Annotated in this window: 54 protein-coding genes; 12 read left to right on the top strand and 42 right to left on the bottom strand. The window is 48.1% G+C overall.

Annotated elements, in window-relative coordinates:
• Positions 1-212: 212 nt before the first annotated feature.
• The 4 genes from ACFVRY_RS27410 to ACFVRY_RS27395 form a co-directional block, all read right to left on the bottom strand.
• Positions 213-1,295, bottom strand: coding sequence for an RICIN domain-containing protein (locus ACFVRY_RS27410; RefSeq protein ID WP_387503469.1), 1,083 nt, complete (start codon positions 1,293-1,295; stop codon positions 213-215).
• Between the two features lie 366 nt (positions 1,296-1,661).
• Positions 1,662-2,045: a hypothetical protein gene (locus ACFVRY_RS27405; RefSeq protein ID WP_387503468.1), complete on the bottom strand. Its 384-nt coding sequence runs from the start codon at positions 2,043-2,045 to the stop codon at positions 1,662-1,664.
• A 592-nt stretch (positions 2,046-2,637) separates the two neighbouring features.
• Positions 2,638-4,944, bottom strand: a complete 2,307-nt coding sequence (locus tag ACFVRY_RS27400) for a thiamine pyrophosphate-dependent enzyme (protein ID WP_387503467.1) — start codon at positions 4,942-4,944, stop codon at positions 2,638-2,640.
• A 25-nt stretch (positions 4,945-4,969) separates the two neighbouring features.
• Complete coding sequence (locus ACFVRY_RS27395; RefSeq protein WP_387503482.1) at positions 4,970-5,980, bottom strand: 2-oxoacid:acceptor oxidoreductase family protein; 1,011 nt, start codon at positions 5,978-5,980, stop codon at positions 4,970-4,972.
• 361 nt (positions 5,981-6,341) lie between these two features.
• On the opposite strand from ACFVRY_RS27395, the gene ACFVRY_RS27390 reads away from it, so the two are divergent.
• A complete protein-coding gene (locus tag ACFVRY_RS27390; protein ID WP_387503466.1) occupies positions 6,342-7,685 on the top strand; it encodes an amino acid permease in 1,344 nt (447 codons plus the stop codon).
• 218 nt (positions 7,686-7,903) lie between these two features.
• Here the strand turns inward: ACFVRY_RS27390 and ACFVRY_RS27385 are convergent, their stop codons facing one another.
• From ACFVRY_RS27385 to miaB, 5 genes are all read right to left on the bottom strand, one after another.
• The gene (locus tag ACFVRY_RS27385; protein WP_387503465.1) at positions 7,904-9,355 is read right to left on the bottom strand and encodes a nicotinate phosphoribosyltransferase; all 1,452 of its coding nucleotides are present in this window, start codon (positions 9,353-9,355) and stop codon (positions 7,904-7,906) included.
• Between the two features lie 28 nt (positions 9,356-9,383).
• The gene (locus ACFVRY_RS27380; protein ID WP_387503464.1) at positions 9,384-9,926 is read right to left on the bottom strand and encodes a cysteine hydrolase family protein; all 543 of its coding nucleotides are present in this window, start codon (positions 9,924-9,926) and stop codon (positions 9,384-9,386) included.
• A 45-nt stretch (positions 9,927-9,971) separates the two neighbouring features.
• On the bottom strand, positions 9,972-10,742 hold the full coding sequence (locus tag ACFVRY_RS27375) for an NUDIX domain-containing protein (RefSeq protein WP_387503463.1): 771 nt from the start codon (positions 10,740-10,742) through the stop codon (positions 9,972-9,974).
• A gap of 129 nt (positions 10,743-10,871) precedes the next feature.
• A complete protein-coding gene (locus ACFVRY_RS27370; RefSeq protein WP_387503481.1) occupies positions 10,872-11,288 on the bottom strand; it encodes a YlbF/YmcA family competence regulator in 417 nt (138 codons plus the stop codon).
• Between the two features lie 61 nt (positions 11,289-11,349).
• Complete coding sequence (miaB, locus tag ACFVRY_RS27365; RefSeq protein ID WP_387503462.1) at positions 11,350-12,936, bottom strand: tRNA (N6-isopentenyl adenosine(37)-C2)-methylthiotransferase MiaB; 1,587 nt, start codon at positions 12,934-12,936, stop codon at positions 11,350-11,352.
• Between the two features lie 248 nt (positions 12,937-13,184).
• Here miaB and ACFVRY_RS27360 point away from each other — a divergent pair, with 248 nt between their 5' ends.
• Positions 13,185-14,819: an alpha-helical endospore appendage domain-containing protein gene (locus tag ACFVRY_RS27360; RefSeq protein ID WP_387503461.1), complete on the top strand. Its 1,635-nt coding sequence runs from the start codon at positions 13,185-13,187 to the stop codon at positions 14,817-14,819.
• Positions 14,820-14,977: 158 nt separating this feature from the next.
• Here the strand turns inward: ACFVRY_RS27360 and ACFVRY_RS27355 are convergent, their stop codons facing one another.
• From ACFVRY_RS27355 to rhaD, 6 genes are all read right to left on the bottom strand, one after another.
• Positions 14,978-15,448, bottom strand: a complete 471-nt coding sequence (locus ACFVRY_RS27355; protein WP_387503460.1) for a hypothetical protein — start codon at positions 15,446-15,448, stop codon at positions 14,978-14,980.
• A 55-nt stretch (positions 15,449-15,503) separates the two neighbouring features.
• Positions 15,504-15,800, bottom strand: coding sequence for an alpha-helical endospore appendage domain-containing protein (locus ACFVRY_RS27350; RefSeq protein ID WP_387503459.1), 297 nt, complete (start codon positions 15,798-15,800; stop codon positions 15,504-15,506).
• A gap of 32 nt (positions 15,801-15,832) precedes the next feature.
• The gene (locus ACFVRY_RS27345; RefSeq protein ID WP_387503458.1) at positions 15,833-16,168 is read right to left on the bottom strand and encodes an alpha-helical endospore appendage domain-containing protein; all 336 of its coding nucleotides are present in this window, start codon (positions 16,166-16,168) and stop codon (positions 15,833-15,835) included.
• 276 nt (positions 16,169-16,444) lie between these two features.
• Positions 16,445-17,407 (bottom strand): GNAT family N-acetyltransferase, encoded by a 963-nt coding sequence (locus ACFVRY_RS27340; protein ID WP_387503457.1) that lies wholly within the window; start codon positions 17,405-17,407, stop codon positions 16,445-16,447.
• Between the two features lie 104 nt (positions 17,408-17,511).
• Positions 17,512-18,606: an NADH:flavin oxidoreductase gene (locus ACFVRY_RS27335; protein ID WP_387503456.1), complete on the bottom strand. Its 1,095-nt coding sequence runs from the start codon at positions 18,604-18,606 to the stop codon at positions 17,512-17,514.
• Between the two features lie 238 nt (positions 18,607-18,844).
• A complete protein-coding gene (rhaD, locus tag ACFVRY_RS27330; protein WP_387503455.1) occupies positions 18,845-19,690 on the bottom strand; it encodes a rhamnulose-1-phosphate aldolase in 846 nt (281 codons plus the stop codon).
• A 217-nt stretch (positions 19,691-19,907) separates the two neighbouring features.
• Between rhaD and ACFVRY_RS27325 the strand changes: the two genes are divergently transcribed.
• Positions 19,908-20,663 carry a DeoR/GlpR family DNA-binding transcription regulator gene (locus ACFVRY_RS27325; RefSeq protein WP_387503454.1) on the top strand — a complete coding sequence of 252 codons (756 nt, stop codon included), beginning with the start codon at positions 19,908-19,910 and terminating at the stop codon, positions 20,661-20,663.
• A gap of 84 nt (positions 20,664-20,747) precedes the next feature.
• On the opposite strand, the gene ACFVRY_RS27320 is transcribed toward ACFVRY_RS27325, so the two are convergent.
• The 6 genes from ACFVRY_RS27320 to zwf form a co-directional block, all read right to left on the bottom strand.
• Positions 20,748-21,389 (bottom strand): class I SAM-dependent methyltransferase, encoded by a 642-nt coding sequence (locus ACFVRY_RS27320; protein ID WP_387503453.1) that lies wholly within the window; start codon positions 21,387-21,389, stop codon positions 20,748-20,750.
• Between the two features lie 67 nt (positions 21,390-21,456).
• Positions 21,457-24,576, bottom strand: a complete 3,120-nt coding sequence (locus tag ACFVRY_RS27315; RefSeq protein WP_387503452.1) for an efflux RND transporter permease subunit — start codon at positions 24,574-24,576, stop codon at positions 21,457-21,459.
• A gap of 66 nt (positions 24,577-24,642) precedes the next feature.
• Entirely contained in the window at positions 24,643-26,022 is a 1,380-nt protein-coding gene (locus tag ACFVRY_RS27310; RefSeq protein WP_387503451.1) for a HAMP domain-containing sensor histidine kinase, read from the bottom strand.
• On the bottom strand, positions 26,015-26,698 hold the full coding sequence (locus ACFVRY_RS27305; RefSeq protein WP_387503450.1) for a response regulator transcription factor: 684 nt from the start codon (positions 26,696-26,698) through the stop codon (positions 26,015-26,017). Before ACFVRY_RS27305 ends, ACFVRY_RS27310 begins: the two co-directional genes overlap by 8 nt.
• Before the next feature lie 208 nt (positions 26,699-26,906).
• Complete coding sequence (gnd, locus tag ACFVRY_RS27300; RefSeq protein ID WP_387503449.1) at positions 26,907-27,806, bottom strand: phosphogluconate dehydrogenase (NAD(+)-dependent, decarboxylating); 900 nt, start codon at positions 27,804-27,806, stop codon at positions 26,907-26,909.
• A 105-nt stretch (positions 27,807-27,911) separates the two neighbouring features.
• Positions 27,912-29,423 (bottom strand): glucose-6-phosphate dehydrogenase, encoded by a 1,512-nt coding sequence (zwf, locus tag ACFVRY_RS27295; RefSeq protein WP_387503448.1) that lies wholly within the window; start codon positions 29,421-29,423, stop codon positions 27,912-27,914.
• A gap of 196 nt (positions 29,424-29,619) precedes the next feature.
• Here zwf and ACFVRY_RS27290 point away from each other — a divergent pair, with 196 nt between their 5' ends.
• Positions 29,620-29,934, top strand: a complete 315-nt coding sequence (locus ACFVRY_RS27290; RefSeq protein ID WP_387503447.1) for a winged helix-turn-helix transcriptional regulator — start codon at positions 29,620-29,622, stop codon at positions 29,932-29,934.
• A gap of 4 nt (positions 29,935-29,938) precedes the next feature.
• On the opposite strand, the gene ybaK is transcribed toward ACFVRY_RS27290, so the two are convergent.
• From ybaK to ACFVRY_RS27235, 11 genes are all read right to left on the bottom strand, one after another.
• On the bottom strand, positions 29,939-30,412 hold the full coding sequence (ybaK, locus tag ACFVRY_RS27285; RefSeq protein ID WP_387503480.1) for a Cys-tRNA(Pro) deacylase: 474 nt from the start codon (positions 30,410-30,412) through the stop codon (positions 29,939-29,941).
• Positions 30,413-30,468: 56 nt separating this feature from the next.
• Positions 30,469-31,287 carry an SPL family radical SAM protein gene (locus tag ACFVRY_RS27280; RefSeq protein ID WP_387503446.1) on the bottom strand — a complete coding sequence of 273 codons (819 nt, stop codon included), beginning with the start codon at positions 31,285-31,287 and terminating at the stop codon, positions 30,469-30,471.
• Positions 31,288-31,394: 107 nt separating this feature from the next.
• Positions 31,395-31,646, bottom strand: coding sequence for a YolD-like family protein (locus ACFVRY_RS27275; RefSeq protein ID WP_066361912.1), 252 nt, complete (start codon positions 31,644-31,646; stop codon positions 31,395-31,397).
• Positions 31,647-32,145: 499 nt separating this feature from the next.
• On the bottom strand, positions 32,146-32,820 hold the full coding sequence (locus tag ACFVRY_RS27270; protein ID WP_387503445.1) for a hypothetical protein: 675 nt from the start codon (positions 32,818-32,820) through the stop codon (positions 32,146-32,148).
• 79 nt (positions 32,821-32,899) lie between these two features.
• Complete coding sequence (locus tag ACFVRY_RS27265) at positions 32,900-33,433, bottom strand: methylated-DNA--[protein]-cysteine S-methyltransferase (protein WP_387503443.1); 534 nt, start codon at positions 33,431-33,433, stop codon at positions 32,900-32,902.
• The gene (locus ACFVRY_RS27260; protein ID WP_387503479.1) at positions 33,426-34,079 is read right to left on the bottom strand and encodes a bifunctional transcriptional activator/DNA repair enzyme AdaA; all 654 of its coding nucleotides are present in this window, start codon (positions 34,077-34,079) and stop codon (positions 33,426-33,428) included. Before ACFVRY_RS27260 ends, ACFVRY_RS27265 begins: the two co-directional genes overlap by 8 nt.
• Positions 34,080-34,351: 272 nt before the next feature.
• Complete coding sequence (locus ACFVRY_RS27255; RefSeq protein ID WP_387503442.1) at positions 34,352-34,522, bottom strand: hypothetical protein; 171 nt, start codon at positions 34,520-34,522, stop codon at positions 34,352-34,354.
• 52 nt (positions 34,523-34,574) lie between these two features.
• Positions 34,575-34,865, bottom strand: coding sequence for a DUF2087 domain-containing protein (locus ACFVRY_RS27250; RefSeq protein ID WP_387503441.1), 291 nt, complete (start codon positions 34,863-34,865; stop codon positions 34,575-34,577).
• 377 nt (positions 34,866-35,242) lie between these two features.
• Positions 35,243-35,707, bottom strand: a complete 465-nt coding sequence (locus tag ACFVRY_RS27245) for a hypothetical protein (RefSeq protein WP_387503440.1) — start codon at positions 35,705-35,707, stop codon at positions 35,243-35,245.
• Between the two features lie 69 nt (positions 35,708-35,776).
• On the bottom strand, positions 35,777-36,298 hold the full coding sequence (locus ACFVRY_RS27240) for a hypothetical protein (protein WP_387503439.1): 522 nt from the start codon (positions 36,296-36,298) through the stop codon (positions 35,777-35,779).
• A gap of 30 nt (positions 36,299-36,328) precedes the next feature.
• Positions 36,329-36,505, bottom strand: a complete 177-nt coding sequence (locus ACFVRY_RS27235) for a hypothetical protein (RefSeq protein ID WP_387503438.1) — start codon at positions 36,503-36,505, stop codon at positions 36,329-36,331.
• A 123-nt stretch (positions 36,506-36,628) separates the two neighbouring features.
• On the opposite strand from ACFVRY_RS27235, the gene ACFVRY_RS27230 reads away from it, so the two are divergent.
• A complete protein-coding gene (locus tag ACFVRY_RS27230) occupies positions 36,629-37,450 on the top strand; it encodes a DUF2785 domain-containing protein (protein ID WP_387503437.1) in 822 nt (273 codons plus the stop codon).
• 86 nt (positions 37,451-37,536) lie between these two features.
• Here ACFVRY_RS27230 and fumC read toward each other — a convergent pair whose 3' ends face one another.
• The gene (fumC, locus tag ACFVRY_RS27225) at positions 37,537-38,913 is read right to left on the bottom strand and encodes a class II fumarate hydratase (protein ID WP_387503436.1); all 1,377 of its coding nucleotides are present in this window, start codon (positions 38,911-38,913) and stop codon (positions 37,537-37,539) included.
• A 35-nt stretch (positions 38,914-38,948) separates the two neighbouring features.
• Entirely contained in the window at positions 38,949-39,275 is a 327-nt protein-coding gene (locus tag ACFVRY_RS27220) for a winged helix-turn-helix transcriptional regulator (RefSeq protein WP_387503435.1), read from the bottom strand.
• Positions 39,276-39,398: 123 nt separating this feature from the next.
• Here ACFVRY_RS27220 and ACFVRY_RS27215 point away from each other — a divergent pair, with 123 nt between their 5' ends.
• Positions 39,399-40,187 carry an amidohydrolase family protein gene (locus ACFVRY_RS27215; RefSeq protein ID WP_387503434.1) on the top strand — a complete coding sequence of 263 codons (789 nt, stop codon included), beginning with the start codon at positions 39,399-39,401 and terminating at the stop codon, positions 40,185-40,187.
• A 91-nt stretch (positions 40,188-40,278) separates the two neighbouring features.
• On the opposite strand, the gene aspA is transcribed toward ACFVRY_RS27215, so the two are convergent.
• The 3 genes from aspA to ACFVRY_RS27200 all read right to left on the bottom strand — a co-directional run bounded on the left by aspA (position 40,279) and on the right by ACFVRY_RS27200 (position 42,850).
• Complete coding sequence (gene aspA, locus ACFVRY_RS27210; protein WP_066361931.1) at positions 40,279-41,703, bottom strand: aspartate ammonia-lyase; 1,425 nt, start codon at positions 41,701-41,703, stop codon at positions 40,279-40,281.
• A 204-nt stretch (positions 41,704-41,907) separates the two neighbouring features.
• A complete protein-coding gene (locus tag ACFVRY_RS27205; protein ID WP_387503433.1) occupies positions 41,908-42,102 on the bottom strand; it encodes a hypothetical protein in 195 nt (64 codons plus the stop codon).
• A 79-nt stretch (positions 42,103-42,181) separates the two neighbouring features.
• Positions 42,182-42,850: a hypothetical protein gene (locus tag ACFVRY_RS27200; protein WP_387503432.1), complete on the bottom strand. Its 669-nt coding sequence runs from the start codon at positions 42,848-42,850 to the stop codon at positions 42,182-42,184.
• Positions 42,851-43,168: 318 nt separating this feature from the next.
• Here ACFVRY_RS27200 and kduI point away from each other — a divergent pair, with 318 nt between their 5' ends.
• The 3 genes from kduI to kduD are packed head-to-tail and all read left to right on the top strand — an operon-like array spanning position 43,169 to position 45,605.
• Positions 43,169-44,002 carry a 5-dehydro-4-deoxy-D-glucuronate isomerase gene (gene kduI / locus ACFVRY_RS27195; RefSeq protein ID WP_387503431.1) on the top strand — a complete coding sequence of 278 codons (834 nt, stop codon included), beginning with the start codon at positions 43,169-43,171 and terminating at the stop codon, positions 44,000-44,002.
• A gap of 34 nt (positions 44,003-44,036) precedes the next feature.
• A complete protein-coding gene (locus ACFVRY_RS27190; RefSeq protein WP_387503430.1) occupies positions 44,037-44,801 on the top strand; it encodes a DeoR/GlpR family DNA-binding transcription regulator in 765 nt (254 codons plus the stop codon).
• Positions 44,802-44,849: 48 nt separating this feature from the next.
• The gene (kduD, locus tag ACFVRY_RS27185) at positions 44,850-45,605 is read left to right on the top strand and encodes a 2-dehydro-3-deoxy-D-gluconate 5-dehydrogenase KduD (RefSeq protein ID WP_387503429.1); all 756 of its coding nucleotides are present in this window, start codon (positions 44,850-44,852) and stop codon (positions 45,603-45,605) included.
• Between the two features lie 141 nt (positions 45,606-45,746).
• On the opposite strand, the gene ACFVRY_RS27180 is transcribed toward kduD, so the two are convergent.
• The 3 genes from ACFVRY_RS27180 to ACFVRY_RS27170 are packed head-to-tail and all read right to left on the bottom strand — an operon-like array spanning position 45,747 to position 49,245.
• The gene (locus ACFVRY_RS27180; protein WP_387503428.1) at positions 45,747-47,348 is read right to left on the bottom strand and encodes an extracellular solute-binding protein; all 1,602 of its coding nucleotides are present in this window, start codon (positions 47,346-47,348) and stop codon (positions 45,747-45,749) included.
• Between the two features lie 39 nt (positions 47,349-47,387).
• Positions 47,388-48,305, bottom strand: a complete 918-nt coding sequence (locus tag ACFVRY_RS27175; protein WP_387503426.1) for a carbohydrate ABC transporter permease — start codon at positions 48,303-48,305, stop codon at positions 47,388-47,390.
• Between the two features lie 16 nt (positions 48,306-48,321).
• On the bottom strand, positions 48,322-49,245 hold the full coding sequence (locus ACFVRY_RS27170; RefSeq protein WP_387503478.1) for an ABC transporter permease: 924 nt from the start codon (positions 49,243-49,245) through the stop codon (positions 48,322-48,324).
• A gap of 346 nt (positions 49,246-49,591) precedes the next feature.
• Between ACFVRY_RS27170 and ACFVRY_RS27165 the strand changes: the two genes are divergently transcribed.
• Both ACFVRY_RS27165 and ACFVRY_RS27160 read left to right on the top strand, forming a co-directional pair.
• Positions 49,592-51,325, top strand: a complete 1,734-nt coding sequence (locus ACFVRY_RS27165) for a cache domain-containing sensor histidine kinase (RefSeq protein ID WP_387503425.1) — start codon at positions 49,592-49,594, stop codon at positions 51,323-51,325.
• A gap of 18 nt (positions 51,326-51,343) precedes the next feature.
• Positions 51,344-52,969, top strand: coding sequence for a response regulator (locus ACFVRY_RS27160; protein ID WP_387503424.1), 1,626 nt, complete (start codon positions 51,344-51,346; stop codon positions 52,967-52,969).
• A gap of 84 nt (positions 52,970-53,053) precedes the next feature.
• On the opposite strand, the gene ACFVRY_RS27155 is transcribed toward ACFVRY_RS27160, so the two are convergent.
• Positions 53,054-54,793, bottom strand: coding sequence for an ABC transporter ATP-binding protein (locus ACFVRY_RS27155; RefSeq protein WP_387503423.1), 1,740 nt, complete (start codon positions 54,791-54,793; stop codon positions 53,054-53,056).
• Positions 54,790-56,523 carry an ABC transporter ATP-binding protein gene (locus ACFVRY_RS27150; RefSeq protein WP_387503422.1) on the bottom strand — a complete coding sequence of 578 codons (1,734 nt, stop codon included), beginning with the start codon at positions 56,521-56,523 and terminating at the stop codon, positions 54,790-54,792. The genes ACFVRY_RS27155 and ACFVRY_RS27150 overlap by 4 nt, the downstream gene beginning before the upstream one ends.
• Positions 56,524-56,670: 147 nt before the next feature.
• Between ACFVRY_RS27150 and ACFVRY_RS27145 the strand changes: the two genes are divergently transcribed.
• Positions 56,671-57,534 carry a LysR family transcriptional regulator gene (locus tag ACFVRY_RS27145; protein ID WP_387503421.1) on the top strand — a complete coding sequence of 288 codons (864 nt, stop codon included), beginning with the start codon at positions 56,671-56,673 and terminating at the stop codon, positions 57,532-57,534.
• Positions 57,535-57,671: the final 137 nt, after the last annotated feature.

Genomic DNA, 57,671 nt, shown 5'->3' with positions numbered 1-57,671 from the left:
AATATTCTATAATATCTCATTTAATATAGCTCCCACATAAGAATAAACATACAAAATAGGTAAATAAATCAATAATTAGGATCGTCAGCAACTACATTCAAATTTACATCGTAGCTTTTCCACCCCCTCCATTACTGAAGGACGAACTGTAATAGAAACTGGAATTGTTGGAATGCGTTCAATCATTTCTTATAATCAGCATTAAAATTAAGCTATTCTAAAATCATAAGCCATCTTTGCGAAGTTGTACCATTGTATTCCCATAACTGTAGTGATTGCCCTTCAATTCCATTTCCACCAGGTACGTCCAGCGCTTTATTGCTGTTGGTATTCATCAAAGTGAATGAACCATCCTCATTTTTTTGCAATAACCAATGTTGAGAAGCTGTCCCATTATCTGACCATATCTGAATCGACGTACCATTTAAAGTTTTACCTCCTTCAGTTTCAAGTGCTTTACCACTGTTAGTATTGATTAATTTATACTTATTGTTGCCAAGATCGTATACATTCCATTTTTGAGAATTAGTATTGTTAATTTTCCATAATTGAACTTTGGTACCATCTGCAATGTTACCACCAGTCACATCCAAAGCCATCCCACTCCCTACGTGTATCAATTGAACTTGATATCCATTCGGGAGAACTGGTGTAATCCTCCATTTTTGAGCCTCAGTCCCATTATCCGTCCATATTTGTACCGGCGTTCCATCCTCAGTTCTTCCACCAAACACATCTAAAGCTTTATTGCTGTGTTTGTTAACCAATGTGTACACTCCCAAGCCATTATCCACACGTTTCCATTGTTGAGCTTCTGTTCCGTTGTCATCCCATAATTGTGTAGGTACGCCGTCTACTGTTCCACCGCCAGTTACATCAAGAACTTTCCCACTATTTATATTGATTAATTTGTAGGTTTCATTCGCTACTTTGCAGAATAACCATCTCTGTGCATCAGAGCCATTATCCGTGTTGATTTGCACCCTTGTTCCACTGGAGGTATGGCCTTTGAACGCTTCTAGAACCTTATTACTGTTCAAATTTATTAATTTATACTCCGATCCTTCACATATCAATTTTTTCTTAATAAGTAGATTCCCATTTTTGTCATACTGGTAGTTTATGTAATTCCCTTCAGAAACCTTTACTAAGGCTAGTTGTCCTGAATCTGTATAAGTATATTTCATAGACAACGCTAGAGAAGGATAAATCATCGTCAGTAACGTTAAAGCAATTATTGGGATTATGTACTTTTTTTTAAGATTTTGAATTCTCATTAGTATTCCTTTTCTCAAAATAATCTCTCCTTTAGTTATTCTGATTACTAAATTCATTAAATATGTTTACATATCTCCCAATAGATTAGAATTAATTGGCTCATTATCGTACAATTATATAAATTGAGCTTAAATATATTTGTAAATCCATAAAAACCATTTTTGTTGTATATAAGCATAGTAATACGGCCATCTGTATGAAGGATATATTTTAATCGCCCAGCCAAATCATATAAATAAAGGATTTGATTAGGCTTGTCTTGTATCCAATTCTCTGAGTTAGATAACGGTTTTACCCAAACATGGTCTACATCAAGATATGCTTGTTCTTTCCCCCTACTGCCAAGCGGATTCTAATATAACTGGTATTCCATTTTGGAATCACTAAATTAGAATGACAATGCCACTCCCATCCCCGCTATTGATGTTTCTTCCACTTTGTGAAATTAATTTCCCATCAAGGTCAAACTCAATGATATTGAACTCTGCTGAACCTATAGGTAAGGTATATCTCATAAAGGCACTAATGTCGTATTTCTGTCCTGAAGTAACAGGAATCGGATCTGATAACGTATATGCATACGCTTTTTCATCTCTTACTCCATTGTATAACCGTAAATGATATGCTCCATCGATTGGTTCATAGCCACGGATAGATACTCCCCCTTCTTTACTATCGCCATTTATCCAACTACTTCCCCAAAATTCAGCGGGTTCATTTGGGTTCAGATTATTTTCAAAACTTCCGTTAGTATCAATAGAAGTCACAGCTACTTCGTCAACATCTAAATATGCCCCTCTTCTCCCCCTACTTCAAAACGAATTTCGTATAATTCCCCTTTGGTTACCTTAATTGGGGATGATAATATGTATATGTAAGATTTCAGATCTCCTGTTCCACTATATAACCTTAAATGATTATTTCCACTAACTGGGATCAAAACTTTGGATTGATGCTATGTAACCAAGGCTTGCTCCATTTCTCCATATTAAACAAGTGTTATTAATTTCCTCACTAATTCAGCACTCTCACTTCTAATAGGTTTGACATCTGAGTTATATTCCTATTGGCATCTAGTCCTTCACTCAGCTAAATGCTTTCAATTTAATATAACACCTCCTTTTCAGATAGTTATAACGTTAATCGAGCGCTCTTCCTACAATTTACATGAAATACATTGAAACACCTTTGAAATAATATCCTATTTTCCAACATCTATATATAGCGAAAGTTGTCGAAATTAAATTTATTCCTAACTACTTAATAGCCAACTTTCCCAAAACAAAGCCACCCCCATAGTCATCTAGCCAACTACAGGGGCAGCCCCAGTTTCACGTCTTATATTTTCATAAAATAATTCTACAAATCCGGATGCTCATGCTTCGCTTTAAGCCGGCTCCAGCGGCGCTGGACTTCGTCCTCGAAGCTGTGCAGGGCGGGCTCGTTCTCCGGCTTCAGGAGATGGCGGGTTTTGCCCATGGTCTTGAGCCAGTCGGTGAGCGGTAAGCGCTTATTCTTATCCTCCGGATTGTACGTAATATTCGTAATCCCGTGCTCCACTTCGTAGAGCGGGAAGAAGCAGGATTCCACGGCCAGGGACACAATGTTCGTGCCTTCCTTGTCGTCGGACATCCAGTTGAGCGGGCAGGCGATCAGGATTTTGCCGTAGACCAGGCCTTCGTTCTGAGCGTACCACTGGGCCTTGGCTGCTTTTTTCACTAAATCCTGCGGATAGGCTTCAGATCCTGTGAACACATATGGAATATTGGTCGCCGCCATAATTTGCGCAGTATCCTTATGCTGTGTAACCTTGCCTTGCTGGTTCTTGCCGATGCTTGAAGTCGAGGTGCGATGACCTAGCGGCGTGGAGTAGGATTGCTGCGCGCCTGTGTTCATGTAGCCTTCGTTGTCGTACTCTACAATAATCATCTTATGTCCGCGCAGTGCCGCACCGATAGCAGGTCCCATCCCAATATCCATGCCACCGTCGCCGGTGACCATCACAAAGGTAAAGTCATCCTTCAGGCCAAGGCCATCCAGTTCCCCGCGGCGTTTGCGTTCCCAGAACATCTCCACGACACCGGACAGCGTCGCTGCACCATTCTGAAACAAGTTATGGATGAACGTCGATTTATGCGCTGAATATGGATACCCTGTTGTAGTAACCATTGCACAGCCAGTATGATACAGAGCTACAATATCGCCTTCGATGCCTTTGAAAAAGGTCTCTAGTCCCGAGAAAATCCCACAGCCTGGACACGCCCCATGGCCTGGAGCCAGGCGTTTTGGCTTCTTCGTCAAGTTGCGTAGCGGCGGAATCCGCACACTTAGCTTGCCTGTTGCTTCATCCTGTTTTACCGTAATAAGCCCGGTCTTTAGTGCGTCGAAATCCATCGGCTTCAGTAGTCGCTGCGGCGCCTTCTCCGGCGCACCCGGATTGTGACCATAATAGTCAAACGGCACTTCCACCCGATCTGCCGCTACGGCATCCAGGGCCAGCTTGAAGAAGCTGTGTCCATCCTCTGCATAAAAATCCTTGCCACCCAAGCCATAAATACGGCTGATGACTTTGGTCGTTGTGTTGCCATATGTGAACAGCGCAGCCTTGATCTCGTTCACCATATTGCCGCCATGTCCGCCGACAGAATCCGCACGATCGCCGACGGTGATAGCCTTCACATGCTTCAGTGCTTCCGCAATCTGTTTCTGCGGGAAGGGGCGGATCATATTCGGCGAGATCGCTCCAGCCTTAATCCCTTGCAGGCGAAGCTGGTCCACGACATCCTTGATGATCTCTGAAGCGGAATTCATCAGGAACACCGCCACTTCGGCGTCTTCCATCCGGTATTCTTCAATCATCGGGTAATGACGTCCGGTCAGCTCGCCGAATTCCTTGGCGATTTCTTCGAAGACTTCCCCGGCATTATACATAGCCACTGACTGCTGGTAACGGTTGTTGATGTAGTCGGGTTCGTTCATGTAAGGACCGACGGTGACTGGATTGTTGCGGTCAAGGGTATCGGTGAAGCCCGCTGGTGGCTGCTCGCCTACGAAGTTATGCACATCGCTACGGTGGGCAAAAGCCTGCACACGACGCTTCTGGTGAGAAGTAAAATAACCGTCCGACGCCACCATCACTGGAAGCCGGACTTTAGCATGCTCCGCCAGCTTCAGTGCCATCAGGTTCATGTCGTAGACAGACTGCGGATCACGGCACATCAGAATCGGCCAGCCTGTATTCAGGGCAAAATACAAGTCTGAGTGGTCGCCGTGAATGTTTAGTGGCCCGGAAATAGAGCGACAGATCAGGTTCATGACCATTGGCATCCGGGTACCGGCTTGAACCGGCATTTGCTCCAGCATAAACATATAGCCTTGGGCACTCGTTGCGTTAAACACCCGGCCACCCGCGGTTGAAGCCCCGTAGCAGATCCCAGCTGAGCTATGTTCACCATCTGAAGGAATCAGCAGGATATCATGTTGTCCGCTGGCTTTCATCGTGTCAAGAAACTGAGCGACCTCCGTAGATGGCGAGATAGGGAAATAGCCCATGACATGATAATTGATCTGATGGGCGGCATAGGCAGCCATTTCATTGCCGGATTCATATAGGAATTTCTGCTCCACCTTAGTAGAGCTTAGTTCTTTTTCATAGTCGATTGCCATGTGTATTCCACCTTTCCTTCTAAGTTTAAGCTTGGGTGACGAGATCCAAATGCTGACGGACCGAATGACTCTCTGCGTAACCCTCTTCCTCCCGTTCACCAGACAAAGCGGTGGTAGGACAGGCTTCGACGCATTTCAGGCAACCCTTGCAGTATTGATAATCGATCCCCTGCAGGAACATCTGCGGACGTCCCTTCTTATCCGGCAATTCATCCCATACGAAGCATAAATCGGGACAGACGGTGTCACACTGAGCACAGTGAATACAGTCCTCCGCTTTAAAGTGAGGCAAATGCCCGGAACGGGAGATGCTGAGATCCTTCAAAAAAGTACTGCCCGCATTGATGATTGTGCCCCCGATGGTTTGAGTATCGTATCCCAGGGCCGAAATGTCGGAACGGACGAACTGAGGCATCTCTGCACCTTCCGGCAGTGGGAAATGCATAAACTTCACTTCATTAAAGCCACGCTCAAACGTTATGATTGCCGAGTGCACGGCTTGCGGATATTTTTTGCCTAATGATTTCTCAATGACGTCTTTCATAATCTCCGGGTCCAGAAAATCACACATCCGGAACAGCGCGCCCAGCATCGCCATATTCACACGATTCTTCTCGTCCAGCGCAATGCTGGTCGCATCTACTACAGCAATAGTTCCTGCCATCATATTCATGGATGACTTCAGTTCTTCCGGCGACTTGGCCGAGTTGACCAGCACCGTGCTATGCTCATAAATTCCGCTTGTAACGTTAATGGTCTTCGCCAGCGCTTCATGAAAAACACCGACAACATGGGGACGCTCCACAGGGGAAGTATCACGGATGGGCGTATTCAGATCACAGAAACGAATGTGTGCTTTTACGGGAGAGCCTTTTTTCTCCGAACCATAGGATGAGAAGCTCACCCCATTCATTCCGGCCCCGACAACACCTGCTTCAGCGAGCATTTTACCAGCTAGATTCGCTCCCAGGCCTCCAATAGACTCCAGACGAATCTCAAAAAAACCGAGGTCGTTTACTTTAGGTAACTGTACCACCGACATAACCCCTTTCAAGGTTCTCATAAGAATAGTATCCTTTTGACTGTTTCAAAGATTATAACTTGATTCCATTTGCCGCGAAGTGACAAATCTTGCATTTTTCCATGGTTTGGAAATTTTAATGTGAACCGTATCTGTCATCCTTACTTTAGCAACAATATTAAAAATTAAGATGTTAAATTCATCACATAATGGATGATAAAAATCACAGTGATGCGTACCATAGGGTTGCCCAGTGTGACAATTTTCTGTTAGCAAAACCTGCCCAAACGTGTGATTTGTACTTTTCAAGGAAAGAGATTCAGGATACACTATAATCTTGCTGCAAATATTGTATAGAGGGTTGGGTGCATGGATCGTGAAGTCAAATGAAGCCGAATTACAGAAAAAATTGCTGCCAAGGCATATCAGCTTTATGGCCATGGGTGGTGTAATCGGCACGGGGATTTTCAAAGGGAGTTCCGAGACCATCGGTATTGCCGGGCCGGGAATTGTTTTGTCCTACGCCTTAGGGGGGCTGCTCCTGCTAGTGGTCATGGGTGCGATTGCTGAGATGGCTACCGTCTACCCGAACAGAAATATGAAGGATTTTATCCGCGAGGCGTTTGGAGAACGGCTTTCTTTCATCGTGGGCTGGATGTACTGCTTCATGTGGCTGACGGTTTGCGTCATTGAGATACTGGCTGCAGGAAGCTTCCTGCAATATTGGCTGCCTGATGTACCGCTGTGGCTGCTCAGTCTAGCAAGCGGGGCTTTGATTATTGGTATTAACATGATGAGTGTCGGTGGTTATGGAGAAGCGGAGTTCTGGCTGGCCGGCATCAAAATCGCAATGATCCTGATCTTCATCATTCTCGGCGGCGCGCTGGTGTTCGGGCTTCTGCCTATGGCGGAAGGTGCTCCTTATCTGCATAACTTTACGGATTATGGCGGATTTCTGCCGAATGGCTGGACCTCGATTTTCTCCGCGCTGCTCGTTGTAATGTTCGCCTACGGCGGTTCTGAGCTGATCGGACTGACATTGACCGAAACGAAGGATGCGGAAAAAGTACTGCCCAAGGTGGTCAAAAATCTTATTCTGCGTGTGGTACTGTTCTATACCCTGCCGATCCTGGTGATCTGCGGTCTTATGCCATGGAATCAGCTGAACGATCAGACAAGTCCCTTTGTGCAGGTGCTGGCCTCCACGGGTCTGAAAGGTTCCGCTCATGTGATGAACTTTATCCTGATCACCGCCGTACTGTCAGCGGCCAATTCAGGAATTTACGGAGCGACCCGGATGCTGCATTCCATGGCTTCCCAAGGAGAAGCACCGAAAGCTCTGGCGCGTACCACCTCGCGAGGCGTACCGCTGAACAGCCTAAAACTTTGCGCCGCTGTACTTGGAATCGGTTCGATGCTTGCTTATTTTGCACAGGACAGATTATTCGCCTTGCTGATGGCCGTTCCAGGCTTTGTGGTGCTATTAGTATGGATCTCGATCACTCTAGCCCAGCTCAAACTGCGCAGAAAATATCCTCAGGAGCCTAGCTTTAAAGTGTGGGGGTTCCCGTATATCACCACCCTGACGGTTACCTGCCTGATCGTGATTGCGAGTATGTTTCTGTTTGATACGAAGAATCGTATCAGCATCGGCGCTTGTCTGGCGTTCCTAGTGTTCTTGATCGTCTGGTCTTTCGTGAAATTCAAAAAAAGAACATAGTATATTGAAAAACAAAAACAGAGCAGTGGCTATCCCTTGTTGGGGGAATCGTTGCTCTGTTTTTGTGTTTGATTTTTTCCAACTGACGAAAGCCTCCTGCGCGATGTCTTTGCCAGCTTCCTACGGTGCTCGCTCCGATAATCACAATGATCTCAACAACTAGAAAAGGGGCTGTCCCTCAGCCATAAAAATGGCTATCGGGACAACCCCATAGTACCTTATTCCATATCCGCCTGCATATGCTCAGCGATCAACTGCTGCTTGCGGCTCCATACCTGCTGGCTGAGATTTACCCGATAGACCTCGGGGTTCAGCTTGCGTAGATATTCCGGCCAGAACAGATCCAGTTGCTCCCGGTGATACCGGCGGATTTCTTCCAGATCAGGCAGCTTATACACCTGGAAGCCATTCACAAAAATCGGCTCCAGCATCGGCAGCGCCTCATAGCGGTCCACATGTTTCTTCATATAAGGATGCAGCGGATTGAACAACTTCAGGCGTGCTCCGTTCCGCGGAATTTCCTCTTCAGGGAAGCTGATATAATCGGCCAATGCTTTACCGTTCGTCCCGATAATACGGAACACGTCCTTCTTGCCCGGTGTGGAGACCTTCTCGGGATTGGAGGAGATTTTGATCGTCGGGATCATCTCCCCGCTCGCCGATTCGATCTCCACCAGCTTGTAGACCCCACCCAGTGAAGGCTGGTCGGAGGCAGTAATCAGTTGAGTACCGACTCCCCAGGTATCGATCTCCGCACCTTGGGACTTCAAGTTCATGATCGTATTTTCATCGAGATCATTGGAAGCGACAATCTTCACATATGGTAAACCGGCATCATCCAGCATCTTGCGGGCTTGCCGGGATAGATATGCTAAGTCACCACTGTCCAGACGAATCGCGTTCATCCGTTTGCCCTGAGATTCCAGCATCTTGGCCGTATTTATAGCATTTGGCACCCCACTGCGCAAGGTATCGAAGGTATCTACCAGCAGTGTAACCCCATCAGGCATGACCTTCGCGTATGCATCGAAAGCCTCCTGCTCGCTACCAAAGCTCTGCACCCAGGAATGGGCATGCGTCCCCTTCGTGGGAATACCGAATAGCTTACCGGCCAGCATATTAGAAGTGGCATCAAAGCCCGCGACATAAGCCGCCCGGGCACCCCAGACTGCAGCATCCGCTTCCTGGGCCCGCCGCGTGCCGAACTCCAGCAAGATGTCGTCAGGAGCAACCTGTTTGATGCGCGATGCCTTGGTGGCGATCAGCGTCTGGTAGTTCATAAAGTTCAATATGGCCGTTTCTACCAGTTGAGTCTCCATGATCGTCCCTTCGACCCGTAGCAGCGGCTCGTCAGGAAAGACAAGCGCGCCTTCTTTCATCGAATGGATCGTGCCCTGAAAATGAAATTGCAATAGCTCCTCCAGAAAAGCAGGCGCGTAGTTCTCCTCCTGCTCCGACAGATAACGGATATCTTCCTCCGTGAAGCGCAGTCCGGCGATATAGCCGGCAATACGCTCCAGTCCTGCAAATACGGCAAAGCCGTTTCCAAACGGCAGTTTGCGGAAATAGGCTTCGAATACCGCTTTGCGCTTATGACTTCCGTTGACCCAGTGGGCATACATCATATTGATTTGGTACTTATCCGTATGAAGGGCAAGTTCTCTTCTCAAATCCTCATCTCCTAGTCTCGCTGCTGTTCTATTCTCCGTTGACAACCTTTGCCCCGAGACTTCCTGTAAAGTGGCCCAGTGCCCAGGCATGGCCTGCTGCATTGAAGCTGGCGACCCCATCCTCGTGCACAACGATCTTAAAGCCTTTATTATACGCATCTACTGCTGTATGCAATACACAAATATCTGTGCATACCCCAATCAAATGGAGCTCGGTAATCCCGCGTTCCCGCAACTTATGCTCCAGGTTCGTGCCACTGAATGAACTATAGCGCGTTTTGTCCATCCAATAGATAGACTCCTTGTTGTCCTCATACACCTGTTTTAGCTTGCCATACAATTCACGTCCTCTGCTTCCACGCAGGTTATGCGGCGGGAACAGCTTGGACTCGGGATGATACTCATCATTCTCGTCATGAAGGTCCACAGCCATGACCACATAGTCGCCGTTCTTTACAAACTCTTCTGTTAACTGACTAATTCTTGGCGCGATATCAATTGCCGGCTGACCTACTGGCAGACTGCCATCCACAAAATCATTCGTGAAATCAATCACGATTAATCCCCTCATGAGTATTACCCCCTTGTTTATTGTAAGACACCAGTTACATCAGGATCAGGTATAGATAGACAATAACGGCTCATGGTCAGTAAACATATACAGTTGAGCCGGACGCTGCGAATATTGATTGGAACTCAGCGAATTGCCCTCTTCATCCCTAACCTCCTGGAGAATTCCCTGGCGGCTACGGGTTGATGTTATTTTACGGATAAAATTGGGCTCCTTGAACTCAGGCACCACAGTTTGAATAACCTGATACAGTTCACTCAGTGTGAAGTGCCGCGGCAGAAACTGCCTTGCAATGGTAGTCTGCAGCATTTGCTGCTGAATCCGCAAGTAGGCATCCGTAATAATGTCATGGTGGTCAAAAGCCAGCTCCAGCTCTTCCAGTGCTTCTTGCAGTGTGAAAAGCCCTACTTCACCGGCATCGTCGGAGGCTTGTCTTTGCTCCAGCATCCACTCCTCCACCAAAGCGAAGAAGGCATGGCTGATGATCCAGCCGCGCGGATCACGGCCCGGTGTGCTGTACACGCCTAAGTACTCCAGATGTCCGCCGTCCACGCCGGTTTCTTCCTTGAGCTCGCGTGTTGCAGCCGCATATATGGATTCATCCTCTTGGCAGAAGCCGCCCGGCAGCGCCCACATCCCGGCACACGGCCACTTTTTCCGCCTAATCAGCATGACTTTTAATTCACGTAGGGGAAGGGTCTTCGTCACGGTCTTCCGCTCGCGCTTCGTCAATGTAAACATCACAATGTCGGCCGGAACACCGTCCGGAGTGCGGTATTTTTTGGCGTTATAGGTTTGTTCCCCGTTCTCGCTCACGATATATCCATCCTTTGCCGCAGCTTTTTTGCTGTTCGTATCTTTTAATGTACCAAACCTTCAGTTCGAAAAGCAATGCTTCATATCAAAAACGGGACGGATTCTCATCCGCCCCGTGTCTGCTGTCCTTTAATCTCCGCAGGTGGACGGAGGCGCTTCAGTGCCCGCTTCCACATTGATTTTATCCGAGACGGTATCCCGGATGACCGATATGACTAGTTGAAGCAGATAATTGATATCGCTTTGGCTTTGCTGAAACTCATTCACCACCGGAATACCATCAATCTCATCCTGAAGAGTTGCAATCTCCGCTTCAATCTTCGCTACCATTTCTTTATTCCGGAAGCTCTCGAAGGCAACAATTTCCTTCTGCTTCTTCTTAATCTGTGCAATCAATCCTTGTACGCGCTCATGATTCTGAATCTTCTTCTCAGCCTGTTGGAAATGCTGCACTTCCTCACTGGTAGAAATCAATGAAGCGAGTTCCTTGGCCTTGCCCATAATATCTTCGCGTACGATTAAATCACGGGTATCATAAGTCGGCATCCCGTAGTTGTTCAAACGTCCTTGTTCCTGACTCACTGGCAATCGCTCCATTTCTATATAATTAATTGACGGCCATAGCCTCCGCCACACAATCTCCTTTGATATACCAAGTCTTGGTATCGGTAATACGCACTTGCACAAAGGTCCCAATCAGCTCCTGAGATCCTTCAAAATGCACCAGTTTGTTGCTGCGAGTCCGTCCAGATAGCACGTTGGCATTGTTCTTGCTCTCACCCTCTACCAATACCTCGACCACTTCACCCAGCATACGGTCATTGCTGATGCGGCTGTTCTCTTTAATGAGAGCATTCAGTCGCTGCAAGCGCTCGCTCTTAACCTCCATCGGTACATTGTCCTCCATGGCGGCGGCCGGCGTCCCTTCACGTGGAGAATAAATGAAGGTATAAGCCATATCATAACCTACCTCGCGCACGAGGGACAGGGTTTCTTCGAATTGTTCATCGGTTTCGCCCGGGAAACCAACGATAATATCAGTAGTCAGCACGGCACCCGGTACGGCAGCCTTGATCTTGCGGACCAGCTCCAGATAGACTTCACGGGAATATTTGCGACTCATTTTCTTCAGCACCGCCGTACTTCCTGATTGCACCGGTAGATGGATATGTTCCGACAGGTTACCACCTTTGCCCAGCACTTCAACCAGTTTGTCGTCAAAATCACGCGGATGAGAGGTCATAAAGCGGATGCGCGGGATATCAATACGTCGCATGTCGTCCATGAGATCACCGAAGGTGTAGTCGATATCGGTGAAATCCTTCCCGTATGCGTTCACATTTTGTCCTAACAAGGTCACTTCCTTGAAGCCTTGACGGGCCAGATCCCGCACTTCGGCAATTACATCCTCTGGACGACGGCTTCGCTCCTTACCCCGGGTATACGGCACAATGCAATAGGTGCAGAACTTGTCGCAACCATACATGATGTTCACCCAGGCCCGCATGCCCTCCCGTTTCTTGGGCAGGTTTTCGATAATATCGCCTTCTTTGGACCATACTTCGATAACTAGTTCTTTACTGAATACCGCTTCCTTGATCAGTTGAGGCAGACGATGGATATTATGTGTTCCAAAAATCATATCCACAAAGCCATGCTTGGACATAATCCGGTTGACCACGCCTTCCTCCTGTGACATACAACCACAGACACCCAGCAGCAGATCGGGATTCTCAGTCTTCAGATGCTTGAGATGTCCAAGTTCCCCGAAGACCTTGTCTTCGGCGTTCTCACGGATTGCACAAGTATTCAATAAAATCAGATCCGCTTTCGTGCGGTCCTCAATACTACGGTATCCCATCTGCTCCAGCATACCTTTCATCGTCTCGGTATCATGCTCGTTCATTTGGCAGCCGTAGGTTGTTATATGATAGAACTTGCCCACACCGAAACCGGACATTTCATCGGGAATCGCAAATTCGTAATGAACCTCGATCTCTTCCTTGCCGCGGCGCTTACCTTCCCTGTAATCAGGCTGGCTGTTAATCTGTACATTTCTGCCCTTGATACGGTAAGTGGTTTTACCCTCTTCCTCACTAATGAGCTTGGCATCGCTAAAATCAAAGTATTTGGAATAATCCTTGACACTCTTGCCGGATGTTATGTCCGGTGAGGGTTGACTCCCCTTAGTCATCTTGTCACGTCCTTTATTTAATGAAGCTTCTTCATAAAGAATGGGTAGATTGCCATAATTCTTTGCTAATAAAAAATTATATCACAAGGATGTAGTTCATTCCATCTATGTCCTATTTAGTTTCCATAAATTTCTGATAACAGCATTACATCCCTGGGATTTAATGCACCGCCTATGTTCCACTATTTGGTAAACAACATAGTATGTATGGTGTACAAATCAAATAAACTCAGAGGTGATCTGATTACATGTCTCAACCGAATATTCCTAACATTACTCCAAGCGTGACTATCACAAGAGACGATGCTGTAAACCTGATTTTATCTTCCATAGCTATGGAAGAACTGGGGATGAGCCACATTCTGAATGCTGAAGGCGAAAAGCTTCAGTATGTGCTCGGAACCCTGCCCGGCCTGACAGGGCCGCCAGCAACCATTGCCGATCTGCTTTCTGTTAACCAGAGTGTTCGGTCTACGCTAGACAGTACAGCCCGCAACCAGATGTTCCTCCAATCCAAAATGGAGGGAATACTACAGGCTCCTACTCTTGTAGGCCCAACCGGACCGGCTGGACCCACAGGGCCTGCTGGGGGTCCAGTTGGGCCCACTGGTTCTGCCGGGCCTACTGGAGCTACCGGACCAGCGGGGCCAACGGGGGCAACCGGACTCGCTGGACCTACTGGCGCTACGGGTCCGATCGGAGCTGGCTTAAGCGGCATCGTTCCTTTTGATCCATTCCTTGCTCCAGGCTACATTCTCAATCAGGTTGTTTACTACAATGGCAGCAGTTATATCGTCAACACAGTGCCTCCTGTAGGCACACCGGATACTTCCCCAGACTATACTCTGATTGCTGCCGGTGGTGCAGCAGGCGCAACTGGACTCGCTGGACCTACTGGTGCAAGCGGACCTACAGGCATTACCGGCCCAACCGGACCCGTAGGGGCCACAGGTGTGGGACTCACGGGCGTAGTAACCTATAATGCCGCGCTCGCTCCGGGATATCCTGTTGGCCAGGTCGTCAGTTACAACGGCAGCACCTTTATCGTTACTAATGCTCCGCCTACTGGTCTGCCTGGTGCATCAGCAGACTATACACTGATTGCCGCACGTGGAGCTACTGGCAGCATAGGCGCTGTGGGTGCCACTGGGGCTACCGGACCGACAGGACTTACTGGACCTACGGGGCCAACAGGTGTAGGATTGACCGGGATCGTTACTTACAACGCCGCGCTTGCTCCGGGATATCTTGTCGGCCAGGTGGTCACATACAACGGCGGCACTTATATCGTCACAAGTGCACCACCTGTGGGCACACCGGATGTCTCCCCTAACTACACTCAGTTGGCAGCACGAGGAGCTACCGGCAGTGCCGGACCAGCTGGACCTGCAGGACCTACTGGTTCAACTGGAACCATTGGAGCCACAGGTAACCTTGGACCAACAGGACCCGCAGGTCCAATAGGTCCTACCGGTTTCACAGGTCCTAACGTAACTGCCAACTACGCATTTGCGCAAAATGCTTCAGGTACGATTGCTGTGCTTCTGGGCTCAGGCAATGCCACGTTCCCGGATAACCAGAACATTCCTGCAGGCATCACCATCAACGGTGCAAATGACACCTTGACGATCGTTAATGCGGGTAGCTATTTCATTAGCTACCGAATCAATATGACGGCTTCTCTGCTCACCTCTTCACGCATCCTGTTGAACGGTGTAGCTCTCGCAGCCACCGCTACAGCATCCCTTGCCACTACAGTTCTGGCTGCGGAAACAATCACCACTGTTCCTGCTGGAGCCACTATCCAGCTCAATGTAACCTCTACGCTATCAGTCGGCCTTCAAGCACCAGGTGCCACATTAACCATCATTCGTCTCAGCTAAAAGACTACGGTAAGAATACTCCCGGATAGCTACAACTCTGGGGGTATTCTTATTGTTTGTGGACAAAAAATCGTGGCAGCACACAGGGTCCATAGATCAAAATTCGTTGAACATGAAGAAAAGCTGCCCCATGGGCCAACCTTCGCCCTGGAACAGCTTCAGCTTCTTATTTCATTATTAATACTGCGTGCTTCTTTCGGCCATTCCCAGTTATGCCATTTAGGGAACAACTCCTGATTCAGGAACGGCATCGGTAGCTTACGGTCTCTGTGCTTGTTCTTCAGTGCCATCTCTTGACTATAGGAACCACTGTAATAATATCCGATCTGGCGAAGCTCTTCCTGTGCAGCTAGACGGTGAAATGTATTGCTAAATGGAAACTGAAGGATGCTAGTGTTCAACGTTGCAATCCATGCTGGAAAGACCTCTCCCTTTGCAGCGTTACGTATAGCAATTTCGGACGAAGTCCGCTGGATCCGGCAGGAGAATCCGGACATTTCGGCAATACGAGAGAGCAAGGCAGCCCATTGTCCTTCCAGTTCATTATCGCCTTGGCCTGTACATATTCGCCTTGTTTCCCAAACCATCAGCCGGGCAAGGGAATCGCTTAGCCTATCAATAGCCCCCATGTAACTCGAATCAGAATGTGGCATCATCAACGGCCCTGCCACTTGAATAACAGCATCAGGATAACACCTCCTCAAGCGCCTTAACCTGATGCAGGGCCTGTTCCTTCTTCAGCATCATCCAGCCCATCATACAAAAAGAATCCACTGTCCGAAGGAGGGAATCATTGTAGAGAATGATCTCAGCGGAGTTAACCTCCATACGGCGCCTCCGCTCATTCGTGAAATGACTCACCTCATCCGCCAGCGCCGACATCAGCGCAGCTAGCGCTTCTTTTTCACGATCCAAAGCCTCCTGCTGGCTGCTAATAGCTTTCCCGTATGTAGTTGGGTCATCAACTATTCTCGTTCTCACGCTGCAACTCTCCTTCCTCTGACGGGACAATACTATTCTTCCTCTTCTTCAATTTCACACTCTTCCTCGGTGAAGGAGAGTCTATAACTTCGTTCGAGCTTCAAAACATCGCTTAATTTGAACTGCAACAGAATCTGATTAGCCACAATTCCGCGCAGCATATGCTCCACACTGTCATTAACCCGCAGCGCATCATCCAAGGTGAGGCAGTTGTCTTTCAACATATGCTGTATTTTCTCAGCTTCCGCATTAATAATATGGGAAAATCCAATCTCCTCAAGTGCGATGGAGGTTAGCAATAGGTTGATGACATCTTTGCGGTTAAGAATAATGTTTGGTTTAATATCCGGAATGTTGGGCATTGACATATCGAATCACAACCTTGCGTTCCAATTTTATACATTCACTCATACCTTATGGTATGCACAAAAACCCAGAAAGTCACTTTATCGTCCATTATTACTTCATTCTATATTTCTGCTCTTAATATACGATTAGACACAAAGATAACCCACCATCCAACGCATCCTATCATTAGTTTACCGGGTTGAAGACTTAAACCGTCCAAGCGGGTAGTATTAAAAAAGGTGTCCAGCAGTAAAAACACTGCGAACACCTTCTTCTCATATCCATTTCGTTTCAGCCTACTCCAGATCCAGACAGAATCGAGTCTCCTCTTGTCTTGCGGTGAAGCCCAGCGACTCATACAATTTCAGTGCAGATGGGTTGTTTGTTAATACCATCAATCGGACCGAGGACAATCCATGGGACCCGGAATACATCAGCGCTTGCGTCAGTAAATATTTGGCCACTCCCTGCTTTCGCCACGGCTCGCGTACAAACACATCCTCAATGTACCCGTAATTATCCTCACGCCACACCATCAGGCTGGCTACGATTGTCTCCCCTTCACGGACCACCAGCGCCGTCCACAGGTCATTACGCTTGTACTCAATCAATCGGTTGCTGCCTAGTGGCGTATCCGGCCATACCTCGGCCTCCAGCCTCAAATAATCCTCTTCCTCTTGTGCTGTTGCCATCTGCCAGTGCTTCATTTCCAGCCCTGTCGGCAGCGTCAGTTCGGTCAGAGGCAATCCCAAATCACGGTTCATACTGAACAGACTGTTCAGATGGCGAAAGCTGTGCCGTTCTTTGAAAAATTGATTATTGGCTTGCTCTTCCGAATCATTACCCACACACAAAAACGTCGAATATTCGGCCGGTAGCGTCGCCTTCAGTTCCAATGCCCTGGCATACAGCTGCATGTAGAGATGGTCCAGCAATTCAAAATCATGCTCCCATTCCGGCACAGCCTTAAGGTTCATATAGATCGAATGGCGAGCTTCGGGTAGATGTCCGGACGGCACAATATTAACGATGCTCACCTGTCCCTTGGCGATCATCACACCTTGCCGGAACGCGCAAAACACATTGCCCCAGTTCGCTGGTTCCCCGACCCACCAGAAGACAGCATGTTCCTTTACCGTCACAGAGCGGAACAATCCCTCCAGCAGCGGCATATCTGCTTCCTGAAAATTACGAATCTCAACATCATGCAAACGATCAGTAGATAAATGACTCAAATAAGTAGCTCCTTTGCCAGTCATGATAAATGCATGAATTCATCATAAACTAGACTGATCTGCGCAGAAGCATACTCTTTATTTAAAACCAAATAATACCTGAAAATCGTTGGAACAATCGACGTTACTTAGTATAAGGTGCTAGTGGACTGTTGAGTGTATGGGAGAATCTCATCTGTTCTGCCTTCTTGTACCTTATTTGGCCAAGCCGGATCACTAATTAGTGCTCTACCCACGGCAACAAGATCAAATTCCTCTCGCTCCAGCCGTTCCAGCAGACGGTCCAGATTATCCTCATCACTCTTCTCCTTATCCGGGATCAGGAAGTCACTGTCAAGACCTACGGAGCCTACAGTGATGGTCGGCTTACCTGTGATCTTCTTCGTCCATCCTGCCAGGTTCAGTTCAGAGCCTTCGAACTCTGGCAGCCAGAAGCGACGTGTCGAGCAGTGGAAAATATCAACACCAGCTTGTACAAGTGGAGCCAGGAAACGCTCCAGTTCCTCCGGCGTATCCACCAGCTTGGCGGAATAATTGCCCGCTTTCCACTGCGAGAAACGCAGCACAATTGGGAAATCCGGGCCAACTGCGCGGCGGCAAGCCTCAATAACCTCAACCGCAAACGTTGTGCGGCCTACTAGATCGCCGCCGTAGCGGTCGGTGCGCTTGTTGGTCCGCTCCCAGAAGAATTGGTCGATCAAATAGCCATGTGCCCCGTGCAGCTCGATCCCGTCAAATCCAGCCGCCTTGGCGTCAGCAGCAGCTTGAGCATAGGCAGCTACCAGTCCTTCGATCTCAGCTGTGGTTAGCGGCTCTGTAACCTGCTCTCCGGCCAGATTAAGGCCTGACGGTCCAACCGGCAAGGCCTCAGGGTTCGGCAGCGCGCCAATCTGGCGTTCCAACCCCACATGCCAGAGCTGCGGGATGATCTTGCCACCAGCTGCATGGACTTCAGCAGCAACCTTTGCCCAGCCCTTGAGTGCTGCTTCCCCATGGAAGTTCGGGATACGCGGACTGCTGACAGCAGACGGATGATTAATCGCCGTCCCTTCGGTAACGATCAGACCGACTCCGCCCTCTGCCCGCCGACGGTAGTAAGCCGCAACATCATCACCTGGAATTCCGTCCGGAGAGAACGCTCTAGTCATCGGTGCCATTACAATTCGGTTAGTCAGTTCCAGGTTACCTGCTGTAACAGGTTCGAACAATAATTTAGTAGTCATGAGTAACCTCCATATTTTAATGTAATTACTTTTTGTAAGCATATTATCGCGCTATTTGGGGCAAATTGCAACTTATCCGTTATAACCTACCGAATTACTATGCTAATTTCAAAGTGAATGCTCAAATCAAAAGCCGGGCAACGCAGCTTCCTCTGCAGATGCCCGGCTTTGCCGGATAACTTATTTTATCGTAAAAGTCCTAGTTTCATTCTTTTGGAACGAAAAAATGTCTTCGATTCTAAACGTTCAGAATCCCCGGTTTCGGCACTTGGCCGAAAGCCTTGGCAAGATCAGCCAGCTGCTGATCGGTGATTCTCTGTGTGATTTCCCTTCCACCAATAAGGTTATATATCGCCGCAGCTTTTTCAACCGTTTCAATCAACCCAAAGGCTGTATCCATTGTTGATCCTGTGCCGAATATGCCATGGTGCGGCCAGATAACAACGCGGTGATCCTTCATTTTCTTCGCTGTTTCACGTCCGATTTCGCTGCTGCCTGGTACCATCCAAGGAATCACACTCACACCGTCAGGGAACACAACGATACATTCTGTACACATCTCCCATAAGGTCTTGGTGAATTTTCGTTCATCCAGATCATGTGTGAAGGTCATGGCGATCACATTCGTGGCATGGGTGTGAAGAACGACACGGTGACTCGGGTCAACCTTTAACCTTTCGATATGACTCATGAAATGAGAGGCCAGCTCACTGGTGGGCACAGCCTCGTCCCGCAGCCCCCATAGAATTTCAACACTATTGCCATCTAAGCTTACACGCAGTACGCCGAGGCAGGCTTCCGGGTTCTTGATTACATTTCTGAAGAATTTTCCCGAACCGGTCACGATAAAGTAACGACCTGCCAGTTCCTGTACCGGAAAAGTGAGCGGGATGGTGCGCAAGGGCTCGTTAATATTAATATATTTTCCAACCTCTTCTTCATCCAGTAGGTAGCTGATATTTCCACTGTTCAGCTCATCCCAGCCTAACTGCCACATATGATGGGTAATCTCTGTCATTTCCTGGATAAATGGAGCCTCGACAATAGCAATATATCCGTTATTTCTTACCATAGATGTGCTCATCGTTTGTTTCTCTCCCTCTTTGTCCTTTAATGATTTAATCGTATGTGCACTATTCTTTATTGTCAACAAATTAAATATTAATAATGTTGTTTATATTTGTTTTTAGTCATTTTCAAGCAATTCATACCGTAATTAGCAAGCTATTCTTCTTCGTTTGTTGCAAACCACAGAATATCCCCCTATCATAAATAACTATACTGTTGAAAAGGTGATTATTATGTTGGCAGCCGAACGACGCAAAAAAATCATTGATCTTGTTCATCAGGACAAACGTGTCCTGGTCTCGGATTTAAGCCGAATGTTTGAGGTCACAGAAGAGACGATCCGCAGGGATCTGGAGAAGCTGGAGAAAGACGGTATCGTGAGCCGCACTTATGGGGGCGCGATGCTGAATCGCCATACGAATGAAGATTTGCCTTTTGTCACCCGGAATGCTCTGAACACAGAAATCAAGCGAAACATCGCTCTGAAGGCGCTCGATCTCATTAACGATGGTGACACACTGATGGTAGACCCCAGTTCTACAGCCTTTGAATTCCTGAAACTGCTCGAGACGAAAAGCAATCTGACCATCATTACGAATTCCGTTAATATTCTGCACGATTTCGCCAATTCAGGAATGAACATTATCTCCACCGGAGGATCGCTACGTTATCGCTCCCTCTCGCTGGTCGGTCCGGTCGCTCATGACACCATCCAGCGCTACAATGTGGATACAGCTGTAATCAGCTGTAAGGCCATTGATCTTGACAAAGGTGTTACGGACTCTAACGAACCGGAATGTGAGCTCAAGAAATACATGCTGCGCCAGGCTGACAAAGTCATTTTGCTTGCCGATCACACCAAGTTTGACAAAACCGCCTTCTCGAAGCTCATCGAGCTGAGCAACATCGACTATCTGATCACAGATCGCAGACCATCAGAAGCATGGCTGGAGCGTCTATCCAGAGATAATATTGAACTGCTGTATTAGGATCAAAAAGAAGGGCCGTCTCCTCTGCGGGAAACGGCCCTTCTCTGACATTACTCTCTAATTACTTTTCTTTTCAACAAATCGTTATCTTTCCAGCAGCACCCGGGAGCCTTTGGCAGCGACCACCGATAGCCATTGGACATTCTTTTTATGTTCTGTATTCGCCTTTTTACGGCAGACGTAGACTACCGCCGGTGGGAAATTCAACGCGACGAACGTAGTACTCTGGATATCGAAGAATGGCTTCAGGTCTTTTTGTATCTGCTTAAAATAATAACTGAAGACCACGAACATTCCTTCATCCTTTAAAGAGGCAGAAATTTGTGACAGCAGTTGCGTCCTCTTCTCGCCGCCCATACTCCAGAACGGAAGACCGCTCACAATGCAATCTAGCTTCTCCAGCTTTCCGTTATGCAACGCCAGCCGTAGCCGGGAGCTGTCCGGGTAACAACGATAATCAGGAAAGCGCAGTTTTAGACTGCGCCTCAGTTCCTGATCTTTCTCAAACAGAAGAACTTGCATAGGCTGCTGTGCCGACGGCAGATGTCGGGTAACCGCGCCTGTACCTGCTCCAAGCTCTGCCAGAGTGTTCACCCGCTCCCACGGAATGGGCGCAAGCAGCGCTTGCGCCAACCTGCGCGAACTGGGAACAATATTCCCTGTCGATAACGGGGCTTGCAGGAATTTATACAGAAACAACAACCGCTCTTTGAGTCCTCTGAACATATGCCGCCTCCTCTCTATGCATCTTTTTATTAAGTATTACCGTTTGAATAGATAACATGTTGTTTTATTAAAAGTTCTCGACTTCTTTGACTTTCCGCTTCTTCCACACGATCTCGTAGAGGACCGGAACCACAATCAGCGTAAGCAAGGTTGAAGTGAACAAACCGCCGATCACTGTCACTGCCAGGCCGCCAGAGATTAGACTCGTGGAGGAACCGGACAATGCCAGCGGTAACAGGGCCAGCATTGTCGCCAGGGCGGTCATCAGGATCGGTCTAAGCCGTGTTTTGCAAGCCTCGACAATAGCTTCGGTGATAGGCTGGCCACTCTTGCGATTTTTCTCCACACGGTCTAGCAGCACTACTGCATTTGTTACAACAATACCGACCAGCATCAGCATGCCTATCATTCCGCTCATGGACAAGGCCTGCCCTGTAACCAGCAATGCCCCCAGAGAACCGACCGGAATGAAGATCAGGGAGGACAGGATAATCAGCGGAGTAACTACGCCGCCGAAGGTGATGCTCATGACCAGAAACACAAGCCCAACCGCTGCCGCCATTGCAATACCAAGGTTCGTAAAGCCCTCCTGCATCATCGCCATACCACCGCCATAACTGACTTCAACGCCATCAGGTAAGGACAGGGCTGCAATATCCTTTTGCACCTCACGGGTGACGACAGAAGTGTTGTCTCCTTTGACGGTCCCTGAAACTTTGGCATAGGTCTTGACATCGTTATGATTGACAGTAACCAGGGCATCACGGACGGAGACATCGGCTACATCGCCTAAAGTACGAATTCCGCCTGCCGTAGGTACCGGAATGCTCTTCAACGCCGCAAGCGAGGTAATCTGCTGGCGATAGGACAGCGTGACCGTCTGTTCCTTGTTGTCCAGCGTATAGCTCCCTGCATGGACAGGCTTGAGTTGCTCTGATACTGCCTGCATAAGCACATAAGGACTGACTTTCTCATCTATTCCTTGTTGATTGAGCGTAAGCTCCCATTTCGGAGTAACCTCGTTCATATTGTTCGTAACATCCTTGAGATTACTGTTTTGCCCCATCAGGTCCTCTACTTGCTTGGAGGCCTTGGACAAATCATCCATATTGTCTGAATACAAGCTGACATCAATATTGTTGCCGCTAGGCAGACCCTGCTGCTCGCCTGCCTTGACTGTCACTGTCGTGCCGGGAATGACATTCTCCACTAGTGCCGGCAGGTCAGCCTTGGCTTTGTCAATGACAGCCTCCATATCAATATCCTTCGAAAATTGCGCTGTCACCGTTGCCCGGTTAGCCGTACTACCTGAGGATCGCATCGGATTACCTGCGGAGCCGCCAACAGCGACCTGGTAATTCGTCACTCCGTTAAGATCTTTGACATAACTCTCTACCTTTTTGCTAACCTGATCGCCTTGCTCTGTGCCACTTCCGGCTGGAAGCGTCAGTTGTATTGAAGCCGTTGGCACAGAATCGGCCGGCAGGAACGCAACGCCCAGCAAAGGAATGGAGCTTAGCGAGCCAGCCAGGAGTACCAGGGAAAGAATCATCACCAGCCACTTGCGTTTCAGTGCAGCATTAATTAGACGCTCGTATACACCCGTAAGTCTGCTTTCGCTCTTATGCGGCTTTACCTTTTTGAAGAAAGAGGCACCGAGTACTGGAATAAGCATCACAGCGACCAGCAGACTCGCCACAATAGAGATCACGACGGCAAGAGAGAACGGACGGAAGAACTCCCCAATCACGCCGTTAACGAAGCCGAGCGGTGCAAATACAACCACTGTGGCTATCGTCGAGGACAGCACTGGGCTGATCACTTCTTTGGTAGCCCGGTAAGTTAAGTCCTTGCTCTTCAATGAAGTGCCTTTCTCTTGACGCCATCTATAAATATTCTCAATGACCACGATACTATCATCGACTATACGTCCTATAGATACGGCAATCCCACCCAGTGTCATAATATTCAAGGTATATCCCATTTGATTCATCACAGCGATCGTGGCGAAAATGGAGATTGGCAGGGACAGGATGGAGATAAGTGTCGCCCGTACATTACGCAGGAACAGGAAGATAATAATGATACAGAACAAGGCCCCGTACAATCCTTCCCGAATCAATGAATTAACCGACTCCTTGATTTCCTCTCCCTGGTTCGAAATCACATGAGCTTCTATATGATCGCTCTTGTAGGAATCCAGCAAGCTTTGAACCGCATCGCCTACATCAGCTGTATTGGCGTCCTGGGTCTTGACTACTTCCAGCACAAAGCTCGGTTCTCCGTTGTAACGTGTAATTTCATCGACTTGCGCAGAACTGGTTACCGTTGCAATATCGGAGAGCTTGATCGCAGCAGGCGTCGTGGCCACCTGGCCACCTCCGGCAACTCCTCTCGGCTGCTGCTGCCCATCTCCGCCATAAGAACCAGGTGCAGCTGCCATGCCTCCGGCTGGGCCGAGCGGCAAATCTTTAATTTGCTGCAGGGTGGTGGCCGAGCCGGAGAGCCGGATCGGAATCGTGGTTTCACCCTCGTTTACATTTCCCAGCGGCAAAGCATAATTTAAGCCCTGAAGGGCTGTCTGGATAGAACTCAGCGAGACACCTAGTCTGGAAGCCTTCTCCTTGTCGACGACAATTTGCAGTTGGTCCGAAGCTGCTCCCTTCAGTGTCACCGAGCTGACCCCTTCAAGCTTCTGCAAAGCCGGAACGACATCGTCCTCAAGCTTCCGGGTTAATTCTTCAGAGTCTTTGCCTTTAGAGAAGATTGCCGCCTGGTAGATTGGCATGGCGCCAGCCGAAAGGCGCTGTACACTCACCTTGGCATTCTCTGGTAGCTTCAATTTTGCCACCGAAGCCTCAATATCTGTGGACAATTTGTCCATATCGGAACCGAATGGAAACTGGATCGAGATACTGGACGCGTTCTCTGTAGAAGTACTAGTCAAGGAATCATACCCGGCAAAGTTCTTCAGGCTGTCCTCAATTGGCTTTGTAACTCCTGTCTCCATTTCCTCTGTGGATGCTCCAGGATTAATTGCCTGGATAAATACCGCAGGGAATTCGATATCCGGGAAAGTCTGTTGCTTGATCTGTGTCGCTGAATATACGCCATAGCCCATAATAAGGGCAAACAAGATCAGCACAGCCACTGAATTTTTTAAACTGATTTTACTCAAAAGGTTCATTCTTCTTCTCCTCCTCTATCTGACCACAGTATAAAGCCCGAATTTGTCCTCAATGTGAACTGAGGATTACAATTCGGGCTTGTAGTAGAATTGGGGGAGTTGAACAGATACAGTCGTTCCTTTTCCCGGTGTACTAGCGACTTCAATTTGACCCTTATGCAGGTCGACAATTCGCTTGACGATGGATAACCCGAGGCCGCTACCGCCAACTTTCCGTTCTCTGGATTTATCCACTTTATAGAAGGGTTTGAAAATATGATGGAGTTCCTCCTCAGGAATCCCTGATCCGGTGTCAGCGATCTCCACCACCACCTGTTCACTACTTAAAGAGACTTTAATGTCAATGGTTCCTCCATTGTTCGTATGTTTGATACTGTTGCTTAGCAAATTACTCCAGATTTGACTCAACCGGTCTTCATCCGCTTCGATGGTTACGGGAAGCACATCCAGATTGACCGTCATCTCCTTGGCGGACCACTGAGGTTCCAGAGCAATTACCACTTGACGAAGCTGCTCATCCAGTGAGAACTTTCCCGGGGACAGCTGCATATGCTCGTATTCCAGCGTCGATAACTGCAGTAAATCACCACTCAACCTGGACAGGCGGTCGCTCTCAGCCTCAATGATATCCAGCAGCCGCATACGGGTCTGTTCATCAAGCTGCTTGTATTTAAGCGCCTGCGTGAACCCCTTAATTGATGTCAACGGAGATTGAATTTCATGGGATACATCCGAAACAAATCGCTTGCGGTTTTCTTCGAGCATACCCAATTCTCGGGCCATGACATTAAAGCTTTGGGTCAGTTGGCCGATCTCATCACTGCGCTTGCTGCTGAGACTGACACTGAAATCTCCCCTGGACATTCTCCGGGTCGCACGGGTCAACCGCCGGAGCGGCTGAACAATATACCTGGCCGCAATCAGAATGAACAGACTGCCGAAGCCCAGAATAAAGAGAAGTTGGGTTTTCAAGAACCCCCCGATCATGCCCACCAGTTCATTGACCTCTGGTGTGATGAATAATGCGCCGGGAGAGCCATTCACAGTCAGCGGAAGGCCGACCGTCATACCGCCCTCGCCTTTATTAATTCCACTGCGAAAAACACCCCCATGCAGAACCTCCGGAACATGGGCCGCTTCCAGCTCCAACTGCCGTTGTTGAACTTCATTGCTCACATACAGTATATTCCCCTTGCTGTCGTACATATGTACAGCATATTGCGGGAGGGAGGATATCCCTGTCATCAGGTAATCCAGGTCTCCTCCTCCCTCTGCCTTCTCATAAGCCTTGATCATCATTTTCCCGCTGGATATCATGTGATCCTGTAACGCTTTCTTGATTTGTCCTATATATATGTGATTTATCAATAGCGATGCTGTGAAAATACTCAGGATAACAGCCCCCAAAAAGGTCAGTACCACCCGTACATACAGCGACTTAATCATGCAGAACCTCCAACCGGTAACCTACACCTCGCAGCGTAACAATTCGGAAATCTCCGCTATGCGGCTGGAACCGGTCCCGCAGCCGTTTGATATGTGTATCTACAGTTCGTTCATCTCCAAGATACTCATAGCCCCAAATCTGGCGGATCAGCATATCACGGGTGAAGATTTGACCCGGGTAACTTGCCAGCTTCCACAGGACCTCGAATTCCTTAAGCGGCAACGTAGTCAACTGACCGGTAGCGCCATGCAGGACATGATAACCCCTCTTGTCTAACGTAATGCTACCCAGCTTGATAGTATGGGATGTGGAAATGCCGTATCGCTTCAGCAGCGCCTTAACCCGCATGACCATCTCCATCGGATCAAATGGCTTAACCAGATAATCGTCGGTGCCAAGGCGAAAGCCCTTGATTTTGTCGGCAGGTTCACCTTTAGCTGTGATCATCAGGACCGGTCTGTCCCCAGCCTCCCGGATCCGTCTGCACAGTTCCCATCCATCCATACCGGGCATCATAATATCTATAATTACGAGATCGACATCATGTTTCTCGTAATAGCTCCAGGCGTCCGCGCCATTGCTTGCCTCTATAATTTCCATACCTTCATCCTTCAGAAAAAGGCTAACCAATTCCCGAATATGCGCCTCATCATCCGCCACCATAATTGTTGTCACGCTGTACCACACCTCAGTCAATTGTTTTCCCTGAAAATCATCACTTTAGTATATCGGCCTAATTTGTACTGAAAGTGAACGGAACATTACAACCCAACGCACATTTGGATTTTAAATGGAGTAAGGTCATCATTGTTTCTCCAAGGGCGGCTGCAAGGAAAAGTATCCGCGGATTGTGGAAAAGATACCCGATGGAGGAATCGCCGATTTATTTATCCTGGGATTCTACGGCATGACCACCGAACTCGTTGCGCAGTGCCGCAACCACCTTGCCCGTAAAGGTATCGGTCTCCAGCGAACGGTAACGCATCAAGAGCGACATAGCGATAACCGGTGTAGCAGCCTGAAGATCAAAGGCAGTTTCCAGCGTCCAACGACCTTCACCAGAGGAATGCATCACGCCTTTGATCTCTTCCAGCTTGGCATCCTTGGAGAAGGCGCGTTCCACTAGCTCCATCAACCAAGAACGGATGACGGAGCCATTGTTCCATACCCGAGCCACCTGTTCAAAGTTGAAATCAAATCCGCTTTTCTCCAGAACCTCGAAGCCTTCCCCGATGGCAGCCATCATCCCGTATTCAATCCCGTTATGCACCATCTTCAGAAAATGTCCGCTGCCGGATTTGCCGGCATAAAGGTATCCGTTCTCCACGGAAGTATCCCGGAACAGCGGCTCGACAATTGCCCATGCTTCCGGATCGCCACCAATCATGTAACAGGCGCCGTTTCGCGCACCTTCCATCCCACCCGAGGTACCAGCATCCATGAAGCTGATGCCATGCTGACGCAGGGCCTCATAACGGCTAATGGACTGTTTGTAATGGGAGTTCCCTGCTTCAATGACGATATCACCTTGTGATAACAGCGGAGTCAATTCAGCGATCACATTGTCCACGACCGGATGAGGGACCATGATCCAGAGAATGCGCGGCTGTTGTAGTTTGTCCACAAGCTCTGCCAGACTTGCTGCACCTTCCGCACCATTCTTTATCATCTCTTCCACAGCTGGTGTATTTAGGTCAAACGCTGCTACCTCATGTCCGTGCTCCAGCAGATTCTGTCCAAGGTTGAAACCCATTTTCCCAAGTCCAATTAATCCTACTTTCATCTAAATTCCCTCCTGTGTATGATCATGTATGGTCCAAATACTTCCTTTTAAAGGTGTATAGAAAAAGAACATCCAGAGGCCGAAGCCCCTGGATGCATTTAGAGATTACAGAACACCAGCCGGTACGGATTGAATCTCTTGAGCCTCCGGTTCTTCATTCTCGTCCAGCCACCAGTGGTCATCGCCAAGCAGCTCAGCTGCCGCAGCAGGGCCGTGAGAGCCAGCAGCATAGCTGTGCAGTGGAAGAATTCCTGCTTCCATCGCTTCTTGGATCGGCTGAACCCACTGCCAGGACAATTCCACTTCATCCCAATGGGCAAAGAAGGTCGAGTCGCCGCGCAGCGCGTCGAAGATGAGGTTCTCGTAAGATTCCGGAATTTCCGGGTTACCTAGCTGATAATTGATGCGGACAGGCTCCAGCTTGCCAGTACGAAGCGGATCTTTAGTGTTGAGCTGCAGAGTAATCGCTTCATTCGGACTGATATCAATAATCAACAGGTTAGGGTCAGTGTTCCCTTTATTCAGATTGTTATAATCATTAAGTGGTTCTTTGAATTCAATGACAATTCGCGTGGACTTCTCTTTCATACGCTTCCCGGTCCGAATATAGATCGGAACTTCATTCCACATCGGGTCTTCAATCCAAAGGCGGGCAGCAATGTAGGTCTCGTTCCGCGAGCTGGAGTCGATTCCCGGTTCGTTCAGATAGCCTGGCACGGGGTTGCCCTTGATTTCTCCGGCTGCATATTGTCCCAGCACAACATCACGCGCAAGATCCTCTTTCATCAACGGACGGAGCGACTCCATCACATACCGCTTCTTGTTGCTGACATCTTCTGGCGTACTGCCTTTAGGAAGCTGCATGGCTGTCATCATCAACAGCTGGAGCATGTGATTCTGGAACATATCCCGTAGCGCGCCTGATTTGTCGTAATAACCAGCCCGTTCTTCTACCCCAACCGTTTCGCTCGCTGTAATTTGCACATTAGCGATATAACGGTTTTTCCAAAGAGCTCTCAGCACTGGGTTCGAATATTTAAGCACTTCCAGATTCTGCACCATCGGCTTGCCCAGGAAGTGGTCAATACGGAAGATTTCTTCTTCTTTAAAAGCAGCCGAAAGGCTCTCATTCAGCACTCTCGCCGATGCCAAATCCGTACCGAACGGTTTCTCAATCACCAGGCGCTTCCAACCCTCTGTCGAGCCAAGACCGCTGGAATTGATGTTCGCGGCAATTTCACCGAAGAATTCAGGACCAACGGACAGGTAGAACATGCGGTTCTCAGGAATCCCTAGCGCCTCCTCCCGAGCCTTGACATGTCCCAGCAGCTTCACATAGTCTTCCGGACGGCCCACGTCCAGCACCGTATATTCAAAGGCCTGGATGAATGTCCGCAGCTTTTCGGAATCTTCCGCCGGTTTTCTGGAGAAGGTTTGAAGGGAATTCAATACCTGCGCCTGAAACGCTTCATTTGACAGTTCCCGTCTGCCGAGTCCGATTACGGATAAAGGTGTCGATATTTTACCATCTAAGAACAGGTTATATAAAGCGGGATAAATTTTCCGTTTTGCCAAGTCTCCGGTAGCGCCAAATAGCACAAAAGTTGATGATTCCACTTTAATTCCTCCTGTTGTTAATATATATTTATGAGGTTACTATTAATTACTTCTTAACTTTTATATCACACATCATACGACGATAATGTCCATTCGTCAACATCATTTCGACATTTACAGAAGTTATTCATTTCACTATACTATGTTATAGTAAGAAAGATATTAATAATAACCATTAAAAGGATGAAGCCAACTAATGAAAGAGCCTCCCAAGCCATTACACACCAAAGTCGAAAGTGCTTACCATATCATCGGGAAAAAATGGGTGAATCTGATCGTCCATGTACTTATGGAAGGACCGAAACGGTTCAACGAGTTGAACGCCATTATCCCTGTCCTCAGCAAACGCATGCTGAATGAACGACTGAAGGAGCTTGAAGAATCCGGCATTCTGAAGCGCCATGTCATCCCGGAGCGACCTGTCCGCACGGAATATACTTTGACAGAACAGGGAAGAGAACTTGGAACCGCCTTATTCCACGTAGAAGCCTGGGGGATGAAATGGCTGTAAAAGCCTATTTAACAAGTTCCACAAAAACAGCGGACACCGTGTTAGCCAATTGCTGCGGGACCACTCCTATCTGTGTACCCACTCTTCCGGCACTGACCGCCATCGTCTCCACCGTTTCAGCACTTACATCTATAAAGGTGGGGTAGAGCTTCTTCATGCCGACCGGCGAGCAACCGCCGCGGATATAGCCTGTCCACTTTAGCAAATCCTTCATTGGCAGCATTTCGATCTTTTTCTCCCCGGCAGCTTTGGCAGCCTTCTTCAAGTCCAATTCCTCGCCCACAGGGATCACGAACACATACAGATGAGGTCCGCTATGCGATACCAGGGTCTTAAAGACCTGCTCCGCAGGCTGACCGATCTTCTCCGCTACTGCCGTACCGTGGATCTGCCCATCCTCAGGATCATAAGTAAACACCTCATACGAAATCTTCTGCGCGTCGAGGATTCGCATGGCATTAGTTTTACCCGCTTGCATCATCATCAACCTTTCCTTCTGTTACCTTACATCTTACCGCCTGCACCTGTGATCCATCAAGGTTCGAAGCCTTCCTGGCTTACATATAGCCCATTCTCGGAAAATACCGACTTCATCCGCTCATACACAATGCGCCAGGCAGACGGGTCGTACCACTCCTGCAGCTTCGATTCTTCATATAAGGAGTAAATCCCCAGATTCCGTGTACGTTTTCCCCCACTGCCGTCTCCCATAAAATAATCATCCACACACACCCGATCCACCACTTCTTTCAGCTTTTCCGGGAATGCGGGACTACTCGGAAGCACCGGAGCAATTGCGACTTGTGTGGGAATGCCTGCCTCCTTGAGCAACTCCAACGTCTTAAGCCGAGCACCAATCGGTGGTGCTGCCGGTGTAAACCGCTTACGAATCACATCCAAATCGGTCTCCACCGTCATGCTTACTCTAACGTGATCCCCCAGTTCCTTTAGCAAATCCATATCCCGCCGCACAAGCGGACTCCGTGTCTGCAGTAGCAGAAAGTCTGGCTGTTCCTGCACCATAACCTCAAGTAGCGACCGTGTGACCTGTTCTTTGTATTCAACTGGCTGATAAGGATCTGTACTGGAGGACATGAAAATAGTGACGGGTCCCTTCGCCTTTGCTCGGAGCAGTTCCTTGCGTAAAAGCTCCGCGGCTCCCTGCTTGATGTCCACCCAGGTGCCCCAGTCTTCCTTACGGAAGATCGAGACCGGCATTTGGCGCACATAACAATATGAGCAAGCAAAAGAACAACCCGTGTATGGATTCAAGGAATGGCTATAACCCGACAGAAAGCCCGTTCCTTTATTCAGCAGCGTCTTAGGCTGCTTGTACAAAAGCTCCGTAGCCATCCTGTTCACCTCGCATTTTATACATATATTCGATTATTCGACACGAAAAAAATATCACATGGCAGTAAAGAACCCCAATCGCAGAATTGGGGTTCGAGTCATGAGTATTAGTCCCTGGGATAATTGATTTGCATAATATCCATAAAAGGCACTTTTATAAGAGTCTCATGATAGCTGAGATGCACTTTACCAGTTCGAGAGTCCATGTCTACAATAACACCACGTACCTGCTCTTCCTGCCCCCATACGGTCAAAAGAATTTCTGATTCTTCCATTTTGGCTTCTGCCAGCTGATTGCCGAGCTCCTCCAGCACGAACTCGTCCCTCGTTGGCCGTTTTGCTACCTTTGCTTTTGCCACGCTGTTCCTCCAATAAGTTAAGTTTATTTCCATGTGTTATGCCGTATAAATGGATATCGTTTGTACTCGCCCTTGTATATCATCGAGATAATTTTAGCGAGTACTCTAAGGTGATGAAAAGAGAACTCGTAATTTTTTGGTGATTACTAGAAGTAATTCACACAATCACAACCTTTTTAGTGCTTACTACTATTATATAGGTTAAAGCCTTGGCATCCTCCCGTCAACCTTAGGGTCTTTCGCTTCAAAACTGCCTCATTATATAGACCTGACTGAACTTAGAGAGTATATTAATCAATTTTATTAGTAACGTAGGAGAAGTGGGTGATAAGTCATATTGAGGCTTAAAAGAGGTTCAAGATCAAATATACTAATACTTCTTTACGCAATAAACCTATTATTTAAATGCTTTATAAAGAAATAACAGTTAATAACTGAGCATTTTCATTAGGTAAAACTAAAAGGCGTGAGTCCAGTACAGTACCGAACTCACGCCCAGCTAAAGATTACCTTTACTCTGATTTTTCTTGATATAAGAATTCATTATCTCATAGCTAGATTGATAAAACACATACTTATTCTGATAAAAGCTTATAGAACCCCGGTTAGTTCCCCACGCAATAGCATTCTCTTTTTCGACCACGGGTTTTCCGTATTTTTTGGTTAATTCATTGATCATTTGTTTCGCTTCTTCTGCGTCTAATTCACTAAATGTATACTTTGCACTTTCTAGGCGGTATTCGTCTAACGGTAAAAAATCTGGAAGCATATTAAACTCAGCTTCGTATTTTTCTTCTAATTTGGAGATTTCTTCAATTGGAATAGTTTTTCTTTGATATTTATTCAATAACTCTTTCATTTCAGGAAATATAGTCAAGAACTGTATCATTTGAGGCTTATCTAATTGATTTACAAAACTATAATTAGCTTCTGCTTTCTTTCCGGAAACAATGATGCCTTTATATGTGACTGTCGTATTATTACCATCCACTTCAACTTTGGGATTCTCATTTCCCTTTTTCTTTTCTCCAGCTATCACTTTATCTAAAGTTGATCCCCATGATGCTTCACGAAAATCTTTCGGAGTGCCCTTTGAACACCCGGCGAAGACAAATACCATGATTACACTAAAAAGACACACTATCACTTTTTTCAAATCCCATCCCCATCTCATTTATTTGTAATTTATCCTCTAGTTAACAAACACACTAGAAGTATAATTGATATGGGACATTGTGTAAATTATTTCTATGTTACTTGGTAAGAGAAACTTTCCCCTGCTCCAGTTCTAGCAACCGCTTCTTCATCTCCAGTCCACCCCGGAAGCCGGTGAGACTACCATTCTTGCCGATCACCCGGTGGCACGGTACTGTAATCAGTACCGGGTTGGCCCCAATCGCAGTCCCCACTGCACGTACTGCGGACGGACGGCCGATATGCTCAGCAATATCCGAATAGGACCAGGTACTTCCATAAGGTATTTCGCATAGTGCACGCCATACATCGAGCTGAAAGGGAGTGCCAATCAGATCCTGTGGAGAGACAAAGTCCTGCCGCTGCCCGTCCAGATATTCTTTTATCTCGGTTGCATATTGCCGCATCCGAGCCTCATCCTCTATGAGCGGACTGCCCGGAAACCGGCGTGCGGCCCATGTGCTCGTCTCACTGAATGGCTTCCCCTGGGAGCCCATATAACAGAGTCCCTTCTCTGTAGCAGCGATATAAAAATGCCATTCTTTATAATCCAGCAACGTCCAATAGATAACTGGACAAGTCTCTTTACTCATATGTGGATGCCTCCTTGGTTGATATATACTCTTCCCCAGCTTGTGTCTCTGACTTGTAAAGCTGGCGAAATTGAGAGGGCGTGTAGCCCGTTTTTCTCTTGAACAGGGTTATAAAATAAGAGGTGTTGGGTAGACCAACGCTCAGCCCGATCTCAGCTACCCCTTGCTCCGTATGAAGTAGATATTGCTTGGCCTTAGCCACCCTCTGTTGCTGGAGATAATCCACCGGGGTGGTACCCGTGACCTTCTTGAACGTCCGGTGCAAATGATAGGGACTGCCATGGCATACCTCGGCCAGATGCCCAAGAGTTACAGGTTCAGCTAGGTGATTATCCATATATCGGGTCATAAGTTCAACCCATTCTGCATCCGGCAGCCGCTCCCCGGTGGGCTTACAACGTTTGCAGGGGCGGAATCCGGCAGCCAGCGCCTGCCCCGCTACCGCGAAGACAGCGACATTCTCACGCTTCGGGGCTTTCGATTTGCAGGATGGACGACAAAAGATGCCCGTGGTGCGCACAGCATAGAAGAAAGTGCCATCGCACGCTGAGTTATTAGACAGAATGGCTTGCCATTTCTCTTCCGTCAATAGCTCATCCATTTTGTGCTCGGTCTGGCTATCGGCTGGGCTCTCCATTTTACGCATGGTTCCGCTCACAGCTTTGCTCACCCTCTCATTCTCGGTCCCTCTCTCAGTCTTGCTCTTCACTTTACCCTCAGTTCTGCTATTGATGCCGCTCTTCATTCCACTCACCTCTATTGACAGTATACCCCTATCCAGACCTGTCTGTACGCATTTTGGAATACAATAGCAAGATAGTGAAACTCCTGCCGGAGCAAAAAAGAGGTGCCTCCATAGTCATGAACATGACCACTTGGACACCTCACATATAACCTAACTCTTATTCCTCCGCTTGCTTACCGCCTAACTGCCGATGTGCCTGTAGGCTTCCACAATCGCTTGCGCCCTGTTTGATGGGTTCTCACGGTAAGGGGCATCAGGAAGATGCTGTTATCGACACCGAGTGCAACAAACATAATGAAGCCGAAGAACGGCACGTACCAGCCGCCCCTCTTCTCTACGCTCATGGAATTCCCTATTAAACTTGCGCTACTATAACAGCCTACGGCTAATCCCTCTCTATGTCGCCCAGTCGTCCTGCGGGGCCAACATATACACCTCGTTCTCCCGGGTCATGAATCCGTGCACAATAAATTCCCTGCGGATCGTGGCAAAATCCTCATGAAAGCCTTTGATAAACATATTTATTTCCTTCTCGGGATATGGACGTCCCGGCTCCAGCTTGAAAATCAGGTACTCCAGGATAATAAGCTTCTTCTTGCGCTGTACAGGAATGCTCTGTAACCGTCCATCGGCTGTGGAGAAGTTGCGTATAACGGACGCTTTAAATGCTTGATCTTGATCGCTCATGTGGAATGCTCCTTTCTTGCGATTGTATACCCGCAAATTAGTCAATTATCTAATTAGATACTAATTAAATATCATTTTCTTGTCAACAATCCCCATTTGGAGTAACCCCCCCCTTTTTTCGAGTGGCACATCTCAAGGCCGTACATGACATTATTTCAAAATCCGAATATAAGGATCAACCTCCTCAGTCTATCGCCGTTTAACGCTTATATGGTACATTCTCTCCACCGTTCAGTGGTGATCGCCTGATGATGAAGATGCAGTAGAAATTCATTTACATTGTGTCTGACTTGATCATATAAATGAGAGGGTTCAATTTTGGTGCAAAATTATGAATAACAATTAAAATGACGTGCCTTTTGGCACGCCATTCGATATCATCCTAATAGCTTATTTAATTGAGCATGATACTCTGATTGGTTGAACCTCATACTCGGTATTTTTCCAAGCCATTCAACACTTGTTCCTATGCATTCATAACTATCAATCATGTCTTTTCTTGTACTCCGGTCACGACCAATCCTATTCCATTTAACTGTCATATCATCCATTCTCACTACTTCAGCAATGATTAATGTACAAGATAAGTCACAATCATCCGGACACATCAATATCGGGAGCATCTCAACCTGTTGCATTGAATGATAACGACTCAATAAAAATGACCGCTCTCTAGGTTCATCTACCCAATCTAATATAGTGGGAATCAACCCTTGAAACTCATCTTCTGGGTAGCTTGTGTGCAGTAAAATATCTAGTGGAATATTATCAATTACGATACAAAAGTGTTCGTCTTCGCAGTACAGACTTTTCATTTTTCTAACTTCGATACTGTTTAGCAAGTCAATTCCTCATTTCGGTAGTAAGCTTTACATGTTTGAGGTTTACTTTTGCGTAATCTTTTACTTACTTTAGATATAAGGGGCGTAATCCTGCTCATATGAGATCTGAGCTTCTTCGTAAGTCGGAACTTCCAGCCACACTATCGCCTGTATTTCCATACTTAAAAAATATTTAGCGAGGATTTTGACGCTTTTCTCGATCTCGGAAACATCCCAGTGCTTTGATAATTTTGACCACATATAGATATAAACCGGCTTATGTCCCTTGTGATTAGTTGGAGCGAAGTGATCCACTTGATCTGTCAGATCCTCCTCGTCCCTTGGATAAATATAACTATAAGCTATGGTATGATCACCTTGAATGAACTGATTAATTTCATCGTAAAACTCTTTATTACCTTCATCCGACAGATCAAGTTCATTTTGCACTCCCAGAAGACCAGCCTCGGTTGAGAGATCAAAATAGCCTAAAAAATCATTTTTGTTCTCATCCCTAAACAGGGTAATTTCGTCATTATTGCTTTTTCCACAAAAACCATAAACATCATACCAAAATAACCAATGCCGAACATGGATATATATAGTACTCATAATTCTCCCTAATCATTAACTTAGTTATGATTACAACCGCGGGTCAATCTCCCGCTCCTTAGCCACTTTAAACAGAAAATTTCCAGCAATCTCATTGTATCCTTCATGCTCAGGGCTGATCTCATCAAACGGGATTGCCAGCAGATTTCTTCCCAGTTTGTACTCATTATAGGAAGTATGTAGCTTCCGGGCAATCAATAAAATCAAAAATATTCCACCTATTAACATCTGTACCTTATAATTAAGAAAAGAAAGGCTAAGAATAAGGCCGCATAATCAGTAAAAACTCTTAAAAGTCGTTTGGAAAAATTCCTATACGGAGTGTGTAAAATGAACTTAAAAGAAAAATTGATGCTAATAAAAGAAAATGCTTACCAAGCACCTCCCGATACATTCCAGTTGGTACAAGAAATGATACATAACATCGGTGCTTTGGATGCTGAGCTACGTGATGGACTAATTTATACAACCTTATCACATTGGATTCCAAGTAATGCTTTAACTGCGAACGAACTAGAACAAATTCTCCCCATTGTTTTGGATAACAACCATTTGCTGTTTAAGCTTGGTGACACATATACAGACTCTGTTTTTACTCGATCTTTCTCTATGCTTGTCATACCGCTCTTCCTCATACGGCATAGAGAATCACCATTTCTCTCAAGAGAGCAAATTCATCAGATAAAAGAGAAAGTATTTTACAATGTACAAGAAGAGCGGGATTACCGAGGGTATGACCAAGAAAAAGGCCGGGCTCATGCCATGGCCCATGCAGCAGATGCTTTAGACGATCTGGCTCAGTGTTCTGAACTGGATAAAAATGACCTCCTAACCATCCTCGATTTGGTTTACGACAAGATAACCATAACCGATCGGATTTACTCTGATGGGGAGGATAAGAGAATGGTAAATTCCATTATTAGTATTTTAAATAGAAAATTGCTTAGTCAGACTGAGGTGGAGCAATGGATTCAACGTTTTGGTGATGTGAAGAACAACTCGGAATTTCTTTCTACCTCTAAGCAAAAAAATAATATAAAGAACTTTTTGGAAAGTTTATACTTTCGAGTTAAATCTCACAAAGCAGATGCCGATCTCTGCCCAACGATTGAGCATACATTATATAAAGTAGAACAAGTAGGCTATTCCTAATCATGAAAAAAGCGAGGGAAAAAGCACCCTCACTTTTCACAGTAAATTTAATTTTCTTAATCAGAAGTCTGATAGAGTGATCTATGTTAAATCATATCCTCCGGTTTGACCATGCTGTCAAACTGCTCTTCGGTCAGCAGATTCAGTTGCACGGCGGCTTCCTTAAGGGTAAGCCCTTCTTTGTGCGCAAGCTTGGCGATCTTAGCCGCATTCTCATAGCCGATATGCGGATTCAGTGCGGTGACCAGCATCAGGGAATGATGCAGATTCCGTTCAATCGTGATCACATTAGGTTCGATTCCGCGCGCACAATGCTCGTCAAACGAAATCATCGTGTCGGCGAGAAGCTGGCACGATTGCAGGAAGCTGTGAATGATAACCGGCTTGAACACATTCAGCTGGAAATTCCCCTGACTGGAAGCCATACCAATGGTCACATCGTTGCCGAATACCTGACACACCACCATCGTCATCGCTTCACTCTGTGTCGGGTTGACCTTACCCGGCATAATGGAGCTGCCCGGCTCATTCTCCGGGATGCTGATCTCGCCGATGCCGCTGCGCGGGCCGCTCGCCAGCCAGCGGACATCGTTGGCGATCTTCATAAGATCGCCGGACAACGCCTTCAATGCGCCATGCACATGCACGAGTTGATCGTGGCTCGTCAGTGCATGGAACTTGTTGGCGGCGGAAGTAAATTCGCCGGACAGCTCTGCGGCAATCCCTGCCGCTGCCCTGTCACCAAACTCTGGGTGGGCATTGATGCCTGTGCCCACTGCGGTTCCGCCGATCGCCAGCTCCAGCAGCGACTTCGAGCTGACTTCAATGAACTGCTCGCACTTCTCGAGCATAGCCACCCAGGCGCTGATTTCTTGACCAAGGGTGATGGGGGTTGCATCCTGCAGATGAGTCCGCCCGATCTTGATAAGGTCTTTGAACGATTCCGCTTTTCCATTTAACGTAGCCGCTAGCTGCCGGATCGCAGGAAGCACCTGCCGCTCTACGGCAAGATATGCGGCAATGTGCATCGCTGTAGGGAAAGTATCATTGGAACTTTGGCTTTTGTTCACATCATCATTGGGATGAATCAAGACCGAAGCCCCGCTGGACATCAGAATTTCATTCCCCCGGCGGGCGATAACCTCATTAACGTTCATATTAGTCTGAGTACCGCTGCCCGTCTGCCACACCGCAAGTGGAAAATGTTCGTCAAAGTTGCCGGCCAGAATCTCGTCCGCCGCCTGTACAATCGCTTGCGTCTTGGTAGTGTCCAACACGCCAAGCTCCGCGTTGGCCTGTGCCGCCGCTTTCTTGATCAGCGCCAGTGCATAGATTAGGGCGCGGGGCATTTTTTCGCTACCGATTTTAAAATTCTGTAGGCTGCGCTGTGTCTGAGCACCCCAGTATTTATCTGCTGGTACCTGCACTTCTCCAAGTGTATCCCTTTCTGTACGATAATCCATGCCGTCACCTCTTTTTTAGAATAGAAACCTGTGCATCAAGATCGCTGCTGGGCCCCCCATTCGCACATTGCTGTAACAATCGGGATCAGACTCTCACCTTTGCGGGTGAGGGAGTATTCCACCTTGGGCGGAATCTGCGGGTATTCCACACGGGCAATGATCTCCTCTGCCTCCAGCTCATCGAGTTGGGTACTGAGCATTTTGTGAGTAATCCCGTCTATATTTTTCATGAGAACACCATACCTCACCGTACCACTGCAAGACAGCAGATAGATGTTCTTCATCTTCCACTTGCCGCTTATAATACCAAGCGTATACTCGAACGGCTCCTTGTTGCTCACATAACACAACTTCTCTGGCATACTCTTCACTTTCCTTCAGGTGAGTATCTTACTTAAAAGTACACTCTGTTCAATCTCTACAGGCTCATTATAATGAGAGGCGAGCCGTAAACTCAAATCTGGTCGGCAAAGGATGAAGAAATCATGATGATTGACGGTCATTCCCATGTTATTTTACCTGTAGAGTCTCATATTGAGTGGATGAATCAGGCAGGCGTTGATAAAACCATTCTGTTCTCCACCCTGATTCATCCTGAGAAAGCGAATAACGCCGCAGACATCAAGAAAGAGATGCTTGTATTAGATGAAATTCTGTCCGGCCGCAGAAATACGTTAATTGACGCCAGGCATCAGGCTATACAGGAGTTACACCAGGTCGTTTCGCAGCATCCCTCCCGGTTCATTGGCTTTGCTTCTATTCCAGTAGGCTTAAGCCTGGAGGACACGCTACAGCATATAGAAAAGATTACGATCCCTGAATGCTGCGCCGGATTTGGAGAATTCACACTGCCCAGCGGCGGGATCGGTGCATTAACTTCTGTGTTCGAAGCTTCCAGACACCTTGGAGGTCTGCCGATCTGGATTCACGCTTTTCACCCGCTGGTACGATCAGACATCCGCGAGATTGCCGAGCTGGCGCGCCGGTATCATGATGTTCCGGTGATTATCGGGCATCTGGGCGGTGTCCACTGGTTGCACACGATCGAGCTTGTGCGAGAGATTCCCAACTTGTACCTTGACACCTCCGCGTACTACTCAACACTCATCCTCAAGACCGCTGTCAACGAGCTGCCAAATAAATGCCTTTTCGGGGTCGATCTGCCTTATGGTGACTTACAACTGTCCATAGACGCGATGAGGAAAGTCGCCAAGGACCGCCATATAGCTGAAGCTGTCATGGGCGGAAATATAGCTACGCTGCTCCGACTTTAATACCCCATAACGCCGAAAAAGCGAAAGAGGAACGTTTGCCGCCTCGATGTTCCGCTGCGCTGCTGTCCGTACTTTCGCTTTTCGGCAAATTCTACTCTCTATGCAGCAGCGATGCTCCCGCAATTCCCGGATGGGTCATTTCATAAGGATCAAGGATCATGTTCAGCTCTTCTTCAGTCAGTACATTGTACTTAAGACACAGTTCCCGTACAGATTCCCCGGTCAAGATGGCCTCACGTGCAATTCGGGAGACGACCTCATAACCCAGGTGCGGATTGACGGCGGTGATAATGCCGACACTGCGCTCCACTTCCTGCTCCAGCTTCTCCTTGTTCGCTTCAATTCCAGCCAGACAATAATCCGTGAAGACCCGGAACGAGTTGTTCATAATGCTAATGGACTGGATCAGGTTGAAGACCAACACGGGCTCCATAACGTTCAGCTCCAATTGTCCCGCTTGGGAGGCCAGACAAATCGTGTGATCGTTTCCAATAACCTGGAAGGCGACCTGATTGATAACCTCTGCCATAACCGGATTGACCTTGCCCGGCATGATCGAGGAGCCGGGCTGACGAGCTGGAAGCGAGATTTCGTTGAATCCGGAACGCGGACCAGAGGCCATCAGCCGCAGATCATTGGCGATTTTGGACATGTTCATCATGCACACCTTCAGTGTCGCCGACACTTCTGTGTATGCATCTGTATTCTGGGTGGCATCCACCAGATGGTCTGCAGTCACAAGCGGGAAGCCGCTGATCTCGGCCAAATGACGGACCACCTGCACGATATAATCAGGATCGGCATTCAGCCCGGTGCCCACCGCTGTTGCCCCCATGTTCACTTCATATAAATGATGCCGGGAATGCTCGATGCGCTTGATGTCGCGCTCCAGCACTCTGCTGTAGGCTTCGAATTCCTGGCCGAGACGGATCGGTACAGCATCCTGGAGATGTGTACGACCCATTTTGATCACCGGATCGAACTCCTGGGCTTTCTGCAGAAATACTTCATGCATACTCCGCATGGTGGCCAGCAGTTGTTCCAGCAGTGACAGTGTGGCAATATGTATCGCCGTAGGGAAGGCGTCATTCGTAGACTGAGCCATGTTAACATGGGAGTTCGGGCTGAGCTGCAGATAATCACCCTTCTCCTTGCCCAGCAGCTCCAGAGCACGGTTAGCGATCACCTCGTTGGCATTCATGTTCAATGAAGTACCCGCGCCTCCCTGAATAGGGTCCACAATAAATTGGTCATGCCAACCGCCATCAATGATCTCCCCTGCGGCTTGTACAATCACTTCTCCGAGTCCTTTGTACAGTCGGCCCACTTCCATATTGGCCAGTGCTGCGGCTTTCTTCACGATCCCCATCGCTTTGATTAATTCACCATGCACCCGATAGCCGGTAATCGGAAAATTCTCGACCGCACGCAGCGTCTGAATACCGTAATAGGCGTGCTTTTCTACCTGTTTACTGCCCAGAAAGTCTTTTTCCACGCGAAATTCAGTCTCTGACACCGTTCATTCCTCCGCATTCGTTTTCTTTATAGTTTAGGCCATAGTCCAAGGCGACAGTTCATCCTATATTTCCCTATTGCCTACTAGGATAATACCTTTTATTTTAAGTATTGTCTCCACCTATATACAATAAAGATTATGAAAATTGGAATGCTGCGAGGAAAAAGTGTGCCTAAGGAGAGCTTCTTTTACGGTACAAGTGCGTCAAGCCCCATAAACATCAAATAGTGAATGAAAGGGATCTCGCCCCTCGGCTGTTCTATCAGCTGTGTTATTTCCTTTGTCGCCCTTAGCGACAAGTGGCATCTGCCGCTGATGCATCTTGATCGGTATCGCCGCCAGCCCCAGTACCGAACCACACAGTACGATCAAGAGCACTATTCCTGTTAGTATCCACATCGTCGTTCCCTCCATAATTTTCAATCTGGCTTTCTCAGCCTAAAAGACATTCGCTTTCAAAACACTCTATTCAGCCAGATCACCAGGGGGACAATCCCAGCAATCGTTCACCCAGTTCGTTAAGAACTACCCTTCCGTGTTGTCCTGATTGATCAATCTCTTTCCAAAACAGAATCCGCCCGCGCCTGCTATCCTCATCACTATCATGCAATGGAACCATGTTCACTGGAACCATGGTCACTGGCAGCAGATCCGCAGTCTGACTAACCAATTCCAGCTTCTCACTGGCATATATCAGTAAATCCCCCACCTCCAAAGCTATTTCAAGCCTTCTGCCAGAGTGGTCAGCATAATAAAACTTCAACTGCTGGGCGTTCAAAGAAATACAACCCTCTATTTTCGGACTCTGCACGGAACATCGCTGTGCCTCTCCCCCCCTAATTCTCAACCCTTCGAGATTCAACCATAATCCCGGCTGCTTCCACAGTCCGGAAAAAGCTTCATATACCCTGTAACGCAGCAGAATATCCCACATGTACGGATGAGATCGAATTGCTGATAGATCCTTATTCCATAAGGCCGTTTGTCTGTCAGCTTCAGTTGGCATCAAGGAAAGAAGACGCAGAATATAAAATTTCGGGACGGCCCGCCGCAGCAGAAAATATCCATGCTCTCGCCAACAATGCCAATCCTCTTCCGTCCACCCCGATTGCTCCTCTCCGTTATCGTTGCAGTTGTGTGATAGCATATATTCCAGGACCTCCTTTATCTTCATCCATATACAACTACTGACCATGCTGCATTCAAAAGGACTCTAAATAATCTTGTAATGGCAGTTCATTATAATCATCTTTAGAATATATAAAGTAACTTTATAAAGACATTTTAATAACTATGCGTTAAAAATAACAGCGCTACGAAAGATTGTCAATAGTTCTTCCCCTATCCCATTGTCCAACATCAAACAAATGAACCTAAAAGGTATTATTACTTGATAAATGAACGTAAATGGAGTAATTTGAACATATAGAAACCAATTTTTATTCAAAAGGAGAATGATCACACCATGGAAAGACGTTACGCATCCCATCCTCAGGAAGTTAAACAGTTCGATACTGAACGCCTGCGCAAAGAATTCCACATTCCGGTTCTCTTCGTTCCCGATGAGCTAAAGCTGGTGCTGACCCATGAGGATCGCATGATCATTGGCGGCGCGCAACCAGTGACCCAAGAAGTGCAACTGACAACAGATTTAAAGGAGCTTGGTGTCGGATATTTCCTGGAACGCCGTGAGCTTGGTGTAATTAATGTCGGGGGAGCAGGGACGGTGACCGTAGACGGAACCTCCTATGATCTGGGCACAAAGGAGTGTCTGTACGTAGGCCAGGGCTCTAAAGAGGTTAGCTTCAAAAGCAACGACAGCGCCCAGCCGGCCAAGTTCTATCTGAACTCCGCTCCGGCCCATCAATCCTACCCCACTGCCAAGACCACTCTGGCGGAGGCCGACTCCAGCGCTCTGGGGGATATCAAGAATTCCAACGAACGCACCATTTATCGCTTCATTCACACCAATGGTGTTCAAAGTGCGCAACTGGTCATGGGCATGACCGAACTCAAGCCCGGAAATATGTGGAACACGATGCCTGCCCATATTCATCCACGCCGGATGGAGGCTTATTTCTATTTTGGACTCCCGGAAGACGCAGCGGTGTTCCACCTCATGGGTGAGCCAGACGAAACCCGTCATATTGTTATGAGCAACGAGCAAGCGGTCATCTCTCCAAGCTGGTCGATCCACAGCGGCGTTGGCACAAGCAATTATACTTTTATCTGGAGCATGGCCGGAGATAATAAAAGATATGATGATATGGACCCCGTATCCATAAAAGAATTACAATAGAATCACTACATTTACGGAAAGCTGAGGCACTAGGATGAACCCGATACGACGGCATGAGATGATTATGGAGGTTCTGCTGAACCAAAAGGATGTAACCGTCAATGAACTGAGTGACAAGCTCCAGGTCACAGGTAAAACGATACGTGAGGACCTAACCCGATTGGAGGAGCAAGGGCTGATTGTCCGTGTGCACGGTGGTGCCGTGCTGGCACAGAGCGATCAGTTCGGTATTCTGCCGTCCCGTGAGCCGCTCGACAAATACGCCGAGGAGAAAAGCGAGATCGCGCAGCGTGCACTGGCCCACATCGAAGAGGATGATATCATCGCGCTGGACGGAGGCAGCACAACGCTTGAGATCGCCCGGCGGCTCGACAATCGACCATTGACCGTCATCACCAATGATGTGCATATCATCGGCGAACTGGCTCCCAAGGAGCACATCCGTCTCGTCGTTCCCGGAGGGTACCGTGTCCGCAATATGCTGGCTGGTCCGGAAGCCGTCGCCTATGTGCAGAAGCTGAATATTCAAAAAGCCTTTCTCTCGGCAACCGCCGTTCATCTCGAACACGGTCTGTCGATCTATACCGGAGATTTAATCGAATTCAAACAAGCCCTGGTCGCTACAGCCCGTCAAGTAATCGCGGTGGTTGACCATCACAAATTCGGCAACACCGCACTCCGTACGTTCGCCTCACTGGAGGAAGTAGATCTCATACTTACTGATAGTGGCCTCCCTAAGGAGTCTGCACAGCAGTTTCGGAGCGCCGGGGTCTCCCTGGAGTGCGGATCACAGAATTAATACCTAGGTATTAACTACCTTCAGAGGCTTAAAAGGAGTGTAATCCATATGTCATCCTTATTCAGCTTATCCGGCAAAACAGCTCTCGTTACGGGAGGAGCCCGTGGACTCGGTCAAGGCATCGCGCTCGGCTTAGCCGAAGCAGGCGCGGATATCGTCTCGGTCTCATTCAATTCTAGTGACCATACACTGGAAGCTGCCGCAGCCCACGGTGTTAAGACGCTGGGAATCGAGGCCGACCTTAGTCAGCACAGTGAGCTTCAAGCTATTTTTGACGAAGCCCTGACCCTTACCGGGCATGTCGATATTCTCGTCAATAATGCAGGGATCATCCGCCGGGCTCCCGCGGAGCAGCACAGTAAACAAGACTGGTTCGATGTTATCGACCTGAACTTGCATACGGTCTTTCTGCTCTCGCAAATTGCCGGCCGTCACTTCCTGGAACGTAAATCCGGCAAAATCATTAATATCTGCTCCATGCTCTCCTACCAAGGCGGCATCACTGTTCCGGGCTATACCGCCAGCAAGCATGGCGTCGCCGGTCTGACCAAGGCGTTGGCCAATGAATGGGCACGTCATGGGATCAACATCAACGCTATCGCCCCGGGCTACATGGCTACAGACAATACTGCGCCAATTCGGGCCGACGAGAAACGGGCTGAATCCATTCTGGAACGCATCCCTGCAGGGCGCTGGGGATCGCCGGACGATATTAAAGGTCCGGCTGTCTTCCTGGCCTCGGCCGCTTCCGACTATATGAACGGCCATGTTTTGGCCGTTGACGGCGGCTGGCTGGCCAGATAGCTGCACAACTCAAAGGGAGGTCCCCTGCCATCTGCGGCAAGGGACCTCCCTTTTTTCAAAAAAACTTATTTCTGTGCTTACAATATCACCCGTAGTATTTCCCTTCCTATTTCTGCGCTACCATTATCACCTACAGGAAACTTACTTTACACTCATATAGCGTTCGTAAGCGTCTGTCCGGATTTTAATCAATTGCTCTAGGCCCATGTCGCCCAGCTTCTTGATGTAAATATCCCAGGTGTCGTCGATTCCGCCTTTGATCACCCACTGAGCGCGCATGGTGGACACGTAGCTGTCAATATCGGTCGTGAGCGTCGGCAACTCTTTGAACTCTTCTGCGGTGTACATTACGTTCGGGAACGGCGTCGTCACGAATTTGTTGCCAAGCTTGTCGAGTTCCTGCTTCAATCCATCCCCAGTTTCGGGATTCAAGACGATGTCCTTCTCGAACGAAGGGCTTACATATTTGGGACCGAAATCACGCAGCGATTGCTCCCAATACCAGGCATCGGCGCTGGTACCAGCCGGCGGGTCCATCAGGGTATACGTGCCATCGTCATTCTTCTTGATCACGGTACCGATTGCGCCCCAGAAATTCTGGATGCTGGCTTCATTCGTATAGAACTGGTCCGCCCAACGAGCGGCGATCTCCGGATTTTTGCAAGATGTTGTAATCAGCATCTCGTTGCGGTTATAGCTCAGACCACTCGGATCTCCAGGCTGATACTTCTTCCCATCTGGACCAGTGAGCGGTGGGATCGCAATATATTGATCCTTCCATTTGCCGAATACGGCATCCGGCGTCCATTGATACGTGAAGCCAACGATAGCGGCGTCCGCATTCTGCTGTTTGGCTGATGTCATGCTGTTGTCTTGCGTGTACAGTTCTTTGTCAATTAAGCCCTCGCTGTATAATTGATGTGCCCATTTGAGGCCTTCTTTATATTCCTCAGATGTCGGGATGAAGAGCGGCTTGCCATCTCTGACCATCATGCTGTTTAAATTAATGTCTGTGATGCCGAAAGGTGTAAGAAAATCCCCCAGTCCATTCTCCGTAAAAGGAATCTCGTCATTCTTGCCGTTTCCGTTCGGGTCCTGCTCCTTAAAAGCTTTCAATACATTGTGAAGATCATCAATGGTGTCAGGGACCTTCAGTCCCAATTTGTCAAGCCATGCCTTGTTGATGACAGGCTGATTCTTGCTCTGCGGCCGGGCCGGCAGCCTAGTTGGCAAAGAGTATATTTTCCCATCGGGATAAGTGCTGATCTTTCTAAGCTCTGGTGTCTCTTCCATAGCCGCCTTAAGGTTAGGCATATATTGGGCGATATAATCATCCAGCGGGCGGAAATAACTCAGGTTATTCACGATATCCGAATCAGAGAACGTTTGGTTGCCTATAATGATGTCCGGCAGCGTACCACTGGCCAGCATGATGGATTTCTGTTCGGCCCAGTCGTTGGAGGATACGACTTGCCATTCGATTTTAACATTCGTGTTCTTCTCCAGATCCTTGAGCCACTGGTTATTAGTGAAGGTATCACCCATATTGCCCCAGCGCATCGTCAGAACCTTCAGGGTCACCGGCTCTGTCACAATCGGCAGGCCTTCCTTGTTGAAACTGCCTGGCGTTTTAGCCGCAGTATTGTCATTTCCTCCCCCACATGCTGTGAGTCCAAACAGTAATGTAGCCGCAAGCATCATCGTTGCTATTTTTTTAACCGAACCTTTGGTAGATTTATTCATCACATCATCCCCCGTTTCATTGTTATAAGAAGTTCTTATCTATTCCTTCACGGCGCCGATCATCACCCCCTGGTTAAAGTACTTTTGCACAAATGGATAAATGCACATGATCGGCACGGTAGCTACAATAATGACGGAATAACGCATCATACTGGCGAGTCGCAGGGCAATTTGCGCAGCTTCACCGGTTCCAATCCCCGACTGCATTTGGTTGGTGATCAGAATGTTGCGCAGGATCAGCTGCAGCGGATACAGATTCGGGTTCTTCAGATAGATCAGCGCGTTAAAAAAGGAATTCCAATAACCTACGGCAATCCAGAGCGCCAGCACGGCTATGATTGCTTTGGACAGCGGCAGGACAACCAGAGCGAAGTACCGGAGGTTGCCACAGCCGTCGATCTGGGCCGCCTCCCACAAATCACCGGGAATGCTGGATTGGAAGAAGGTCCTGGCTACGATGATATTGAACACGACTACGGAAAAAGGCAGGACCATTACGAGAAATGTGTCGTACAAATGGAAATCCCGAATCGTTAGAAAGGTTGGAATCAGTCCCCCGTTGAAGAACATTGTAAAGATGAAGAACAGAGACAGGAACTTGCGTCCGACAAGGTCTCTACGAGATAATGCATACGCCGCTGAGACATTGACAACCAGCCCGATTGCTGTGCCGACTACTGTGTAGAGTATGGTATTTCTATAGCCGATCCAGATGTTTCCATGCTTCAGCAGTTCCTTATACCCATCCAATGTGAAGCCGCTGGGAAATAACCATACCTTGCCGTTCGCTACGGCGGACGGATCACTAAATGAAGCGATTACAATAAAATACAGCGGGTAGATCAGCAGTACAAGGAACAGCACCGCAACAATGTAAACGCCAAACTCCATGATCCAGTCAGAGGATCGGTTTCTGATGCTCCGCTGCTGCTGGGCTGCAGGTTCCAATACACTCATCTTGTGCACCCCCTTCCTACCATAGACTGTTTTCGCTAACTTTCTTGGATATCTGGTTCACAAGAATCAGCAGAATAAAGTTGATGATGGTATTGAATAGATTGATTGCTGACGAGAAGCTGTATTGGCTGCTAAGTAGCCCTATTTTGTAAACATAGGTAGACAGAATCTCGCTGGCTGGTAAGTTTAGATCATTCTGCATCAGGTACACCTTCTCGAATCCGACACCCAGCAGTCCGCCGACCCGCAGAATTAGCAGCGTCACCGCTGTTGGCATCAGCATGGGAATGTCAATGTACCGGATTTTGTGCCAGCGGCTGGCCCCGTCCACGGTCGCAGCTTTATATAAACTAGGGTCCACCGCTGAAAGTGCGGCGATGAAGATAATACTGTCCCAGCCGACATGCTGCCACACATCGGACCAGACATACACGCTGCTGAACAATGCGGACGATCCCATCAAATCAGGAGGATCTCCACCAAACAGATTGTAGAGATTACCGACCAGGCCCGTGCTGGGAGAGAACAAGATCAGCATCAAGCCCACCATAACGACCGTCGAGATAAAATGCGGCATGTAAGATACGGTTTGAAAAAAACGTCTGAACCGGTTCGGCCGCATCTGGTTAACCATCAACGCCAGCATGATCGGAATCGGGAAGGTCACCATGCTGTAAAGACTGATTATCAGCGTGTTCTTCAGCGTTGCGGAGAATTGATAGGAGTTAAAGAACTTCTCAAAATATTTGAGCCCCGCCCAAGGGCTACCTCCTATTCCAGAAGCCGGGCTGTAATCCTTGAACGCAATGAGAACCCCGTACATCGGAGTGTAGGCGAACAGCAGGGTCAGTATCACAGCGGGAAAAAGTAGTACATAGAGCCCCCAGTTGCGCCTGATCTGTGCCCATGTCCGTCCTGTACTGAATTGACCGGATGGCATATGAATCCATTCCCTTCCCCAAAAGATGTAGCCTAAGCTTTCCTCCACCCTTGCTGCTCAATCGATTGAACAACTTCAGTATAGCGGTCCCAGCGTAACAATATCGGACCTCATAGGACCGCTATTCGGACATTTCCAGCTCCATTTTCCCTTTAAAATCTCTCTTTCCCCTGACGCGTGGCAGAAGCATATTGATATCCAGACTTTTCCATGTTCTTTCCGGACTTTACCGTTAAAAGCGTATTTTTAGCCATGTTTTTTTAAAATGAAAGTCTTATAATGTTTTTATTACCATATAAAACGCATTCATTACTATGGAATCCAGAAAGGACAACGCTCCTGGCCTATGGCAAAACACAAACCGAGCAAGTCGTATTCCATCAAATATTACGTACGAATTATGCTAGTCATTTCCTTTATCGCATTAGTTGTGGACCTCGCGATCAGCATTGCCTCCATCTCTATAGTCAAGCAACAGTCCACCCGTTATTTGCAAGACACCGCCGAGCTGTATATCAACCGTATTAACTATGATTTTAATTACATCAGCCATTTTATGGGCTGGGCATTAGCCAATGATGATAACTTCAAGACCATGAGTGACTCCCCCGTGGAAAGCATTGACTTCCGGGAGGCGAACGAGAAGCTGCGTATGCGTTTTGCCGAGCTGCAAAGAAACTACGGTCAGGGGTACAACTTCTTCTTTTATCTGGAGAAACATAACTTCTTTCTGAACTGTGCGCCGATGACCCTCTCCTACAGTGACTATTTGGAAGTCAAAAGACAGATTCTCTCTCTGACTGAGAACAAAGGAGTCTACGACAAATTCTATGCCAAGTGGACCCCTATTCTCGCCAATGGCAAGTATTTCATTATTAGCTTTGTGCCTTATCATGACCGCTACCTGGTGGGACTCATCTCTGCGAATGACCTGATTGCTCCTCTACAGCAAATGAACCTGGGCGCTGACGGCTATGCCTCCCTGGTCTATAAGCACGGCACGATCGTCTCCGGTCCAGATTATGAAAAAGGACAGGAACCCGCGTTGCAGGAAGAACCTAAGCCATCCTTTCTTGACCTGATCCAGTCGCGGACTACGGTGGTCAGCGATTTTGCCAACGCCTCATTAAGCGTCAAGATGGTCATTAAATTCGGCACCTTCGAGAAAATCATGATTGCCCAGCTGCTGATTCTCGTCCTGTTTTTCCTGCTAATCTTCACCCTGAGCGCTGTAATGATGCTGTTCATGCGCAAGGTTCTAAGTCCCATTCAGAGCTTCTCGGAGAATTTGGGGCGCATCAATGCGGAGGGCGAACCGGCAGATTTCGAGAGCAGCACAATTATCGAGTTGGAGCAGGCCAACGGACAGTTTAAGCAGCTTGTGGATCAGCTAAAAAAGTTCAAAATCGAGATGTACGAACAGGAGCTCGAGAAGCAGAAGATTCGGCTCGATTACATGAAAATGCAAATCAAACCTCATTTTTTCCTGAATTGTCTGACCAGTATTTACAGCATGGCCCAAATTCAAATGTATGAAGAAATTGAAGAAATGTCGATGGCTACATCTAAGTATTTTAGGTACATTTTTCAGAGCGGAGAAAACTTCGTACGGCTGGAGGATGAAATCGAGCATGTGCGGATCTATCTGGATATTCAGAAATCACGTTACCGGAATGCGTTCTCTTATCATATCGAACGTCCTCTAAGCATGGAAGGATTGCAGATTCCGCCGCTGGTGCTTCAGACCTTCATTGAGAACTCCGTAAAGTATGCGGTCTCAAGAGATCAGGAGCTGCAAATCAGGCTGACGGTGTTTACCCCATATAATGTGGAAGCAGGTGACAAGGCTTGTATCCGGATCACCGATACCGGGCCGGGCTTTCCGCCGGAAATCCTGGAGAAGCTGTCGCGGGGAGACCTACTAGATCAAACCGATGGACACCGAATCGGGATCACGAATACCCAGCAAAGGCTGGAGCTGCTATACGGACGACAGGCGGAGGTCCATTTCTCCAATATGCTGAGCGGCGGAGCCTGCGTAACCATCCTACTTCCCAAAGTACCGCAAACACGAAGCTGACGAGGAGGGAGTTTGCCGATGAATGCTTTGCTTGTGGATGATGATTATTTTGTAATTACCGCACTGAAGAAAAGAATTGATTGGCCCGCTTTGTCTATTGATCATATTTATACCGCTTACAATGTGGCACAAGCACGTGAAATTCTGCTTCAACATCCGGTGCACATTCTAATCTGTGATATCGAAATGCCTCAAGGAAGCGGGCTGGAGCTGCTTGCCTGGATTCGTTCCGAGCAGTACAGCATCCAGACGATTTTCCTAACGAATTATGCCGACTTCAATTACGCGCAGAAAGCGATAGAGCTGCAAAGCTTCGATTATTTCCTGAAGCCGATTGAATTCGACAAGCTGACCTTGATTATCTATAAAGCTGTTGCCAAGGCCAAGGAGCAGCAAAATAACGAAAAAGCAATCCGCGAGGGCGTGCTATGGCAGAAAAACAGAAGCAAGATGATTGAACATAGCTGGCGCAGGCTGATTACTGGAAAATCTTATCCGGCGGACCCTACCAATCTAGCTCCTTATCTGGCTGAGCAGAACCTTCCCTATCAGTCCTGTGATCTGTTCCTCCCCTTGCTGGTCAATCTGTTTCCATATGACCGAAGTTTGGGCAAGGAAGACAAGAACCTGTTCGACTATGCTCTGCTAAATGTGATCCATGAATTGTTTCAGCATCCCCTCTTTCAAGTGGAAGCGATCACTGAGATTAAGGATTATAACTGGATGATTATTCTGAAATGGAACTGTAGTCCTGATCCCGGAATGCTCGAAGGCCACTGCTCCGGCTTCATTGCCCAGGCTAACAAATTCCTGAAATGCGACGCCTGCTGCAATATTGGCAAATCTCTGACGCTCGGGGCGATCCGCAAGGAGATTCAGGAGCTGCTGGTGATGAATGAGGAAATGATCAAGCACCGCAACCAGACCTTTCTACTGGAACACTACCGCAAATCTGAGGCGATCTACACCCCGCCCAATCTGATCCTGCTGGAGCAGCTACTGAATGAGAACAACTACACCGAGTTTCTGGAGCTGACCTTAAGCTATCTGCATGAGCTCATTCAGGGCCAGATCGTCAACACTTCGGTGCTCAGCTTGCTGCGGTTGGACATTGTCCAGCTCGTATACGCCCATCTTAAGAGCAAGGAGATCGAAGCACATAAGCTGTACATGGGCAGAGCCGGAGATCAGCTGTTCATACACTCCCTGAATTCGATTGAGGATATGCAGCAATATATTGGCTATCTGGTCAATACTGCGGCGGAATACCGCAATTTTGCCGAGCAGCCTAAGTCAGTCGTGCAAGAGATCACCCATTATATCCAAACCCACTGCGGCAACGATCTGACACGCAACAGCCTCGCAGAGATTGTCTATCTCAATCCGGATTATCTGGCCCGACTCTTCAAGAAGGAGACAGGGGTTTCACTTGGCAATTATATCATCCAGACCCGTCTAGCCGCTGCCAAGCATCTTCTGGAAACCACCCGGCAGTCGGTCTACACCATCGCCAGCAAGGTCGGATATTCGAACTATTCCCATTTCTCGAAGTTGTTTAAGCTAGATAACGGCTGCAGCCCTAACGAATATCGCAAGAATCTAAGGGAATTGAAAGAGCTGAAATCACTTCCCGAATGGAATTGAGACTTCGAAGAGAACATAAAAAAGCGTCCACTCCCAATACTACATTAGGGAGTGGACGCTTTTTAACATTAGACAGTCAAAAGGCTACACAGCGGCAAATTGGCTATTATATAAGTTGGCGTAATAGCCTCCGCTCGCCAGCAATTCATCATGAGTGCCGCTCTCCACGATATCGCCGTCCTTCATATAGAGGATGAGATCCGACTCCCGGATCGTCGACAACCGGTGAGCGATCACAAAGCTGGTTCGCCCGGCAATCATCTTCAGGAACGCTTTTTGGATCCGAACCTCAGTCAGTGTGTCAATGCTACTGGTCGCCTCATCTAGAATCAGCATAGGCGGATCCACCAGCATGACCCGGGCAATCGTCAGCAGCTGCTTCTGACCCTGTGACAGATTGTCCCCGGAGCCACTGATCCGGGTCTCATACCCTTCCGGCAGACGCTTGATGAAACCATGCGCGTTAGCAGCCTTAGCCGCAGCAACCACCTCTTCATGACTGGCCTCAGGCTTGCCGTAGGCAATGTTCTCGTGGATGGTCCCACCGAACAGCCAGGTCTCCTGCAGCACCATCCCGAAATTGCGGCGCAGACTGTCCCGGGTGATCGTGTTAATGTCCACTCCATCAATCGCAATGATCCCGCTGTCGACATCATAGAAGCGCATCAGCAGGTTGACCAGCGTCGTCTTCCCTGCCCCCGTCTGCCCTACAATTGCCACCCGGGTTCCCGGCTTCACTTCCAGGCTGAAACCGGTAATGAGTGGCCGTTCCGGTTCATAAGCAAAGCGCACTTGATCGAACGTGATCGTTCCCCGGCTGGTTTTAAGCTCCACAGCCCCTTCGGCATCTGGTTTCTCTGGTGCCAAATCCATAATCGCGAAGATACGCTGCGCCGAGGCCGTTGCTGCTTGCAACTGTGTGATCACTCCGGTGATCTCGTTGAACGGCTTGGCGAACAAATTCGAATAAATCAAGAAGCTGGATAGATCTCCTACCGTCAGGTGGTTCATAATGACCATGACACTGCCGATCATCGCTATAACCGAGAATGTCAGATTATTTACCAGTCGGGTGGTTGGATTCGATAGTGAACCATAGAACTGTGATTTTACACCTGTCTGGTACAGCGCTTCATTCTGCTCAGCAAACGCTGCAAAAGCACGCTCTTCATACTGATAAGCTTGAACAACCTTCTGCCCGCCAACCAGCTCTTCCACATAACCGTTCAGCCCACCAAGAATTTTAGCCTGATCCCGGAACATCTGCTGCGAACGGGTCGTAATAAAACGCGCTGCAAAATACGAAGCCGGAGCGGACAAGAGCACCACCAGGGTCATGAGCGGACTGATATAGAGCATCAGCCCAATCGCTCCCGCAATCGTAACCACGCCAGTCAGAAGTGTAGAGAAACCTTGCTGCAATCCGTCCGAGACAGCATCCATGTCGTTGACAAAACGGCTGATGCTATCACCTTGCGGATGATTATCATGAAATTTCAGCGGCAAGACGTTCAGCTTGTCAAACAGCTCACGCCGCATATCATTGATGGTTCGGTAAGCGATCCGGTTCATTAGCGCAGTAAGCAGCCATCCGAAGAGACTGCCGATGAGATAGATAGCACCAAGAATAAGCAGCAGGCGCAGGATGGCCGGAAAATCTACTTTTCCCGGACCGATCATAAAGTCAATCGCCTTACCAATCAGGAGAGGTCCTATCAAGCTCGCCACCACGCTGAGAATGGCACAGATGACTGCAAGAATCATCAGGCTTCGGTACTGGGATGTATAGACGATGAGTCTCTTCCACGTATTGTTTCTTTTCATTGTCCAGACTCCTCACTCGATAACTGGGACAGGCAAATTTCTTTATACTCTGCACAGCTGTCCATCAGTTCTTCATGACTTCCTATGCCGGCAATCCGCCCCTCCTCAAATACGATAATTTTATCCGATTGCCGTACTGTGCTTACCCGCTGGGACACCACAAGCACGGTCATTTCCCGGCTGTATTCTTTCAACGCCTTACGCAGTGCTGCATCTGTGGCAAAATCAAGCGCGCTTGACGAGTCGTCCAGAATCAGCACCTGTGGTTTACGGATGACGGCACGTGCGATGGTCAGACGCTGTTTCTGTCCTCCGGACAGGTTCATCCCTCCTCTGGATACCTTCGTATTCAGTCCTTCCGGCAGCTTGTGAATAAATTCAGCCGCCTGAGCGACTTCAGCTGCCCGCAGGACCTCCTCTTCCGTTGCCTCTCCGTTGCCCCAGCGGATATTATCCGCAATGGTGCCCGTGAATAGCAATGCTTTCTGCGGAACAATCGCGATCTTCTCGCGCAGCCTGGAGAGCGGATACTCTTTGACATCCAGGCCATCCACAGTGATGCTGCCCTCTACTGCATCATAGAAACGGGGAATCAGGTTCACAAAAGTAGATTTTCCCGAACCAGTACTGCCGATCAGTCCCACCGTCTCTCCCCGGTTAATGACCGCAGAGATATTATTCAGCGCCAGCTCGCCGGTACTGCTGTATCCGAAGGACACCTGATCGAAGGCAATCTTGGGTACCTCCTGGTGACCGGCAGGCTCGTTAAGACCGGTGTCTTTTACCGATGGAGTTACCGCCAACACTTCATTGATCCGACTGGCTGAAGACGATGCCTTGGTGAAGATGATCACCAGATTGGAGACCACAATCAGGGCCAGTAGAATCTGCGTAACATAGTTGATAAAAGCAATAATTTCCCCTTGCGAGAGACGGCCGCTATCGATGTGAAAGCCCCCGGCCCACAGGATAGCTATGATCGCTGCGTTCACCACTAACGTGGTGAGCGGTCCGAGCCAGGCAGAGATACGTCCAACCCGAATCGCCGTAGCCGTCAAATCATCGGAGGACTCTGCAAAACGAGCGCGCTCCTGGCGGCTCTTGGCAAACGCACGAATAACACGCAAACCAGACAGATTCTCGCTCAGCACCAGGGCCAAACCATCCAGCTTCTTCTGGTACAGTCGATATAGCGGAGATGTCTGGCTGATAATCAAGTATAGAATAATCCCGAATATGGGCGTGGCCGCTAGCAGAATCAGTGATAGCCGGAAGTCGAGAATCATGGACATGATAATCGCCCCGATGCAGATAAACGGTGCCCGGATCACCAGGCGGATCAGCATGGCAACGGCCAGCTGTAGCTGATTAACATCATTCGTGATCCGGTTGATCAACGAAGGCGTTCCGAAGGTATCCAGTTCGGCATAAGACAATGACGAGATATGACGAAACATCTTGTTGCGGAGCGTGGTACCAAAACCCTGTGAGGCGCGGGCAGCGTAATACTGGCAGATCATAGAGCAGCCGAAGCCGAGGAGCGACATCAAGAGCATCAACCCACCCATCCGGTACACATATCCGCTGTCCTGATGCCCAATCCCATTATTGATAATCAGGGCAACAAAAGTTGGCAGCAGCAGCTCGAGGATCGCCTCCAGCAGCTTAAAGATAGGGCCGATGATAGCTTCTTTTCGATACGGTTTTAAATACACGGCAATTTTGAACACTGGAATCCACACCTAACCTAAGAAGTATTTAAGTATTTGATTTTTCTATAAGACCAGTTATGATTATGTCATATCTTTTTTCATATTAATAATATTTGATTCGTATCAGTGCGATACGATTAACATATCTCAAACCGGAGGTTTCCCATGGACATCAGGCAGCTCAAATACTTTTTGGCTATCGCCGAGGAAGGCCAAATCACTTCAGCAGCACGCAAGCTGCAGATGGCCCAGCCACCTCTAAGCCAACAACTCAAGCTTCTTGAAGATGAGCTCGGCGTCAAACTCTTTGAACGTGGCCCCCGTAGCGTACAGCTCACGGATGCAGGCATCATTCTGCGAAACCGGGCGCAGCAGATCCTGGAGCTGGCGGACTCCACCACCCGGGAGATTAATGACTTCGCTAAAGGTATGAAGGGAACCATTACTGTCGGAACCGTCTCCTCCTCTGGCGCAACCCTGCTTCAGGATAGACTGCGCGAATTCCACAAAATGTATGCCGGTATCAAATTTGAAATTCATGAAGGTAATACTTTTATGGTGATAGATCTACTCAATAAAGGAATCGTAGAGGTCGGCATTGTCCGCACCCCCTTTAATACTACAAACCTGGAATGCAAGTACAGCAGTGCAGAACCCATGATCGCCGTGATGACCCCGGACTATGATTGGAGCAAGGGACAATCCTCCATGGAGGTTGGAGAGCTGCAGAACAAGCCGCTGATCATTTATCGGCGGTTCGAGCAGTTAATCCGCGAAGCCTGTATCGACCAAGGCTTTGAACCTTCCTTCTTTTGCATGAATGATGATGCCAGAACCACACTACTCTGGGCCAACGCCGGGTTAGGCATTGGTATTATTCCCAAGTCTGCCTTTGGACTTGTGAACAACAGCAATTTGTTGTACAAAGAGATCCGCAGCGAGACGCTGCGCACCCGCGTCGCTGCCATCTGGATGAAAGACAAGTACCTCTCCTCGCTGGCAGCCAAGTTTATTGAATGCTTTGGCTAAGACGTATCTTTATAGAGAAAGCAAATAACCCGTCCTGGTATACTGGTCAAGACCCCATTTTATAGACATTGAAAAAAGACCCTAGGCTATAAGCTGCTTCCGGTACTCTACCGGAGGCAGCTTATTTAGTTTACGTT

This window comes from Paenibacillus sp. NPDC057934, from assembly GCF_042887565.1.
Lineage (GTDB): Bacteria > Bacillota > Bacilli > Paenibacillales > Paenibacillaceae > Paenibacillus_AQ.
This window is presented reverse-complemented; position numbering and strand designations above follow the sequence as displayed.

Coding starts and splice junctions, on each gene's coding strand:
- ACFVRY_RS27165 (WP_387503425.1), top strand. CDS start 49,592: ATGGCAAAACACAAACCGAGCAAGTCGTATTCCATCAAATATTACGTA.
- kduD (WP_387503429.1), top strand. CDS start 44,850: ATGTCATCCTTATTCAGCTTATCCGGCAAAACAGCTCTCGTTACGGGA.
- ACFVRY_RS27250 (WP_387503441.1), bottom strand. CDS start 34,865: ATGAGCGATCAAGATCAAGCATTTAAAGCGTCCGTTATACGCAACTTC.
- ACFVRY_RS27290 (WP_387503447.1), top strand. CDS start 29,620: ATGAAAGAGCCTCCCAAGCCATTACACACCAAAGTCGAAAGTGCTTAC.
- ACFVRY_RS27205 (WP_387503433.1), bottom strand. CDS start 42,102: ATGTGGATACTAACAGGAATAGTGCTCTTGATCGTACTGTGTGGTTCG.
- ACFVRY_RS27215 (WP_387503434.1), top strand. CDS start 39,399: ATGATGATTGACGGTCATTCCCATGTTATTTTACCTGTAGAGTCTCAT.
- kduI (WP_387503431.1), top strand. CDS start 43,169: ATGGAAAGACGTTACGCATCCCATCCTCAGGAAGTTAAACAGTTCGAT.
- ACFVRY_RS27180 (WP_387503428.1), bottom strand. CDS start 47,348: ATGAATAAATCTACCAAAGGTTCGGTTAAAAAAATAGCAACGATGATG.
- gnd (WP_387503449.1), bottom strand. CDS start 27,806: ATGAAAGTAGGATTAATTGGACTTGGGAAAATGGGTTTCAACCTTGGA.
- ACFVRY_RS27360 (WP_387503461.1), top strand. CDS start 13,185: ATGTCTCAACCGAATATTCCTAACATTACTCCAAGCGTGACTATCACA.
- ACFVRY_RS27345 (WP_387503458.1), bottom strand. CDS start 16,168: ATGTCAATGCCCAACATTCCGGATATTAAACCAAACATTATTCTTAAC.
- ACFVRY_RS27260 (WP_387503479.1), bottom strand. CDS start 34,079: ATGCGTAAAATGGAGAGCCCAGCCGATAGCCAGACCGAGCACAAAATG.
- ACFVRY_RS27200 (WP_387503432.1), bottom strand. CDS start 42,850: ATGCTATCACACAACTGCAACGATAACGGAGAGGAGCAATCGGGGTGG.
- ACFVRY_RS27355 (WP_387503460.1), bottom strand. CDS start 15,448: ATGGGGGCTATTGATAGGCTAAGCGATTCCCTTGCCCGGCTGATGGTT.
- ACFVRY_RS27340 (WP_387503457.1), bottom strand. CDS start 17,407: ATGACTGGCAAAGGAGCTACTTATTTGAGTCATTTATCTACTGATCGT.
- ACFVRY_RS27315 (WP_387503452.1), bottom strand. CDS start 24,576: ATGAACCTTTTGAGTAAAATCAGTTTAAAAAATTCAGTGGCTGTGCTG.
- ACFVRY_RS27400 (WP_387503467.1), bottom strand. CDS start 4,944: ATGGCAATCGACTATGAAAAAGAACTAAGCTCTACTAAGGTGGAGCAG.
- ACFVRY_RS27310 (WP_387503451.1), bottom strand. CDS start 26,022: ATGATTAAGTCGCTGTATGTACGGGTGGTACTGACCTTTTTGGGGGCT.
- ACFVRY_RS27265 (WP_387503443.1), bottom strand. CDS start 33,433: ATGAGTAAAGAGACTTGTCCAGTTATCTATTGGACGTTGCTGGATTAT.
- ACFVRY_RS27175 (WP_387503426.1), bottom strand. CDS start 48,305: ATGAGTGTATTGGAACCTGCAGCCCAGCAGCAGCGGAGCATCAGAAAC.
- fumC (WP_387503436.1), bottom strand. CDS start 38,913: ATGGATTATCGTACAGAAAGGGATACACTTGGAGAAGTGCAGGTACCA.
- ACFVRY_RS27325 (WP_387503454.1), top strand. CDS start 19,908: ATGTTGGCAGCCGAACGACGCAAAAAAATCATTGATCTTGTTCATCAG.
- ACFVRY_RS27320 (WP_387503453.1), bottom strand. CDS start 21,389: ATGTTCAGAGGACTCAAAGAGCGGTTGTTGTTTCTGTATAAATTCCTG.
- ACFVRY_RS27155 (WP_387503423.1), bottom strand. CDS start 54,793: ATGAAAAGAAACAATACGTGGAAGAGACTCATCGTCTATACATCCCAG.
- rhaD (WP_387503455.1), bottom strand. CDS start 19,690: ATGAGCACATCTATGGTAAGAAATAACGGATATATTGCTATTGTCGAG.
- ACFVRY_RS27240 (WP_387503439.1), bottom strand. CDS start 36,298: ATGAGTACTATATATATCCATGTTCGGCATTGGTTATTTTGGTATGAT.
- ybaK (WP_387503480.1), bottom strand. CDS start 30,412: ATGCAAGCGGGTAAAACTAATGCCATGCGAATCCTCGACGCGCAGAAG.
- ACFVRY_RS27170 (WP_387503478.1), bottom strand. CDS start 49,245: ATGCCATCCGGTCAATTCAGTACAGGACGGACATGGGCACAGATCAGG.
- ACFVRY_RS27380 (WP_387503464.1), bottom strand. CDS start 9,926: ATGAGGGGATTAATCGTGATTGATTTCACGAATGATTTTGTGGATGGC.
- miaB (WP_387503462.1), bottom strand. CDS start 12,936: ATGACTAAGGGGAGTCAACCCTCACCGGACATAACATCCGGCAAGAGT.
- ACFVRY_RS27230 (WP_387503437.1), top strand. CDS start 36,629: ATGAACTTAAAAGAAAAATTGATGCTAATAAAAGAAAATGCTTACCAA.
- ACFVRY_RS27190 (WP_387503430.1), top strand. CDS start 44,037: ATGAACCCGATACGACGGCATGAGATGATTATGGAGGTTCTGCTGAAC.
- ACFVRY_RS27335 (WP_387503456.1), bottom strand. CDS start 18,606: ATGACTACTAAATTATTGTTCGAACCTGTTACAGCAGGTAACCTGGAA.
- ACFVRY_RS27370 (WP_387503481.1), bottom strand. CDS start 11,288: ATGCCGACTTATGATACCCGTGATTTAATCGTACGCGAAGATATTATG.
- ACFVRY_RS27255 (WP_387503442.1), bottom strand. CDS start 34,522: ATGAGCGTAGAGAAGAGGGGCGGCTGGTACGTGCCGTTCTTCGGCTTC.
- ACFVRY_RS27220 (WP_387503435.1), bottom strand. CDS start 39,275: ATGCCAGAGAAGTTGTGTTATGTGAGCAACAAGGAGCCGTTCGAGTAT.
- ACFVRY_RS27280 (WP_387503446.1), bottom strand. CDS start 31,287: ATGGCTACGGAGCTTTTGTACAAGCAGCCTAAGACGCTGCTGAATAAA.
- ACFVRY_RS27145 (WP_387503421.1), top strand. CDS start 56,671: ATGGACATCAGGCAGCTCAAATACTTTTTGGCTATCGCCGAGGAAGGC.
- ACFVRY_RS27160 (WP_387503424.1), top strand. CDS start 51,344: ATGAATGCTTTGCTTGTGGATGATGATTATTTTGTAATTACCGCACTG.
- ACFVRY_RS27270 (WP_387503445.1), bottom strand. CDS start 32,820: ATGAGATGGGGATGGGATTTGAAAAAAGTGATAGTGTGTCTTTTTAGT.